Below are 57,671 nucleotides of genomic sequence, written 5' to 3'. Positions count from 1 at the left end.
CGAAGGAGCACTACGGCATCCATGGCACGCCGGTGCCGAAGTTCATCGGCAAGACCGAATCGCATGGCTGCATCCGCTTGACCAACTGGAGCGCCGCGGAAGTGGCGGCCGTGGTGGCTGCGGGTACCGCAGTCGTATTACAACAGCAGTGATTTTTAATCACCAGGAGGGTTGCAGATGAAATGGCTGGTAACGTTTTTGATCGGACTGGTGGTCGGCGCCGCCGGATTGTTTGTCTACTTGCGTGAGTTCGCCGACGCGCCCAATCCGATCATCACCGATGGCGGGTCCTTGCCCGCGCCGCCAAGCGCTTCCCCACCCGCGCCTGCGCCGGCAGCCGCTGCCCCTGTGGTCGGGACGCCGGCCGCCGGGACGCCGGCCGACCGGCTGGTGCAAACCGACTTGTCGGATGCCAGCCTGCCGATCCGCCCTGCCCCGCAGTCGACGACAGCTACCTCGTCCGCGCCGGAACTGACGGCCGGCGGCAGCATGCCGGGCAAGCTGATGGTCCCGGTGGAAGGTATTGCCTACGCCAAGCTGACCGACACCTTCGACCAGCCGCGCGGCCAGGAGCGCCACCACGAAGCACTCGACATCATGGCGCCGAAAGGCACCCCGGTGCGCGCTGTGGGCGACGGAAAAGTGGTCAAGCTGTTCGAGAGCAAGCCAGGCGGCCTGACCCTGTACCAGTTCGATCCGAACGAGCAGCATGCCTATTACTACGCCCATCTCGACCGCTACGCCGATGGCGTGAAGGAAGGCATGCCGGTCAAGCGCGGCGACCTGCTCGGCTATGTGGGCGTGACTGGCAACTCGGACCCGAACGCACCGCACCTGCATTTCGCCATCGTTGCCCTGACGCCCGAGAAGCAATGGTGGAAAGGCACGCCGGTCAATCCGTATCCGATGCTGAGCAACTGACCTCCCTGTCACTCCGGAGCACGTGCGCTCGATTCAGGTGCCGGCGGCGCGGGTTCGGTAGCGGCCGGCTCGTCGACATCGAGCCCGACATTGATTGCCGCATACGCCCTCTGCACCGCCACCGCCTCGCGGCTGGCGGCGCCATACAGTTCCTGCGCCGCCTCGACCATCTTCGCGCGCGCGTCGGCGTAGTTGGTGCTTGACGTGAACTTGGTCGTATTCGCCTTGAACCAGATCCGGAATGCCGCATCAAGCCCGATGCCGGTCATCGCCGCGGGCGATTTCACCAGGTATTTGCTGTAGTGGTCGCCTGCCTTGTCCTCTTTTGATCCCTGCGACAGAAAATAAAACATCCGGTTGTTCGGACCGCTGCTGTAGTGCACGTCGAGGCGCTTGAGCGCCGTGCTCCAGGCGTCCGGGCTGCTGCCGTCCTTGCTCGGACGATACATCCAGCGCAGCGGCGTCTTGTCGCGGCTGATCTCGGTGCCGAGCATCCAGTCGTTGCCGGTCGAGGGAATGCGCTCGCCCGTGCCGCCGGCGCGTGCATACGCTTCCACCACTTCCCCGCCGATGTCCGAGCTCGATTCGTTCAGCCCGCCCGACTCGCCCGAATACACAAGATCCGAGGTTGCCGCCGTCACGCCATGCCCCATCTCGTGACCAATGACGTCGATCGAACCGAGACTGGTGAAACTCGAACCGTCGCCGATGAACATGCAGCGGCAGGTATCGCTGTAGTAGGCGTTGTCGTAGGCGGTGTTAACGTGCACCGCAATATAGGTGGCTGTGTTGTGGCCGTCGAGCGACCGCCAGCCCAGCACATTCTTGAGCGCGTCGTAGGTATTCATCAGGCCCCACATCGCGTTCACCGCCGCGGTCTGGCCATTCGCGTCCGTGGTGCTGCCGCCGCGGATGTACTGCTTGCCGTCGCCCCAGGTATTGCTCGTATTCGTGTACAGGTTGCCGGCCTTGCTGCCGCCGTCGGCATTCGTGATCGCCATCGCGCCATAAGTGCCGCCGCTGCCGCGCTCCGGGTCGAGCAAGCGATAGCTGCCGTCGGCAAACGTGGTGCTGATCGGCACTTCGCCGTTGTACTGGCTTTTTCCCACACCAATCACGTTTTGCAGGGCGCTCCAGCGTTCGAGGATGCGTGCGTCCTTCGCGCTGACGATCGTGTCGTGATAGTGCGGATGGGCGCCGCGCTGCATGCGCGTGCGAACCAGGTAGGCCAGCTCGTAGCGGCCGACGACTTCCTCCACGTCGAGGGCGTTCAGCTCGCCCTCCAGTTTATTCACCGCCCCCGGCAAGCGTTCCATCTTCATGACCGGATAGATCAGCAATTCGGCCGTGGGCGGCACGACGTGCGTGGCATCAAGCCCGGCGGCGGCCAGCGTTGCGCCGACTGCCGCGTCGATGGCGGCTTTCGGCGGCGCCAGGGGCTTGACGCTGAAATCGAGCGTAGCCGCGCCCAGGCGGTTGGCGCCGCCGCGTCCCAGGTGCAGGCGGCGGCTGGACGCCGATTCGGACACGATGGCGCCCGCGGCATCGACCACTACCACCGATTCGGAGCCGAACACGCGCAAGCCCTTGTAAGTATGGGCGGCGCGCACCACCTGCGTGCCCTGGATGCCGGGATGCTGCTGGGCGACGCTAAAACCATGGTTGTTGTCGAGCCCGAGCGCGCTGCGTCCCCGGGCCAGCGTCGACAGCAGCGCGGCAGTGGCCGCCACGGACTGCACTTTGGGCGCGCTCATCATCGGCGTCGGCACAGCGGCCGCGCAGGAGCTTGCGATCAGGACGCCTAGGGGCGTGGCCAGCAGGCGGGGTCGAAGCGTCATCACGTCTCCATTAGAAAATTCCGGTTGGAAATTAACCGGCGATCATCGGAGTGTGGACGAGTGTCAAGAAAAGGACTTGCTCAATCGCAAGAAGCCCCGCACGCTGCGCGAGTACGCAACGGCGGGGCTGGTCAAGGTAAGACGGTCAGGTCAGTACCGGTCGTCGTCGTTTCGCTTGAAAAGGTAGTACGCAAGCGCGCCGACGGCGCCGGCGATCGCGACCTTTTTCGCCAGGCCGGACTTGTTGTGCTGCCATTCCGCTTTGATGCCCATCTCGCCGAGGATGTTCGGCACATGGCCGTGGGCCAGGTCGTCGACGATGCCTTCCACGACATTGATGCGGTCGGCGCCGAGCAGGATCAGCCAGTGGCGGATGTCGTTCTCGGTGAACTTGAAGGCGGCGCGCCGCAGCATGCCCGACAGTCCGGACGGCGGTTGCGCCGTGCCGTGCAGCTGGGTGATGCCGGGACGTTCGTTCGACACCAACACCTCGACGCGCTGCTCCTGCGCAGGCGTCTCCGGCATGTTGGCCGGGGTATAGCGCGGCGGCGTGCGTTCCATCGGCACGCCGGGCCGGTTCTTGTGGTCGAGGTCAGCGCCCCAGCCCTTGATGTGGCCCATCTCCTCGCGCGTCTTGCGGTGCTGGCGCAATTGCGGCTGCACCGGCAGGTGTTCGTGGTGGCCATGGTCATGATCGTGATCGTGATCGTTGTCGTGGCCGATATGGACGGTCATGTCGCGGTTATCCATGTGTGTCCTCCTTATGCCGATACGCTGGCCGAGACGGCGCGCACTTCGTGGGCACGCGGCGGGATCAGGATCGGCTTGATGCAGTTATCGAGCTTGCTCGAGAAGATGTGGTACGCATCGGCCACGTCTTCCAGCGGAATGCGGTGGGTGATGATCTGCTTCGGATCGATGTGCCCGGCACGGATGTGCTCGATCAGGCGCGGCAGGTGGCGCTTGACGCTGGCCTGGTTCATGCGCATCGTGATGCCCTTGTTCATCGCATTGCCCATCGGAACGGCGTTGAAGGTCGGACCATACACGCCGACGATCGACACGTTGCCGCCCTTGCGCACCGAGTTGATGCACCAGTGCAGAACAGTCGCCGCGCCGGCCTGCATCTTCATCAGGCGCCCGGTAACGGTCTGCGCCATGCTGCCGGCAGCGTCGCCACCGACGGCGTCGATGCACACGTCCGCGCCCAGCCAGTCGGTCATTTTCTTGATGTGCAGTGCCATGTCGCCCACATCCTTGAAGTTGACCACTTCGCACTGGGCGTAGTGCTTCACGAATTCGAGACGGTACTCGACTTCGTCGACCACGATCACGCGCCCGGCGCCGAACAGCCAGGCCGACTTGGCGGCGAAGATGCCGACCGGGCCGGCGCCGAACACGACGACCGTGTCGCCCTCCTTGATGTCGCCCATTTCAGCCGCCTGGTAACCGGTCGGCAGCGCGTCGGTGAGCAGCACTGCGTCGTCGTCGACGATGTCGTCAGGGATCTTGATCGGACCCACATCGGCCATCGGCACGCGGACGTATTCGGCCTGGCCGCCATCGTAGCCGCCGGCCGTGTGCGAGTAGCCATAAATGGCGCCAACGGCGCTTGCCATCGCATTCACGTTATGACAATTACCGTAGAGTTCTTTCTGACAGAAGAAGCAGGAGCCGCAGAATATGTTGAACGGCACCAGCACGCGGTCGCCCACCTTCAGGGTTTCCACCTGGGAGCCGACTTCCTCGATGATGCCGATGAACTCGTGGCCGAAGGTGTGACCGACCCGCGTATCCGGCACCATGCCGTGGTACAGGTGCAGGTCGGAGCCGCAGATGCACGAGCGCGTGACGCGGACGATGGCGTCGCCCGGATGCTCGATCACGGGATCCGACTTGTGGGTCGCGCGGACGCGGTAAGGCCCCCGATAGTTCATTGCCAGCATAAATTCCTCCTCGAAAGTTTTGCAGTACCCATCTGTCGATGAGCGCGTAGGACTTAAGTTATGTCAGAACGCCATCAATTACGATAGGCGCACGGAAAGGAATTCATGTTTTTTAACATTATTTAGCACCGCGTTAGCATAGTGTTCGCAGCAGGAAACCGACAATTCCTGCTGGAACCGAAAAATCAGAGCTGGCGCGCCTCGAAGGTATTGCACTGCTGTACGTCGCCCTTCTCGAAACCGCGCTTGAACCAACGCACGCGCTGCTCGGAACTGCCGTGCGTGAACGAGTCCGGGACCACGGTGCCGCGCGATTGCTTTTGCAGCGCGTCGTCGCCGATCGCGCTGGCCGTGGCCAGAGCGCTTTCGATGTCGCCCTGCTCCAGGAAAGCTTCCTTTTGCTGGGTCTTGTTAGCCCAGACCCCGGCAAAGCAGTCGGCCTGTAATTCGAGGCGCACCGACAAGGCATTGCCCTCGATCTCGGAGGCCTGTGCCTGGGCCTTGTTCACCTGGTCCGACACGCCGACCAGCTTTTGGACGTGGTGGCCGACTTCGTGGGCGATGACATAGGCCTGGGCGAATTCGCCGCCGACCTTGAAGCGCTCCTCCATCAAACGGAAGAAACTCAGGTCGATATACACCTTCTGGTCGGCCGGGCAATAGAACGGGCCGCTGGCGGCGTTGCCGGCGCCGCAGGCGGTCTGTGTGCGACCTTCGAACAACTGCAGCGTCGGCGCACGGTAGGTACTACCCTGGGACGCGAAGATCGGCGTCCATGCGTCTTCTGTATAGGCCAGCACGGTACGCACGAAACGCGATTCGCGGTCCGTCGCCTGGGGCGCGTTCGGGTCGCGCTGCTGCTGGACCTGGGGCGCAGGCCCTCCGCCGCCGCCAAGCATGCCGAGCACCGTCCCCGGATCGACGCCGAAGAAGAGCGATGCAACGAGTGCGATCGCCACCGTTCCGATGCCAATGCCACGGCCGCCGATATTGAAGCCGCCTCCGCCGCCACCGCCACCGCCGCGGTTGTCCTCGACATTATTGCTCTCGCGGTCGCCTTCCCACTTCATCGCGTCCGCCGCAGGTTCGACGAATTCATGCTTTCGCGCGCATCTTTCGTGCGGAATTCATCGTCTGGCGCCAGGCCGGCACGGGCGTCGTCGTTGAGGGTGCGCTCATGGCGTTCGCGTTCGACCTCGCGGTCGATGCGTACGTGTTGCTGATCCGGGAAAAGTGGCTTCATGTCTGTCCTTAAACTATTGTCGCGCCGGCACCGTTGCCAACTTGAACCTGCGCACAGTATGGACTTGCGGCTTGACGCGGTATGTTCGGGCATTCACATAAGCGCAAGCGAGGCGCGCTTTCTTCACTTTGTACGCCAACGTACAGAGAACCGGCCAGCCATCGCGCATGCTGCAGCATGACCGCGACCATTATCGATACCGACGCCCTGCTCGCGCTGGGCCAGGCCCTGCAGCATGCAGGCTACCAATTCACGACCGTCACACCGGCGACGCACCGCCGTGTCAACGGCCGCCTGGAGAATGCCTGGGCGCAGGACTTGCGCGGGGTGTTCGGCTGGAGCCGGCCGTTTCGCAAAGAGACGCTTCCCGCGGAGATCGTGACGCTGATGCGCCGCGCGGGCGTGCTGGCCGAAGATGGCGATGCGCTGCGTTCGCGGGTGCGCGCCTCGAACATCGGCACACGGCTGTACTTCCACTCGGCCTTCCCGACCCATGCCGAAGATGCGGTCTTCTTCGGACCGGATACCTACCGCTACGTGTCTGCGCTGAAACGAGCGATGGAAGACCTGGCGCCGCCGCGGCGCGCGGTCGACATTGGCGCCGGTGGCGGGCCGGGCGCGATCGAGGTGGCCGCATGGTTCCCGCAGACAAAGACATTCGCGGCCGACATCAACGACCGTGCGTTGGAACTGGCCGGCGTGAATGCGCGCCTGGCCGGCGCGTCGAACGTGCAGGCGCGCCACAGCGACCTGCTGAAGGACCTGGAGGGTGAATTCGACCTGGTGTTGTCGAACCCGCCCTTCATCCTCGATCGCGATAAATTGCGCTACCGCCATGGCGGCGACATGCGCGGGGCGGGTTTGTCGCTGCAGATCGTTGAAAGCGCGCTCCACCGGCTGCGCGCCGGTGGCACGCTGCTGCTCTACACGGGGATTGCGATCGTCGACGGGCGCGACGAGTTTCTCGAGACGATACGGCCGTGGCTGGATGCGGCCTGCGATACGTGGACCTATGAGGAGCTCGATCCGGATATCTTTGGCGGACAGCTCGATTGCGAGGGGTATGAAGAGGTGGAGCGGATTGCGGCGGTGTGGCTGCGCGCGACGAAGCGAGCTTGAGGAAGTGCGGGATCGGCTCAATAAAAAAAAGCTCCCGATGGGAGCTTTTTTTACTTACTGGCGGAGAGGGTGGGATTCGAACCCACGGTACGATTTAACGTACGCCTGATTTCGAGTCAGGTACATTCGACCACTCTGCCACCTCTCCTGAATCGGTGTTGCGGTCGCTGCAAGGCTGGCATTATAGCGGCCGAGCCGGGGCTGCGCAAGGGAATGATATCAGACGCATAAACCTCTCCAGATACAAAAAGGGCTCCCGTTTGGGAGCCCTTTTGTTACTACTGGCGCAGAAGGTGGGATTCGCCCACATTCTGCGGGCCGCCCGTGCGCAAGTATGCGCACGGCTTCGAATCTTCCGCCTTGGCGCCACACGCAAGGCCCGCAGGGGCCTTGCTCCTCTCCGCCAGCAAATAAAAAAAGCTCCCGGTGGGAGCTTTTTCCATTTACTGGCGGAGAGGGTGGGATTCGAACCCACGGTACGATTTAACGTACGCCTGATTTCGAGTCAGGTACATTCGACCACTCTGCCACCTCTCCTAAATCGGTGTCACGGTCGCTGCAAGAGACCAACATTATAGCCAGCCTCTGCCAAAAACGGAAGAGCTATTTGCGGCGCGGGTTCAAGCTGCCGGCGTCAGTCGCTCCAGCCCGTCCATGTAGCCGCGGAGCACTTCCGGAATCACGACACTGCCATCGGCCTGCTGGTAATTCTCCAGCACCGCCACCAGCGTGCGGCCCACGGCCAGGCCCGAGCCATTGAGCGTGTGCAGCAGTTCCGGCTTGTTCTGGGCGTTGCGGAAGCGCGCGGCCATGCGGCGCGACTGGAAGGCTTCGCAGTTCGACAGCGAGGAAATTTCGCGGTAGGTGTTCTGGGCCGGCAGCCAGACTTCGAGGTCGTAAGTCTTGGCGGCGCCGAAGCCCATGTCGCCGCTACACAGCGACATCACGCGGTACGGCAGGCCGAGCGTTTGCAGGATGGCTTCGGCGTGGCCGACCATCTCTTCCAGCGCCGCGTACGACTGCTCCGGATGCACGACCTGCACCATTTCGACCTTGTCGAACTGGTGTTGCCGAATCATGCCGCGCGTGTCGCGGCCGTAGCTGCCGGCTTCCGAGCGGAAGCACGGGGTGTGCGCGGTCATCTTGATCGGCAACGCATCAAACGGCACGATCTCGTCGCGCACGATGTTTGTCAGCGACACTTCCGAGGTCGGAATCAGGTAGAAGGTTTCGCCCTCGCCTTCGACGCCGCCCTTTTTCACCGAGAACAGGTCGGCTTCGAATTTCGGCAGCTGGCCGGTGCCGCGCAGCGAATCGGCGTTCACCATGTACGGGGTGTAGCACTCGGTATAGCCGTGCTTGTCGGTGTGGGTGTCGAGCATGTACTGGGCCAGCGCGCGGTGCAACCTGGCGATGCCGCCCTTCATGACCGAGAAGCGCGAGCCCGTCAGCTTGGTCGCCGTGTCGAAGTCCAGGCCCAGCTTTTCGCCGATATCGACGTGGTCTCTCACTTCGAAGTCGAAGGTCGGCGGCGTGCCGATCTTGCGCACTTCGACGTTGCCCGTTTCATCGGCGCCGCGTGGCACCGATTCGTGCGGCAGGTTCGGGATCGCTTCCATGAACTCGGCCATCTTGCGCTGCACGTCGGCGAGCAGCCCCTCGTTGGCTTTGAGCTCGTCGCCCAGGCCTGCCACCTCCGCCATCACGCCGGCCGTGTCCTCGCCCTTGCTCTTGAGGATGCCGATCTGCTTCGAGAGCGAATTGCGCTTGCCCTGCAGTTCTTCGGTACGGGTCTGGATGGCTTTACGCTCGGCCTCGATCGCGTTGAAACCAGCCACGTCGAGCTGGAACTTGCGTGCGGCCAGGCGGGCGCAAACGGTGTCGATGTCTTTGCGGAGGAGTTGGATGTCTATCATTATCGGGTCAGGCCAGCAGTATGTCGAAAACGCAATTGTACCAAGCTGAGTGCGGTTTCCGGGCACATTTACGCCGCGCCAGCATCCTCATCCAGCGCCCGCAAAAATGCCAGTTTTTCCGCCACTTTCGCCTCCACCCCGCGCGGCACCGGCTGGTACCAGCGCGGCTCAGGCATGCCGTCGGGCAGGTAGGTTTCGCCGGCCGCATAGGCGTTCGGCTCGTCGTGCGCGTAGCGGTAGGCGTGGCCATAGCCAAGCTCTTTCATGAGCTTGGTCGGGGCGTTACGCAGATGCACCGGCACCTCGCGCGACTTGTCCTTGCGCACGAACGCCATGGCTGCATTGAAGGCGTTGTAGCCGGCATTGCTCTTGGCGGCAATGGCGAGATACACCACGGCCTGGCCGAGTGCCAGCTCGCCTTCGGGCGAACCGAGCCGTTCGTAGGTGGTGGCCGCGTCGTTGGCGATCTGCAGCGCGCGCGGGTCGGCAAGCCCAATGTCTTCCCAGGCCATGCGCACGATGCGGCGCGACAGGTATTTGGCGTCGGCGCCGCCATCGAGCATGCGGCACAGCCAGTACAGGGCCGCGTCCGGGTGCGAACCGCGCACCGATTTGTGCAGGGCCGAGATCTGGTCGTAGAAATTGTCGCCGCCCTTGTCGAAGCGGCGCGAATTGAGCGTCAGCGCGTTGTCGACGAACTCACCGGTAATCGTCGTGATGCCGGTGGTTTCCGCGGAGGTCTTGGTCTGCTCGAGCAAATTCAGGAAACGCCGGGCGTCGCCGTCGGCGTAACCAATCAGGGTCGAGATCGCGATCTCGTCGAACTTCAGATGCGCCAGCACGCGTTCCTGGGCGCGCTTCAGGAGCAAGCGCATCTCGTCGTCGTCCAGCGCCTTGAGCACATACACCTGCGAGCGCGACAGCAGCGCCGAGTTCACCTCGAACGAGGGATTCTCGGTCGTGGCGCCGATCAGCGTCACCAGGCCCGATTCGACGAAGGGCAGCAAGGCATCCTGCTGCGATTTATTGAAGCGGTGGATTTCGTCGATGAACAGGATGGTGTGCTTGCCGCGCGCCAGATACTGCTCGGCCTGCTCGACCGAGGCGCGGATATCCTTCACGCCCGAGAGCACGGCCGAGAGCGCGATAAATTCGCAGTCGAACGCGTAGGCCGTCAGGCGCGCCAGCGTGGTCTTGCCCACGCCCGGCGGGCCCCACAGGATCATCGAATGGGGTTTACCGGATTTGAATACCAGGTTCAAGGGTTTACCCGGCCCCAGCAAGTGGCTCTGGCCGATGACGTCGTCGATGGTGCGTGGACGCAGGGCCTCGGCCAGCGGCGCGGCGGGTTCGTGCCGGAACAGGTCATCCACGGCAGCCTCCGCGGGCGCATGGACAAGGAAACATCGGGAAAAAGTTGTGCATGCGACTAGTGTAGCCGATGCGTCCCTGCCCCGCGAACGCGCACGCCTGACCTAGCGTGCGGCATGACAAACAATTGTTTGAATCTACCAACAATTGTTTATTGGTTGTTGACCTCGGCACCCTTCGGAATCTCGAACTTGAATTGCTGGGCGCCCAGCGATGGATTGCGCTGGAAGTTGGTGAACTTCAGCACCGAGGTCTGGCCGAAGGTGTCTTTCAGTTCCATCGCTTCCGGCGTGCCGTTGCGCAGCCCAATGCTGATCTGCTCGAAGGTGGTGTCCTTCGCCTTCGGTACCGCGCTCAGCCATTCGAGACCGTCGCGGGTACCCGCTTCGGACAGGGTGAAATTCTTTTCCAGCTCGTTGCTGCCGAACAGGATCGCAGCCGGCGAAGAGCCGAGCGCGTTGCCGAGCTTCTTGACGGTGACCTGGTTCAGGTCCTTGTCGTAGATGTAGAGCTGGTCGCCGTCGGCCTGCAGCAGCTGGTCGTAGGGTTTCTGGTAGTTCCAGATGAACTTGCCGGGACGGGCGAAGACGAAGCTGCCGCTCGAGATCGGGGAGATTTTGCCGGTCTGGGATTTGCGCTGTTGCTGCTGGGTAAATTCGCCTTTGGCGGCCTTGGTGGTGGCCACGAAGGATTTGAACTGGTCGAGCGCGGTGGCGTGTGCGGCACCGGACAGGGCCAGGGTGGCGGTGGCGAGCAATGCGGCGATTTTGTTTTTGGTGCTGATCATCGTAGTCCTTTTATTGAGTGTGCGGCATGCAGGGGTAGGACCGCGTGGGCGCAAGAGCCCGGTGAACCCGTCATCGAGGCCACTGGCCTCAATGACCCCTACGTCCCTACGCCTGGCGTCGGGCTTACTCCGCCTGGGTGGCCGGCACGAGGATGTCGCGGTTGCCGTTGCTCTGCATTGGCGAGACGACGCCGCTTGTCTCCATCTGCTCGAGCAATCTGGCGGCGCGGTTATAGCCGATGCGCAGGTGGCGCTGGACCAGCGAGATCGAGGCGCGGCGGTTTTTCAGCACCACGGCCACGGCTTGGTCGTACAGGGCGTCGGCCTCACCGCCACCCTCGCCGGCCGGCATGCCGTCGGCCCCAGTGGCGCCCTCTTCCACGGTGCCGCCTTCCAGGATGCCCTCAATGTAATTCGGCGCGCCCAGCGATTGAAGATGTTTTACAACTCGATGCACTTCTTCGTCCGACACAAACGCGCCGTGCACGCGCACCGGCAGGCCGGTACCCGGCGGCATGTACAGCATGTCGCCCATGCCGAGCAGCGCTTCGGCGCCCATCTGGTCGAGAATGGTGCGCGAGTCGATCTTCGACGACACCTGGAATGCGATGCGGGTCGGGATGTTCGCCTTGATCAGGCCGGTGATCACGTCGACCGACGGACGCTGGGTCGCTAAAATCAGGTGAATCCCGGCGGCACGCGCCTTTTGCGCGATACGGGCGATCAGCTCTTCCACCTTCTTACCCACCACCATCATCAGGTCGGCCAGCTCGTCGATGATGATGACGATCGTCGGCAGCTTTTCCAGCGGCTCGGGATTGTCCGGCATGATGGAAAATGGATTCGGGATGTGCTCTTCGCGCTTTTGCGCGTCCAGGATCTTGGTGTTGTAGCCCGCCAGGTTACGCACGCCGAGTTTGGACATGAGCTTGTAGCGGCGCTCCATCTCGTTCACCGCCCAGTTCAGCGCGTGGCCGGCCTGGCGCATGTCGGTCACGACGGGCGCCAGCAGGTGCGGGATGCCCTCGTACACCGACATTTCCAGCATCTTCGGGTCGATCAGGATCAGGCGCACATCGGCCGGGTCGGATTTGTACAGCAGCGACAGGATGGTGGCATTGATGCCGACCGACTTACCGGAACCGGTGGTGCCGGCTACCAGCAAATGCGGCATCTTGGCGAGATCCGCCACCACCGGCTTGCCGGCGATGTCCTTGCCCAGCGCCACGGTCAGGCTCGACGGGCTGTCGTTGTAGACCTTCGAGCCGACGATTTCCGTCAGGCGCACGATCTGGCGCTTCGGGTTCGGCAACTCGAGCGCCATGTAATTCTTGCCGGGGATGGTTTCCACGACGCGGATCGAGGTCAGCGACAGCGAACGCGCCAGGTCGCGCGCCAGGTTGACGATCTGGCTGCCCTTCACGCCGGTGGCCGGCTCGATTTCGTAGCGCGTGACAACCGGGCCGGGGAAGGCGGCCACGACCTTGGCTTCGACGCCGAAGTCCGACAACTTTTTCTCGATCAGGCGACTCGTGAATTCAAGGGTATCGAGACCGACCGTTTCCTGCACTGCCGGCGGATCGTCAAGCAGGGACAGCGGCGGCAAGGGCGAATCGCCCGGCAGGTCGCGGAAGAGCGGCGTCTGCTGTTCTTTCTGGGCGCGCTCGCCTTTCGGCACCGACATCATCTGCGGCTCGATCTTGATCGGCGCAGGCTCGCCCGGCATCGCGCCCGCCACCGTCTGCGCCGCGACGGCTGTCGGCAGCGCAGGCGTGGGGGCGCCCAGCGACGGCGTCACCCGAACCGGCGCACGCACCGGTTCATCATCATCGTCGTCCAGCTGCGGCTCGGCGCGGCCGACTGCCGCCGGCTTCTCGATGTGGCGCGCACGCTCGCTCACGACGGCTTCGTCGCGCTTGACGGCCGCGACTTCGCCCTGACGCCGGTCTTCGCGGTCTTCATGGCGCAGGCGGAACCAGTCCACGCTCGTATCGAACATTTCGCCGATACGCTCGGCAACTGCCAGCCACGAGACGTGGAAGAACAGCGAAAAACCGAGGCCGAACAAGAGCAGCAACAGCAAGGTGGCGCCGGTGAAACCGAAAGCGACCTGGGAAGAGCCGCCCAGCAGCTGGCCCAGCACGCCGCCCGGGGCGCGCGGCAATTCCACGTCCCACGACCACATGCGCAAGTATTCGAGGCCGACGCTGCCGGCGAACATCAGGCCGAAGCCGATCCAGCGGACGATGAATTCGTCCTGGTGTTCCGGTTCGGCGGGAGGAGGCAGCTTGTCGGTCAGGCGGCGCCAGCCGCGCCAGACGGCGCGCAGGAATAACGCGCCCCACCACCAGGCGGAAAAGCCGAAAATATACAGCAGCAAATCGGCGAGCCAGGCGCCGGCCTTGCCGCCCAGGTTGGCGATGACGGGCACGGCGTTTTCGTGCGACCAGCCGGGATCTCCCTTGTTGTAACTCAGTAGTATCAATACGAAGTACAGGAAGGCGGCAGCCATCGCGATCCAGCGCGCCTCCAACAGGAGACGGGCAAGACGGCGCGGCATCGGCGACCTTGGGGCCGGATGACGGGGGGGTGTCGGGGACTGTGCGGGACTCTTCTTGCTCATGCTGCCAGGGACTGATGTGTTCGCCATTTCGGAATGCGATCATTCTAAGGCATATGGCGCTGCGAGGCCCGTGATTCATGCTCGTGCGCATGATCGTCTATAATCGACCCCGCAACCAAAGCTGTGCCGCGCGCCTTGATTTGTGTCTATTGCGCCCCCAGTTTTCCCTCTCTTACCTCACTACCTTCGCACCCAATGACCACTAAGAAACACGCCAAAGTCCTGATCCTCGGTTCCGGTCCTGCCGGCTACAGCGCCGCCGTCTACGCCGCGCGCGCCAATCTGAGCCCGATGCTGGTCACCGGCGTCGAACAGGGCGGCCAGTTGATGACGACGACCGATGTCGAGAACTGGCCGGGCGACCCGCTGGGTGTGCAGGGTCCGGAACTGATGGCGCGCCTGCTCCAGCACGCCGAGCGCTTCAATACCGAGATCGTGTTCGACCACATTCACACGACCTATTTGAACGAAAAGCCGATCCGCCTGGTCGGCGACTCGCATGAATTCACCTGCGACGCCCTGATCATCGCCACCGGCGCCTCGGCCCAGTACCTGGGTCTGGAATCGGAAACGGCCTTCATGGGCCGCGGCGTGTCGGCCTGCGCCACCTGCGACGGCTTCTTCTACCGCAACCAGGAAGTGGCGGTCATCGGCGGCGGCAATACCGCGGTCGAGGAAGCGCTGTACCTGGCCGGCATCGCCTCGAAAGTCACCCTGATCCACCGTCGCGAGAAGTTCCGCGCCGAGCCGATCCTGGTCGACCGCCTGATGCACAAAGTCAGCGAAGGCAAGATTGTGCTGGAACTGAACCACACGCTCGATGAAGTCGTCGGCGACAAGAGCGGCGTCACGGGCCTGAAAATCCGGTCCACCGCGGACAAGGTCCAGAAGGACCTTGTCGTGCACGGGCTGTTCGTGGCGATCGGCCACAAGCCGAACACGATGATCTTCGAAGGCCAGCTCGACATGCACAACGGTTATATCAAGACCCGCAGCGGCACCGAAGGAATGGCCACCGCCACCAACGTGCCGGGTGTATTCGCGGCCGGCGACGTGCAGGACCACATCTACCGCCAGGCGATCACCAGCTCCGGCACCGGCTGCATGGCCGCACTGGACGCCCAGCGCTACCTGGAAAGCCTGGACGACTAAGGAGGGACGATGGCGGGCATGAAAGACTTTGCCGACCTGAAATCCTTGCGCGACCAGCTCAAGGAAGTGGAGCGCCTGCGCGCCATCGAAGCCGTCGAGCGGGAAAAGCGCGAGCGCATCGCGCGTGAACGCGCACTCGAATTCCGTGGCGCCATGGATGGCGTGAAGAAGCTGCCGGAGTCGAACCGCTACGTCTACCGTCCGGTACAGGAAGCGCTGCTGCGCGAGCAGCCGGCCCGCCGCCCCCTCTCGCGCGAAGAAGACGATGCCCTGGTGCTGCAGCAGTCGCTGTCCGACGGCTTCGATGTCGCAGGCTTGTTGGATGACGACCCGACCCTTTCGTATGCAAAGGGCGGTGTCGGTCCCGACGTCGTGAAAAAGCTGCGCAAGCGCCACTGGCCAGTCCAGGACGAGCTTGACCTGCACGGCATGACGCGCGACACCGCACGCGGCCAGGTGGGTGAATTCGTACACCGCTCGGTACGGCGCGGCGTGCGCTGCGTGCGCATCATCCACGGCGTCGGCTACGGTTCTCCAAACGGCGAGCCGGTGCTGCGCTCGGTCGTGCATAGCTGGCTGGTGCAGCTCGACGAAGTCGTGGCCTTTTGCGTGGCCAATCGCGCCGACGGCGGCAATGGCGCGCTGATCGTGCTCTTGAGACCGGCGCTCGACCTCTAAGGCTGGAATACTGTCGACGCGACACGGCCATGGCGGCCGTTGTAGAATTGCCATTCGTTCCAGCGGCCACATAAGGGAAATCCATTGAAGTCCAGTTCCATCGTTCCCATGTCCGCCGCGCCCCTGGTCGACCTGCAATCCTGTGCCGATGAGCCGATCCATATTCCCGGATTCATCCAGCCGCACGGCTTCCTGCTGTTCTTCGGTTCGGACGGCATGCTCGAGGGCTGGAGTGCCAACCTGCCGGGCGAATTATCCAGCCTCCAGGCCGGCGCTCACTTCAGCGCCCTGCCCCTGCCGGCGGCCGCGGCCGACCTGGTCGGGGAATGCGTGGCGGGCCTGGACGATGGCGAAACCGCGCCGGCCTTTGCCGCCATCGAACTCGGCCCCATTCATTACGACTGCATCGTGCACGCCACGCGCGGGCGCGTCATCGCCGAGTTCGAATCGCGGGCCGAGGCGGCCGACACGGTAGCCCTGTTCGCCGTCAAGGCGCACAGCTCGATCGAGCGCGTGCGGCGCCAGAAAAACGTCGATTCCCTGTTGGAGACGGCCGTGCGCCAGGTGCGCGAATTCACCGGTTTCGACCGCGTCATGGCCTACCGCTTCCGCGAAGACGACAGCGGCGACGTCGTGGCCGAAGCGCGCCGCGACGACCTGGTGCCGTATGTCGGCCAGCGCTATCCGGCCGGCGACATCCCGGCGCAAGCGCGCCGCATGTACGTGCTGACCACCTTGCGCATGATTGCGACGACAGGCTACCAGCCGGTGCCGCTGCTGGGCGCGCCCGGCGCGCTGCCGCTCGACCTGAGCTACAGCGTGCTGCGCAGCGTCTCGCCGATCCACGTCGAATACCTGCAGAACATGGGCGTGTGCGCCTCGATGAGCGTTTCGATCGTGATCAACGGGCGTCTCTGGGGCCTGCTGGCTTGCCACCACATGGCGCCGAAACAGGTGCCCTACTCGATCCGCATGGCGGCCGACGTGCTGGCCCAGGTGATGGCGTCGACCATCCAGAGCATTGAGGCCCAGCGCGACGCCGAACAGGTCGAGCAGGCCGCACGGGTGCGCACCAGCCTGGTCGAATCCCTGCTGATCGACGAGGAACCGCTCGACGCGCTGGCGCACCACGCCGAGGCTTTGCAGGCGGTCACCGGCTCGCATGCGATGGTCTGCGTTCATAACGGCAAGGTCGTCAGTTTTGGTGCGATCGAACGCGCCACCGCCGAGGCAGTCGTGCGCTCGCTGCCGACGGATGGGAGCGACCTGCTGGTGCGCGACAAGCTGGGCGACTGGCCAGTTGCTACCCGGCCGGAACTGGGCAAGTGGGTCGGCATGCTGGGGTTGCCCTTCGATCCGCCGGGCGGCGGCTGGTGCCTGCTGCTGCGCACCGAGCAGATCGAGCAGGTGGCCTGGGCCGGACGCCCCGAAAAGACGGTGACCCATGGTCCGCTCGGCGCGCGCCTGACTCCGCGCGGCTCCTTCGACGCCTGGCATGAAACCGTGCTCGGACACGCGCAGGCCTGGCAAGCGCCGGTGCAGTCGCATGCGCGGCTGATGCTGTCGGAACTGCTGCGCGCCTCGAACGCGCGCCGTGCCCAGACCGAGTCTACCCGCGCCCAGTTGCTGGCCATGCTGGGCCACGACCTGCGCGACCCGCTTCACTCGATCAACATGGCCGGCACCCTGCTCGAGCGCGGCAACAACCAGCCGACGCTGGGCAAGCGTATCCAGTCCTCGTCGAGCCGCATGCAACGCCTGATCAGCCAGGTGCTCGACATGAGCCGCATCGACGGCGGCCTGGGCCTGGGGATGCAGTTCGAGCCGATCGATCTGGCGGCGCTGGTCGAGGACATGGTCGACGAGATGCGTCACGCATATCCGACGATCACCTACGACTACAACGCGCCCGACGCGACACTGGTGCGCGCCGACGCCGGTCGCATGTCGCAGGTGCTGTCGAATTTGTTGAGCAATTCGCGCCACCATGGCCAGATCGGCCATGCGATCCGGGTCGCCTTGAAGGCCGACGCCGGCTGGGCCACGCTCGAGGTGGCGAATAACGGCACGCCGATTGCGGATGAAGTGGAAGCCACGCTGTTCAACCCGTTCAAGCGCGGCGCGCTGCACAACCCGCGCAACCGCACCGGCATGGGCCTGGGGCTGTACATCGTGGCCACCATCGTGCGCGAGCACGCGGGCGACATCGCCTACCGCCATGAAGACGGCCAGGTCGTGTTCAGCGTGCGCCTGCCGCTGGCCGCGATGGAAGGCGCCGACGCGACGTGAATTTCCGGGACGGGTTGTCCGGTTCCAGCGCTGCGCCCTACCGCCCGGCCTGCGCCGCATGTTAGGCTAGCAACATGCCCACTGAATAGTCCGTTGCATGACCCTCATCAAGTTCATCGAAATCATGGCGATTCTGGTCGGCGCCTTCTCCGGCTTCATCGAAGCGCGCCGCAAGCGCATGGACCTGGTGGGCGTCTTCACGGTCGCCTTCATTGCCGCTTTTGGCGGCGGCACCCTGCGCGACATCCTGCTCGACCGCCGTCCGCTGTTCTGGGTCACGCACCAGGAATACGCGATCCTGATCTTCGTGCTGGCCCTGATCGCGTCTCCCCTGATCCGCACGCTGCGCCATATCGTGTCCGAACGGCTGATCGTGATTGCCGACGCCGTCGGCCTGGGCCTGTTCTCGATCGCCGGTGTGTCGGCAGCGCTGGACGCCAACATGCCGTTCTTCATCGCCTCGATGATGGGCGTGATCACGGGAATTTTCGGTGGCGTGCTACGCGACATCGTCTGCAACGAAGTGCCGATGGTGTTCAGGGACGGGAAACCCTATGCGCTCTGCGCATTCCTGGGCAACTGGATGTTCCTGCTGATGGGGCTGTACACGAATGCGTCGCACGACTTCGCGCTGTGGAGCAGCGCACTGTTCATCAGCGTGCTGCGGCTGGTGACCTGGAAATTCGATATCCAGATGGGACGTTGACGCGTCCCATCCGGATTCATCCCGACCCGCTTACACCGCGTCGGCCCCGGTCTCGCCGGTGCGAATCCGAATCACCTGCTGCACATCCTGCACGAAAATCTTGCCGTCGCCGATCTTGCCGGTGCGCGCAGCCTTGATGATGGCGTCGACCACATGGTCGACCACGGCGTCGTCCACCACTACCTCGATCTTTACCTTTGGCAGGAAGTCGACCACGTATTCAGCGCCGCGATACAGCTCGGTATGGCCCTTCTGGCGTCCAAAACCTTTGACTTCGGTGACGGTAAGGCCGGTGACGTTCACGTCCGCCAGCGCTTCACGTACTTCGTCGAGTTTGAAAGGCTTGATTACGCAGGTAATCTGTTTCATGTCTGCTCCTTGTTCGCATCGTGGTGTTGAAAATGTTAGTCCGGAATATTCGCCAGGTCGTCGAGCCAGACCGTCGCTTCCGAGTCGCTCGGGGCGCGCCAGTCGCCGCGTGGCGACAGCGAGCCGCCGTTGCCGACTTTCGGGCCGTTCGGCACGCAGCTGCGCTTGAACTGGCTGGTCTTGAAGAAACGGAACAGGAAGATCGACAGGTTGCGCTTGATGGCGGCCAGGTCGTACTCGTTGCGCGACCCATGCTCGTCCGGCCAGCGCCCTTCCCCGCGCGCACGCCAAGCCGAGTAGGACAGGAAAGCGACCTTTGAGGGCGTGAAGCCGTAGCGCAGGATGTAATACAAATTAAAATCCTGCAGTTCGTAAGGCCCGATCACGCTTTCCGTGATCTGCGCAGGCTTGTCGTCGCCTTCCTTGCCCGGCACCAGCTCCGGGCTGATCTCGGTGCCCAGGACGTTGAGCAGCACTTCGGCGCCGCCCTTGACCACCGCGCCGGTTTCCGCCACCCAGCGCACGAGGTGCGTAATCAGGGTCTTCGGCACGCTGGCGTTCACGTTGTAGTGCGACATATGGTCGCCCACGCCGTAGGTGCACCACCCAAGCGCCAGCTCGGACAGGTCGCCGGTGCCGATCACGATCGCGCCCAGGTGGTTCGCGAGCCGGAACAGGTGATTGGTGCGCTCGCCCGCCTGCACGTTCTCGAAGGTGACGTCGTACTGCTCTTGCCCTTGCGCAAACGGGTGGTTCAGGTCTTTCAGCATTTGCAGGCAGCTCGGGCGAATGTCGATTTCCCTGGCACTGCAGCCGACCACGTCCATCAGCGCATGCGCCTGCTGCAGCGTGCGTCCGCTGGTGGCGAAGCCCGGCATCGTGTAGGCCAGGATGTTGGTGCGCGGCAGGCCAAGGCGGTCCATCGCCGCGGCACAGACCAACAGGGCGTGGGTCGAATCGAGACCGCCCGACACGCCGATGACCACCTTCTGGATGCCGCTCGAGGACAGGCGCTGGATCAGGGCCTGTACCTGGATGTTGTAGACCTCGGTGCAGCGCTCGTCGCGCAGGGCGCGCTCGGCCGGCACATACGGGAAGCGCTCGATTTCGCGCGCCAGGGGCAGCGTCGTCTCGAACGGCAGCGCGAGTTTGACGCGCTGGACGCGGAACTTCGCTACTTCGTCCGCGTGCCGGCGCGCCGACTGGGCGAAGGTGGTAGCGCGCATGCGCTCCTGCGACAGGCGTTCGAGGTCGACGTCGGCGAAGATGATGTGCGACTCGTCGAGGAAACGCTGCGACTCGGCCAGCATCTCGCCCTTCTCGTAAATGATCGCCTGGCCATCCCAGGCCATGTCGGTGCTCGATTCGCCGCGCCCGGCCGAGGTGTACAGGTAAGCGGCCATGCAGCGCGCCGACTGCTGGCTCACCAGCTGGTGGCGATAGGTGCTTTTCCCGACCAGCACGTTCGAGGCCGACAGGTTCACCAGCACCGTCGCGCCGGCCATCGCCGCGAACGAGGACGGCGGCACCGGCACCCAGACGTCTTCGCAGATCTCGACGTGAAAGCGCAGCAGCGGCAGGTTCTCGACCTCGAACACCTGGTTCGCCCCAAAAGGGACGGGCTCGCCAAACAGCTCGACCGCATCGACGGCGGCGCATTCGGCCGCTGAAAACTGGCGCGACTCGTAGAATTCGCCGTAGTTCGGCAGGTAGCTCTTCGGCACCAGGCCCAGCACACGCCCGCTTGCCACCACGGCCGCACAATTGAACAGCTGGTGATTGACCCGCAGGGGCAGGCCAACTACCATCGCCATTGGTAAACTATTCGATGCCTCGACAATGGCTTTCAAGCCTTCCTCGCAAGCATCGAGCAGGGCCTTCTGGTGGAACAGGTCGTCGCAGCTGTAGGCCGACAGGCCGAGTTCCGGGAAGGCGACCAGGGCCGCACCCTGCCCGGCCGCCTGGCGCGCCAGCGACAGGGTCTGCTCGACGTTATAAGCGGGGTCGGCGATGCGGCAACGCGGAATCGCGACGGCCACGCGCGCGAAGCCATGGGAATACAGATTGTAAAATCGGTTGGTCATTTGGTGTGCCCTGAATAGGTATAAGAGCAATTTTGAATTATCGCACGCATATCGTTTCTTCCCTGTCCGAGATCGGCCAGGAAGCCTGGGATGGCTTGCTGGCCCGGCAGGAGGAAGCAAACCCGTTTCTCTCGTATGCCTTCCTGCACGCGCTGCATGAATCGGGCAGCGCCTCGCCCGAGTCCGGCTGGCAGCCGCAATACATCGCCTTGTACGACGGCGACGTGCTGGCGGCCGCGCTGCCGCTGTACGTGAAAGGCCATTCCTACGGCGAGTACGTGTTCGACTGGGCCTGGGCCGATGCTTATCAGCGCCATGGCCTGGAGTACTACCCGAAGCTGCTGGCGGCGGTGCCGTTCACGCCGGTGGCGGGTCCCCGTTTGCTGGCAAGCGACGCCGCCGCGCGGGCGGCATTGATCGCGGTGCTCGCGGCGACGCAGCGCGCCACCGAAGTCTCGTCGACTCACATCCTGTTCCCGCCCGAGGAGCATGCGCGCCAGTTGCAGGACGCGGGCTTCATGCTCAGGAGCGGCGTGCAGTTCCACTGGCTCAATCCAGGCTATGCCGACTTCGACGAATTCCTCGCCACCCTCGAACAGAAAAAGCGCAAGAACATCCGCGCCGAGCGGCGCAAGGTGCGTGAAGCCGGCGTGACGATGCGCCGCGTGCGCGGGCGCGATGCGACCGACGCCGACTGGAAGCTCTTCAACCGCTGCTACCGCCACACCTATGCGGCGCACCATTCGACGCCCTACCTGAACCTCGACTTCTTCAGGCGCATCGGCAGGACCATGCCGGACAATATCCTGCTCGTGATCGCCGAGCGCGAAGGCCGGGCGATTGCGGCCTCGCTCGTGATCCACAATGCCGACACGCTGTACGGCCGCTACTGGGGCGAGCTGGAACACGTGCCCTGCCTGCATTTCGAGGCGGCGTATTACCAGCCGCTCGAATTCTGTATCGAACAAGGGATCAAAACGTTTGAAGGCGGGGCCCAGGGCGAACACAAGATGGCGCGCGGCTTCCTGCCGACGCGCACCTGGTCGGCCCACTGGCTGGCGCATCCGTCGTTCGCCGATGCGATAGAGCGCTTCCTCGAGCGCGAGGCGGGCGGGATCGATGAGTACATGAGTGAGCTGAACGAGAGGAATCCGTTCAAGGGGTGAGCCGGCAGCCGTAGTGGACGTAGCCGGAAATATCCGCTTGCGCCCTACACAAACAGCGACGGCTGGCTGTCGGCGTAATCGCGCAGCAGGTTCCACACCACCTTTACCCTGCGCAGCCGGTACAGATCGGTCGGCGCGGCCAGCCAGAACGAGCGCTCGGCAAAGAAGCCCGGCAGCACCGGTACCAGCCTGCCGTCGTCGGGCACCGCATACGGCGGCGCCATCATCAGGCCCATGCCGAGCGAGGCCGCTTCGATCTGCGCCGTCATGCCCGAGCAGCACAGGCGCCGGCGCGGGGTGAAGCCGAGTTCGTCGAGATAGGACAGCTCGCGGCTCGCCAGCCGGTCCTGCACGTAATCGACAAAGTAATGCTGCGACAGGTCGGACTGCTGGCGGATCGGCGGATGCCTGGCCAGATACGCCGGGGACGCGTACAGGTAGAAGCGGAACGATGCCAGGCGCGTGACCATGTAGCGTCCCGTGGTCGGCGGGTCGAGCATCACGCCCAGGTCGGCCTCGCGGTTGGCCAGGTTCGCAAAACTCGGCAAGGCCAATAAATCGATCGTCAGGTCAGGATTGGCATCGAGCAGGCCGACCAGCAGCGGCGCCACCACCTTCACCCCGAACACTTCCGGCACGCCGAGGCGCACCACGCCATGCGCCGCCACTTCCGCCCCGCCCAGCTGCTCGGCCGCGGCCAGCGCCGCGCCTTCCATCGCTTCGGCATGCGGCAGCAGCGCCAGGCCCATCTCGGTCAACTCGTAGCCTTCGCGCGAACGGTCGAACAGGGTCGTGCCGAGCTCCTTTTCGAGGCGATCGATGCGGCGCGCGACCGTCGTGTGCTCGACGTCGAGCCGGCGCGAGGCGCCCGACAGCGTGCCGGCGCGCGCCAGCTCGAGGAAGAATCGGAGGTCGGTCCACTCAGGCAGGGTATTCATCGGCACGTTTGTTTTGTATTAAGACGACGTATTGTGCACCAGTGCACATTCCTCCCGCAATCAATTCCCATATGCATGCTTATCAGCACAAAAATTGTGCGATCGCAGCATTCCTCCTGCATGAACAACGCACCGGTCCGGTGCAGCGGCCTGTGCATTCACGCACAAGGGGTGGGCGTTCAATTATCTTTTCAACCAGACCGAACCGGAGCACACTGCTCTGCGTGCGATTCCGAACATAACGCCATACAAAACCAGGAGACAGGAAATGCGTGTCAGTAATAAGAAGTTTGCGCGACTCAACCGTTCTGCCATTTCCACCGCCGTCCTGCTGGCCATCTATGCCGGCCCGATCGGAATTGCCCAGGCCCAGCAATCCGAAGGAACCCCGGAAGCGCAGGCCGGCGCCGTCGCCGCCGACGGCAGCATCAACAAGGTCATCGTCACAGCGCGCCGGCGCGCGGAGCTGATCCAGGATGTCCCCGGCGCCGTCACTGCGCTCTCAGGCGCCGAACTGGAAAAGCAGGCCATTCCCGACATTACCGCGCTGACCGAAAAGGTCCCGAACACGACGCTGAAGGCGTCGCGGGGCACGAATACAACACTGACCGCGTTCATCCGGGGCATTGGCCAGCAGGACCCGGTTGCCGGTTTCGAACAGGGCGTCGGCATCTATCTCGACGACGTCTACCTGGCGCGTCCACAAGGTGCCCTGACCGACATCTACGACCTCGAGCGCATCGAAGTGCTGCGCGGTCCGCAGGGTACCCTGTATGGCCGCAACACGATCGGCGGCGCGGTCAAGTACGTAACCCGCAAACTCGCCTCGAAACCCACCTTCGACGTCAAGGCGACGGTCGGTAACTACGGCCAAAAAGACCTCGTGCTAAAGGGCAGCACGCCGGTCTCGGACATCCTGCGTCTTGGCGCCACCGTCGGCACCTTCAACCGTGACGGCTTCGGCAAGAACGTCGTCAACGGCCGGGAAAACTACAACAAGGACGTGGTGGCGGGCCGCTTCAGCGCCGAGATGACCCCGACCAGCGACCTGTTCATGCGCTTCACCGCGGACAAAACGGTCGACAAGTCGGAGCCCAAGCAGGGCTATCGCCTGACCCCGGGCCCGGCCCCCGCCAACCTTGCCCCGCTCGGCGACTTCTACGACACCCGCGCCAACCTGTACGCGGTCAATGGCCAGGAGCAGAAGGTGACGACCGAGGGCGGCTCTCTGCTTCTCGAATACACGGTCGACCCGACCCTGTCGGTGAAATCGATCACGGCCTACCGCAAATCGCTGTCGTATGCCCCGATCGACTTCGATTCGCTCAACACGCCGATCTGGGAGGCGCCGTCGATCTACAGCGACAAGCAGACCAGCCAGGAATTCCAGCTGACCTACACCGGTTCGCGCATACAGGGCGTGGCCGGCGTGTTCTTCATGAAGACCAACGCCTTCAATGAATTCGACGTGCTGTACAACGCGCTGGGCGGCCTGTCGCTGCTGACCCGCGACGACATCGACACCGAAACCTGGGCCGTGTTCGCCGACGCCAGCTACAGCCTGACCGACACCTTCAACATCACCGTCGGCGGCCGCTACACCAGCGACGAGCGCACCGCGGCTATCTTCAAGCGCACCTACCTTGGCTTGGCGGGCTCGCCGAACCTGGGCAACCCGGGCGCCGTCCCGCTCGCCGCGCCGAACACCGACCTCGGCCCCGATGCCCTGCACCGCACCGACAAGAAGTTCACGCCGAAGATTGGCTTTGGCTGGAAGCTGGCGCCGGAACATAACGTCTACAGCACCTTCGCCAAGGGTTTCAAGGGCGGCATGTTTGACCCGCGCATGGACCTGGTGGCAACTGGCGGCCCGACCAGCCCGGCCTCCCTGGTCAAGCGCCGCGGCGTCGATCCGGAAGAAGTCAGCACCGTCGAACTGGGACTGAAATCGGCCCTGAACGGCGGCCGGATCCAGACCAACGCGGCGGTGTTCTACACGGATTACAAGAATGTCCAGGTGCCGGGCTCGATCCCGACCTTCGCCGCAAACGGCAGCGTGAACGGCTTCGCCGGCAGCCTGACGAACGCCGGCAAGGCCAAGATCAAGGGCCTCGAACTGGAGGCCCTCGCCTACGTGACCAACCAGTTGAGCGTAAACGCGATGTACAGCCACATCGACGCCGACTACAAGGAATGGTTTGTCGCGAACGCCACTGGCCTGGTCAATATCGCGCCGAACACCGAGTTCCAGAATACGCCAAGGAACGCCGCCAACATCGGGGTGAACTACGACTGGCCGTTCGCGATAGCTGGCCGCAATGGTTCGCTCAGCCTGGCCAACAGCCTCTCCTACAAGAGCCGTGTTTACCAGACCGAGATCGTGAGCGCGCCCGGCATCCCGGCCCTGGATCCGACCGTTCCCGGTAACCTGGCGCTGGCCCAGGACGGTTACGCGCTGTGGGATGCGGGCCTGGTGTGGACCAGCGCCGACCGCAAGATCCAGGTCGGACTGCATGGCCGCAACCTGGCGGACAAGCGCTACAAGGTCGCCGGCTACAACTTCTCCGGCTTCTTCAATACCGTCACCGCTTTCTACGGCGACCCACGCACTGTGCGCGCGACCCTGAACCTGAAGTTCTGATCCGCCCCGAAGACGGCAAGGGGCGTCCACCGGGACGCCCCTTGCCAGGCTCACGTCACGCCACACAGCGGCCTGCCGGCGTACGAGTCACCCTCATTGATTACGGGGTTACATGTCCACCTACACTGAAATCAGCTATACGAGCGACGATAGCCTGCGCCTGTACGCTCGCGATTACGCCGCGGGCGCAGGGCCGGCACGTCTTCCCGTTATTTGCCTGCACGGCCTGACCCGCAATTCGGGCGACTTCGACGAGCTGGCACCGGACATCGCCGCCCTCGGCCGGCGCGTGCTGGTTCCCGACGTGCGCGGGCGCGGGCACTCGGCGCGCGACCCGAATCCCGCCAACTACAACCCGGTCGTGTATGCCGGCGACGTCGTCAAGCTGATGCACGACCTGGGCATCGCACGCGCCATTTTCATCGGCACCTCGATGGGCGGCCTGATCACGATGACGCTCGCCGTGCGCCACCTCGAACTGATCGCGGGCGCGGTGATCAACGACGTCGGCCCGGTACTCTCCCTCAAGGGCCTGGCGCGCATTGCCGGCTACGCGGGACGCTGCGGCACCCTGGCCTCGTGGGACGATGCCAGCGCCTACCTGAAGGACATCAATAGCTGCGCCTTCCCGGATGCGCCGGACGAAGAGTGGGGCAAGTGGGCGCGCCGCGCGTTCATGGAAGACGAATCGGGCAAGCTGGCACTGCGCTACGACCCGCGTATTGCGATAGCATTGCAAACAGGTAAACTGCGCCCGACCTCGCTGGCCGGACGCCTCGCCTTCAAGCGCCTGGCGCACAAGCGCCCGACCTTGCTGGTACGCGGCGCCCTGTCCGACCTGGTCGAACCGGAACAGGCGGCGTGGATGCGGCGCGCCGCACCCACGATGCAGTACACCGAAGTGCCGAACGTCGGCCATGCGCCGATGCTCACCGAACCGGAAGCCTTCAGCGCAATCCGCCAGTTCCTCGCGCGGCTTCCTTAAAACAGAAACAGGAGACTCCATGCACCATCTGATCAAACCCCTCAGCGCTGCCGTCCTCGCCGCCTTCGCCGCCGGCGCCGCGCCCTACGCGCTGGCCGCCCCCGACCTGAAGATCGCCCTCATCGCCGGCAAGACCGGCGCGCTCGAAGCCTATGCCAAGGAAACCGAAACCGGTTTCATGATGGGCCTGGAATACCTCACCGGCGGCAAGATGGAAATCGGCGGGCGCAAACTGAAGGTCATCGTCAAGGACGACCAGAGCAAACCGGACCTCGGGCGCACCCTGTTGGCCGAGGCGTATGGCGACGACAAGGTCGACATCGCGGTCGGCACCAGTTCGTCCGGCTCGGCGCTCGCCATGCTGCCGGTGGCGAAAGAATACAAGAAGGTGCTCATCGTCGAGCCGGCCGTGGCCGATGCAATCACCGGCGACAAATGGAACAAGTACATCTTCCGCACCGCGCGCAGCTCGATGCAGGACGCGATGGCCGTCGCCAGTACCCTGAAAGGCGGCAGCGTCGCCTTCCTGGCCCAGGACTACGCATTCGGCCGCGACGCGGTCAAGGCCGGCAAGGAAGCCCTCGCGGCCACCGGCAGCAAGGCCAAGGTCGTGCACGAGGAATACGCCCCGGCCGCCGCCACCGACTTCACGGCGCCGACGCAGCGCTTGTTTGATGCGTTGAAAGACAAGCCGCAGCCGCGCGTGCTGGGCATCATCTGGGCCGGCCCGAACCCGATGAACAAGATCGCCGACATGAAGCCCGAGCGCTTCGGCATCTCGCTCGCGCCCGGCGGGAACATCCTGCCGGTGATGAAGACCTGGAAGAACTACGGCGGCACCGAGGGCACGGTGTATTACTACTACGCCTTCCCGAAGAACAAGATGAACGACTGGCTGGTGGCCGAACACACCAAGCGCTTCAAGGCGCCGCCCGACATGTTCACCGCCGGCGGCTTCGCCGCGGCCAGCGCCGTCTTCACCGCGCTGTCGAAAGTCCCGAGCGGGAACAGCGAGCAGCTGGTCACGGCGATGGAAGGGATGCGCTTCGAGACGCCGAAGGGCCCGATGACCTTCCGCAAGGAAGACCACCAGGCGCTGCAGTCGATGTACCACTTCCGCATCAAGAAGGACCAGAAGAACGAATGGGACCTGCTGGAACTGGTGCGCGAGATCCCGACCGCCGAGCTGCCGCTGCCGATCAGGAACAAGCGCTGACATGATCGACGCCAACGCAAAGGCGGCGCAGCAGCCGTCGCTGTCCACGCGGGACCTGACGATCCGCTTCGGCGGACACGTCGCCGTCAACGCGGTGACGGCCGACTTCTACCCCGGCACGCTGACCGTGATCGTTGGCCCGAACGGGGCCGGCAAGACGACCTACTTCAACCTGGTCTCGGGCCAGTTGCCGGCAAGCGCGGGCAGCGTGATCCTGAAGGGCGAGGACATCACGCGCCACGGGGCGGCGCGCCGCACGCGGCTCGGCATCGGGCGCGCGTTCCAGCTCACGAACCTGTTCCCGCACCTGACGGTGATGGAAAACGTGCGCCTGGCCGTGCAAAGCCGTGCCGGGGTCGGCATGAACATGTTCTCGGTCTGGTTCGGGCACAAGGAACTGATCGAACGCGCCGGGCACTACCTGGAGCGCGTGGCGATGGCGGCCAAGCGCGACATGATCGTCGGCGCGCTTTCGCACGGCGACCAGCGCAAGCTGGAAGTGGCGATCCTGCTGGCGCTCGAACCAAGCGTGTTGATGTTCGACGAGCCGACCGCCGGCATGAGCGTGGACGAGGTGCCGGTCGTGCTCGACCTGATCCACGCCGTCAAGCGCGATGGCAACAAAACCGTGCTGCTGGTCGAGCACAAGATGGACGTCGTGCGCCAGCTGGCCGACCGCATCATCGTGCTGCACAACGGCACCCTGGTCGCGGACGGCAACCCCGGCGAAGTCATGCAATCGAAGATCGTACAGGAAGCCTATCTTGGAACACCCGAAAACGAACATGCGTAGCCCGGGCGGGTCTCGCGCCCACGGGGACAATGCCACCCGGCCTGCGTCTGATGCATTACTCACCCTATCCGGCGTGCACACCCACATCGGCCAGTACCACATCCTGCAAGGGGTGGACCTGGTCGTGCCGCGCGGCGGCCTGGCGGTCCTGCTGGGCCGCAACGGCGCCGGCAAGACCACCACCCTGCGCACGATCATGGGCTTGTGGAAGGCGAGCGCCGGCAGCATCACCTTCGACGGCCAGGACATCACCAAACTCGCCACGCCCGACATCGCACGTCTCGGGATTGCCTACGTCCCGGAGAGCATGGCCGTGTTCTCGAGCCTCACCGTGCGCGAGAACATGCACCTGGCCGCCCGCAACGGGCCGATGGACCAGGCCAGGATCGACTGGATCTTCGGCTTCTTCCCGGCCCTGAAAAAGTTCTGGAATTACCCGGCAGGGAACCTCTCGGGCGGCCAGAAGCAGATGGTTGCCATCGCCCGCGCGATCGTCGAGCCGCGCAAACTGCTGCTGGTGGACGAGCCGACCAAGGGCCTCGCGCCCAGCATCGTCCAGAGCCTGATCGCGGCCTTCCGCGAGCTGAAGGACCTCGAGACCACCATCCTGCTGGTCGAACAGAATTTCAATTTCGTGCGCTCGCTCGGCGACAGCGTCAGCGTGATGGACGACGGCCGCGTGGCCCACGCCGGCACGATGGCGGCGCTGGCGCAGGACGAGACGCTGCAGCAGCGCCTGCTCGGCCTGTCGCTCGACTCCCACCAATAGGACTCCCGATGAGTGCAACCCTTCCCCTTACACAGCCCGATACCCCGCTGCCCAGCGCGCCGCGCGACATCGCACCGCTGCTGCTGGTACCCGTACTGGCGCTTGTGATGCTGCCGCTGGTCGGCAGTTTCCCGACCTGGGTCACCCTGACGGTGGCCGGTCTCGCGATGGGCATGATGATCTTCATCATGGCCAGCGGCCTGACCCTCGTGTTCGGCCTGATGGACGTGCTGAACTTCGGCCACGGCGCTTTCGTGTCGGTCGGCGCCTTTACCGCCACCCTGGTGCTGCTGCCGATGCGCTGGGCGCTGGAAGCCGATTCGCTGCTGCTCAACCTGGGCGTACTGGGACTGGCGGTGACCCTCGCCATGGTCGTCACGGCGCTGCTCGGCTGGGCGTTCGAGCGCATCATCATCATGCCGGTGTATGGCCAGCATTTAAAACAGATCCTGATCACGATGGGCGGCATGATCGTCGCCGAACAGCTGATCAACGTGATCTGGGGCGCCGAGACCATCCCGTTGCCGCTGCCGACCTCCCTGCGCGGCGCGATCTTCCTGGGCGATGCGGCGATCGAAAAATACCGCCTGCTCGCGGTCGTGGTCGGCCTGGTTGTGTTCGCAGTGCTGTTCCTGACACTGAACCGCACCAAGATCGGCCTCCTGATCCGCGCCGGCGTTGAAAACCTCGACATGGTCGAGAGCCTGGGCTACCGCATCCGCCGCCTGTTCGTGGCCGTGTTCGCGGCCGGCTCCGCGCTGGCCGGCCTGGGCGGCGTGATGTGGGGCCTGTACAAGGAAACCCTGTCGGCCGCGATGGGCGGCGAGACCATCGTCATGATCTTCATCGTGATCATCATCGGCGGCCTCGGTTCGGTGGGCGGCTGCTTCATCGGCTCGCTGCTGATGGCCCTGGTGGCCAACTACGCCGGCTTCCTGACCCCGAAATTCGCGCTGGTCTCGAACATCGCCCTGATGATCGCGGTCCTGATGTGGCGTCCGGCCGGCCTGTATTCGAAATCGGGGAGCTGAATCATCATGAACCGACTTCTCTCCGGCGACCTGCCGCGCAGCCGCATCCTCACGCTCGTCCTGCTGCTGGTCTTCCTCGGCCTGGCGTTCGCACCCTTCCTGACCAGCGGCGCGCGTCCGCTGAACACGGCGGCCACGATCTGCGTCTACATCGTGCTGGTGGCGTCCTACGACCTGCTGCTGGGCTACACCGGCATCGTCTCGTTTGCGCACACGATGTTCTACGGGATCGGCGCCTACGGCATCGGCCTGGGTCTGGCGTCCGTCGACGAGCCGACCTGGTCGGCCGCATTGACGGGCCTGGGCCTGGCCCTGCTTCTCGCGCTGGCCCTGGCCTTCGTGGTGGGCCTGTTTGCCCTGCGTGTGCGCGCCATCTTCTACGCGATGATCACGCTGGCCGTCGCCTCCTCGTTCGCGGTGCTGGCCTCGCAACTGTCGGACTTCACCGGCGGCGAGGACGGCAAGACCTTCAGCGTGCCGGAAGTCCTCTCGCCCGGCTTCACGCTGTTCGAGAGCGAGGTGTTCGGACGTGCGATCGACGGCAAGCTGCTGACCTATTACCTGGTGTTCTTCGGCTGCCTGGTGCTGTTCCTGTTCCTGCTGCGCCTCGTCAATTCGCCTTTCGGACGCGTGCTGCAGGCGATCCGCGAGAACGAGTTCCGCGCCGAAGCGCTCGGTTACCGCACCGTCGTCTACCGCATCTGGGCCAACTGCCTGGCGGCGCTGGTGGCGGCACTGGCCGGTGCGCTGATGGCGTTGTGGCTGCGCTATGTCGGCCCGAAGACTTCGCTGGGCTTCGAGGTGATGACCGACATCCTGCTGATCGTGGTGATCGGCGGCATGGGCACGATGTACGGCGCGGTGGTCGGCGCCGCGCTCTTCATCCTGGCGCAGAACTACCTGAAAGAGTTGATGGCGCATGCGTCAACGGCCATGGAAGGCGTGCCGCTGCTGGCGGCCGCCCTGCATCCGGACCGCTGGATGCTGTGGCTGGGCGTGCTGTTCGTGCTGTCGATTTATTTCTTCCCGATTGGAATCGTCGGCAAGCTGCGCCTGCGCAGCCATCTCGCCCGGCGCTGATCGTTTCTCCCGCGCGGACGGCGTCCTGCCGTCCGCCGATGCCCCTCCCGAAGCACCGACATGCTGCTACCAGCGCGATACCTGCCTGCCAGGCCGCTACGCACATTCAAGCCAGATCAAGGTTCGTGATCGTTCACCTCCTATGATGAACCGAGCCCGCACTGAACCAGACCGGGCTCGATACGGTCTGAATCGTGACGGCGGTGCCTGACACCGCCGTCCTACGTTTGCTGGCCCCTGGCCTGGGCGCGCCCTGCTTCATGCGCCGCAAGCCGTCGATCTGAAGCTTGAGCGGAGACCCACCATGTCCTACAAGAAAACCCTCGCAATCCTGCCGTGCGCGGTACTCTGCGCCGGCTTGTCCTCATCAGCCCTAGCGCAGGAGCAATCGGGCGAAACGCAGTCCGGCATGATCGTTGTGCGCGACGCCCAGACCGGGCAGCTGCGCGCCCCTACCGCGGCAGAGAGCCGTGCGCTGGCGCCGCCACCATCGGCGAGCATGCGCGCCCAGTCCCAGGCGCAGCCGGCCCTGGTGACTTATCCGAGCGGCAGCCGCCAGGTGCGACTCGGCGAACGCGGCCTCGTGTACTCGGTCGTCACGCGGGGCGCCGACGGCAAGCTGGCCGAGCAGTGCGTGCATGGCGCCGCAGCCGCCGAAAAAGCCGTCCACGCCCCCGCGTCCACCCAGCACAACGAGGAACATCACCATGACTAAGCCTCAACTAGCCCGCATTGCCGCCCTCGTCCTGTCCTGTGCCGCCTTCGCCTGCGCAAGCGCGGCCACCATCACCATCGTCAACCAGAATGCGCCGGGCATCGGCTTCAACGACCCGACGCCGGTCGCGCCTGTCGGCGGCAATCCAGGCACCACGCTCGGGGAGCAGCGCCTGATCGCTTTCCAGCACGCCGCCGACATCTGGGGCGCGACCCTTACCAGCAACGTGCCGGTCCGCGTCGGCGCCTCCTTCGTGCCGCTTTCGTGCACCGAAAACAGCGCGGTGCTCGGTTCGGCGGGCGCCAACGAGATCTGGTCCGACTTCCCCAACGCGCCGCGTCTGGGCACCTGGTATCCAAGCGCGCTGGCCAGCAAACTGGCCACGGTCGACGTCTCCAGTCCGGGCGAGCCGCACATCATTTCGCGCTTCAACTCGCGCCTGGGCCTGTTCCCCGACTGCCTGCCTGGTCCCGGCTTCTACCTCGGCCTGGACAACAACGCCGGGCCCGCCATCGACCTCGTCACCGTGCTGCTGCACGAAATGGCGCACGGCCTGGGCTTCCAGACCTTCACCGACGACGAAACCGGCGCCGAGATCCAGGACATTCCCTCGATCTGGGATCACTACCTCGTCGACAATCGCACTGAGCAGCTATGGGTCAACATGACGCCGGAACAGCGAGTGGCCTCGGCCATCAGCGTCGACCGCTTGTCGTGGAACGGGCCGAACGTCAGTGCGGCCGTGCCGGCGGTGCTCGATCCGCGCTCGCGCCTGACGGTCTTCGGCAAGGCCGCCGGCAAAGCGGCCGGCAACTACGCGGTCGGCGACGCCTCGTTCGGCCCTCCGCTCGGCCGCAAGCCCGTAAAAGGCCACCTGATGCCGGTGATCGACCAACCCGACGGCACCGGCCTGGCCTGCGCGCCTTTATCGAGACGCAACTCCTGGGCCGTGCGCGGCAATATCGCCCTGGTCTCGCGCGGCAGCTGCGGCTTTGTCGACAAGGCGCGCAACGTGCAAGCGGCCGGCGCGATCGGCATGGTGGTGGCGGACAACGCGCCAGGCGCGCCGACCGGCATGAGCGGCGACGATCCGAGCATCAAAATCCCTTCGGTGCGCGTGACACAGGAAGCGGGCATCAAGTTGCGCGAGGCGCTGCAAGGGCGCTCGCGCAACCGTTCGAACGTCATCGCCAGCCTCGGTGTCGATCCGCACCGCCTGGCCGGTACCGACGCCCGCCGCCGCATCCTGATGTATACGCCCGACCCGAATCAGCCGGGCTCCTCGGTGTCGCATTACACCACGGAAGCCAAGCCGAACCAGCTGATGGAGCCGTCGATCAACTCGGACCTGTCGCATACGGTGACGCCACCGCGCGACCTGACGTATCCGCTGCTGCGCGACATAGGCTGGTAACAGCGGCCAGGAGCGCACTGCGCGTCGCCCGGCAACAAAAAAGGCCCGGCCACCCACAAGGTGACCGGGCCTTCTCACGCCGAAGAGCACATTACTGCTGTTCTTTGGCCTTGTACGCTGCGACGCCATTGACGATCTCGGCTTTCGCTTCGTCGGGACCGGCCCAGCCTTCGATCTTGACCCACTTGCCTTTTTCGAGGTCCTTGTAGTGCTCGAAGAAGTGCTGGATCTGCTGCAGGCGCAGGTCTTGCAGGTCTTCCGGCTTTTGCCAGTGGCTGTAGATCGGCAGGATCTTATCGACCGGCACGGCCAGGATCTTGGCATCGCCGCCCGCTTCGTCGGTCATCTTCAGCACGCCGATGGCGCGGCAACGGACCACGACGCCCGGGAACAGCGGGAACGGGGTGATCACCAGCACGTCGCACGGGTCGCCGTCGTCGGACAGGGTTTGCGGCACATAGCCGTAGTTGCACGGATAGTGCATCGCGGTACCCATGAAGCGGTCGACGAAGATCGCGCCGGTGTCCTTGTCCACTTCGTACTTGATCGGATCGGCGTTCATCGGGATTTCGATGATGACATTGAAGTCGTTCGGCACATCGCGGCCGGCTGGGACGTGGTTCAGGCTCATGGGTGTTTCCTTGGTTGCTGAAAAATCAATAAAGGGGAGCATTATATCGAATAGGCATGGGCTTGTGCGGCGCAGCACCTTGCCGTGCGGATCGGTCGACAGGACTTTTTAACCAATCGGCGGTCAGTGCGGCATCAAAGAATATTCGCCAGCGCGCTCTGCCGATAATGATTCGCCGCCGGCTCCGCCTGCCCAAGCGCTTCGTGCAGCTGCGCCAGCTTCAGGTGGATGTCGCCCGCCATGCTCGAGTGGGTGGCGTCCGAAAGCGCCAGTTCCAGATAGCGCTGGGCCTTGCCCCAGAGTTTCTGGCGCAGGCACAGGGAGCCGAGCGTGAGCGCCAGCTCCGGATCGTTCGGACGCTCGCGCAGCCAGGCTTCGCAATGCTCGATCTGGGCCAGCAAAGTCGGCGAGCCGGCCGGTCCCGCCGCGTCGCGGTAGGCGCGCACGACGCGCTCGTCCCAGCCCGCCCTCAATGCCTCTTCGGCGATCACGCGCGCTTCGTCCTGCAGGCCGCTGGCGTTGAAGGCGCTTGCTGCGCGCGCGGCGATGTAGGGCGTGGTACGGTCTGCCGGCGGCACGCCGGCCCAGACGCGCCGGATTGCTTCCGGATCGCGTCCCTCTTCCGACAGCAGCGCCTCGTAGGCCAGCTCGCGTAAGCGCGCGGCGAGGGCCGGGTGCAGCGCCTTGCGTTTATCCAGGATGCGCACCAGGCGCAGCACTTCCGGCCAGTTGCGGGCCTGCTGGTTCGCCTTCATCGACCATTGCAGCGCGTGGATGTGGCGCTGGCCGCTGGCGTTCAGTTCGGCGACAGCTTCCAGCGCCGCTTCCGGCTGGTGCTCGTCGACCAGCAGCTCGATGAGCGTCATCAGGCGTGCCGTTTTCAGGGCGTTGTCGTGGGCGACGCCGGCCAGCCAGGCGTCGCGCCGGACCGGTTCGCGCATGCGGTGCGCGGCGCGTGCGCCGATGAGGGCGGCAAGACCGGCGTTCTCGGGCAGTTCGGCAGCGCGCATGGCGGCCTTTTCGGCGTGGCCGAAGCGGCCTTCGAACAGGGCTTTCAGGGCGTCGCGCAAACCCTTGTTGCCGTCCCGCTCGCGCTTGCGCAGACGGTAGGCCGCCACGCGCTGGGGCATGCGCAGCGCCGAGACGACCGCCCGCGCCAAGCCGTACAGCGTCAGGAACAGGGAGGCGAGGAACACCACGAACAGGTTCAGCGACATGTCGATCCGGTGCGGCGGGTAGAACAGCACCACGTTGCCCGGATTGAAGCGCGCCGTCACGGCAATGCCGATGGCCGCGGCCATCAGGGCGACTAACCAGAGAAGTAGACGCATGTTTTCAAGGCTTCTTGTAATTGCGCACGGCGTTCAGGCTGTCGGCCAGCGTCGGCATCTCGATCGCGAGCTTGTTCGCCTGCACCTGGCGCAGCGCCGACTGGGCCTGCTGCGTGGTGCGGGCGCGCGTGTCGAAATATTTGTCCAGCGTTTCCTGGGCCGCCTTCAGGTCGCTCGCGAAGCTCGTCTCGTCGCGCGAGAGCAGGGCCAGGCGCGCGTTCAGCAGGCGCAATTTAAGGTTCTCGCGCACAAAATAATTCTGGTCGGGCGAGAGCATCAGTGCTTCCGGCGTGTCGACGCTGCGCACCCGGATCAGCTGGCGCACGTCGTCCCACATTTCCTCGCTCCAGCTACGCCAGGTGGCCAGCATGCGCCCGCCGATGCCCAACGTGGCGTCCGGCGCCGGTGCGGAAGTCCCCGTGATGCGTTGCTCGCGCACGGGCACGGCCGGAAGCAGCGGCTTCTCACCGGAGAGTAATGGCAGCGTGTCGACCTGGGCAATGACGCCGTCCAGGCGCAAGGCCACGCCGGCCAAGTCGACGGCCGGCATGGCTTTGAGTTTTTCCAGGTCGGCGGTGATCGCCCGGCGCACGATGATGAATTGCGGCTTGTCCGAGCGCGACAGCGAACGGTCGGCATTTTGCAGCGCGATCAGGGCGCCCTGTACGTTACCGGCCAACTGCAACTGCTGGCTGGCGGTGGACAGCACCTGCTCGACTTCCGACAGCGCCCACTCGTCGCGGCTCTTCGACAAATCCTGATAAAGCTGTTCCAGCGCCAGTTGCTGGCTTTGGTTTTCCAGCTGGCGGCTCTCGAGCACGCCCACCTTCAGCTGCAGCACTTTCGATTGCTCGGCGATGTCGCGCGCCAGCGACGCCGTCTCGGCGCTCGTCTCGTTGCCCTTTTGCAGACTGCGCGCCATTTCCTGGCGCAGCGTGTTGATGCGGCTGTGGCTCGACCAGGTTTGAAGCGCCAGCAGCACGGCCAGCGCGATCACGGCCAGCGACAGCGGCCGCGTGAGCTGCTCGGCAAGACCCGGGCCCGCCCTGCGCTCCGGAGCGCGCGGACGATACGATTCGGAAACCTGCGCGGAAGGCGCAGCGGACGGCTGCATCGGCGGCAGCTCTGGATTATTCGGCAATTCGTTCATGATTGAGATTGTAACGCGGCAAGCAAACGCTCGTCGCCCGAGCCGGTAAGCGTCACCCGCGCCAGCCCGAGTGCCTGTGCGGTCTCGGCAATCCGGGCGTGCGGCACGATGACGTGCTGCTGTTGCATTTGTTCGACAAGCGCGTCGCCAAGCTGGCGCAGCAAAGCGAACAGCCCCCGCAACGCCTCCGAGCTCGTGATTATCCAGTCGTTCGGCGAGTCCAGCAAGGCACGCAGTTGCGCCGCCAGTTGCGGGCTCAATGCCGGCACACTGCGCCGGTAAGCCGGCACCACCGTGACCTCGGCACCGGCCGTGCTAAAACCCTCGGCCATCAGCTCGCGTCCGGACTCGCCGCGCACGATCAGCACCCGCTTGCCGGCCAGCGCCGCCAGGTCCAGCGAGGCCAGCAGGGTTTCCGAATCGCTGCGCGCCGGGTCGAGCGGAGCGAGGATGGTGGCCTTACCGCTATCGACCCCGTGCCGCGCCAGCGCCGCGCGGCTGCCCTCGCCCAGTACGGCCAGCGCGACCTGGCGTGGCCAGCCCTCGAGATGCGCAAACGCCGCGTCGATGGCGTTCGGCGAGACGAAAGCGACCAGCGCATAGCGCTCGAGGTCCGCCAGCGCTGCCGCTAACGGAGACTGGTCCGCCAGCGGCGCGATCTCCAGCAGCGGCAACAGCACCGGCGTGCGCCCGAGTGCCGCTACGGCGCGCGCCAGGCTCTCGGCCTGGGCCCGTGGACGGGTAATGACGACCGAGCCAGGCATCAAGGTGCGCGCTCGAGATCAAACATCGACGGCGGCATCCTGCCGGCACGCGGCCAGGATTGCCTGCGCATCCTGCTTTTCCAGCAGGGCCGACACCTGTTCGCCCAGAAGCTCGGGCTGATCCGACGGACCGGTCAGCTCGGCAAAGGCGCTGCGCGTGCCGTCGGGCGTGGCGACCATCGCGCGCAGGTGCATGTGCGTGCCATCGATGGTTGCATGCGCGGCCAGCGGAATCTGGCAGCTGCCGCCAAAGATTTTCGAGACCTTGCGCTCGGCCAGCACGGCATGCAGCGTGGCCGTATGGTTCAGCGGCGCCAGGATCGCCTGCAGATCGACGCCGTCCGAACGCGCGCCGCTGGCGACTTCGATCGCCATCGCGCCCTGCCCTGCGGCCGGCAGGCTGAGTTCAGGATCGAGCACGCTGCGAATCCGCTGCGGCAGGCCGAGGCGGATCAGGCCGGCGGCCGCGAGAATGATCGCTGCATACTCGCCGCGATCGAGCTTGCCGAGGCGCGTATCGAGATTGCCGCGCAGCGGCTTGATCACCAGCTGCGGATAGCGCGCGGAGATCAGGGCTTGCCGGCGCAGGCTGCTCGTGCCGACCACGGCGCCGGCAGGAAGGTCGCCGAGACTGGCGTAATCGTTCGACACAAAGGCGTCGCGCGGATCTTCGCGTTCAAGCACGGCCGCCAGTTCGAACCCTTCCGGCAGGTCCATCGGCATGTCTTTCAGCGAGTGAACGGCCAGGTCGGCACGGCCCTCGGCCATCGCCACTTCGAGCTCTTTCACGAACAGGCCCTTGCCGCCGACTTTCGATAAGGTCCGGTCGAGGATCTGGTCGCCACGCGTCGTCATGCCGAGAATGCTGATTTGACAATCTGGATATAATGCGGCGAGACGATCGCGCACGTGCTCGGCCTGCCACATGGCCAGGCGGCTCTCGCGCGAGGCGATAATGAGCTGTGATGGCAAGCGTGCTCCCTGCTCCTGCTGCGTCATGTCTTTGCTTTCAAAACGGATTCTTTCACTGTCGTTGCGCCGATCAGGCCGATGCCGGTAACGGCTCTTGCATGGAACCACAAATTTTAGCATGCGCCCCTTCCCCGGAACATGGCCGATCGCCATGCCCTTTTTGTGTACCTGACAATTGAGAACAGTGGCCGATATGGATAAACAAGTTGCAGCTGTACCTGAAGCCGGCGTCGACAAGGACGCCCCGCTGAAAGAAGACATCCGCCTGCTCGGCCGCCTGCTCGGCGACGTGCTGCGCGACCAGGAGGGCGACGCCGTGTTCGATGTCGTCGAAACCATCCGCCAGACCGCCGTGCGTTTCCGGCGCGACGCCGACCCGGAAGCGGGCGAGGAACTGACGACACTGCTGCACAAGCTCACGCGCAACCAGACCATCTCGGTGGTGCGCGCGTTTTCCTACTTCTCGCACCTGGCCAACATCGCCGAGGACCAGCACCACAACCGCCGCCGCCGCGCCCACGCGCTGGCCGGCTCGCGTCCGCGCGAAGGCAGTGTCGGCCATGCGCTGGGTAAACTCCGTGGCGCCGGCGTCGAGCAAAAGACGATCGAGACGTTCCTGCGCAACGCCCTGATCGCACCAGTGCTGACGGCCCACCCGACCGAAGTGCAGCGCAAGTCGATCCTCGACGCCGAGCACGACATCGCGCGCCTGCTGGCCGAGCGCGACCAGGCGCTCACGCCGAAAGAGCAGGTGCGCAACCTGCAGCTGCTGCAGGCCCGCATCGCCACCCTGTGGCAGACGCGCATGCTGCGCTACACCAAGCTGACGGTGGCCGACGAGATCGAGAACGCCCTTTCCTATTACCGCATCACTTTTCTGCGCGAGCTGCCCGCGCTGTACGACGACATCGAGGACGAGATCGGCGTCCAGTACCACGGCGGCGCGCCGCAACTGGGCGACGCGGCCTACGTCCAGATGGGCAGCTGGATCGGCGGCGACCGCGACGGCAACCCGAACGTGAACGCCGACACCATGCGCCACGCGACGATGCGCCATGCGACCACGATCCTCGACTTTTACCTGGACGAAGTGCATGCCCTGGGCGCCGAGCTGTCGACCTCCACCCTGATGGTCGACATCACGCCCGCCATGCAGACGCTGGCCGAGCGCTCGACCGACCAGTCCGAGCACCGCGCCGACGAGCCTTACCGTCGTGCCCTGATCGGCATGTATGCGCGCCTGGCAAGCACCGCGCGCGCGCTCGGCGCGACCAACATCCTGCGCAAGGAAGTCGGCCACGCCGAGCCGTATGCCGATGCCGCCGCATTCGCGTTTGATCTGGAGGTGCTCGCCGAGTCCCTGAAACTGAACCACGGCGCGATGCTGATCGCGCCGCGCCTGGCGGGCTTGATGCGCGCCGCGCACATCTTCGGCTTCCACCTGGCCTCGCTCGACATGCGCCAGACCTCGGACGTGCACGAGCGCGTGCTGGCCGAATTGTTCGAAAAAGCCAAGGTCGAAGCCGACTACGCGACCCTATCGGAAGACGACAAGGTGAAACTGCTGCTGGCGGAAATCGCCCAGCCGCGCCTGTTGTATTCGCCGTTCGAAACCTATACCGACGAGACGCAGTCGGAACTGGCGATCGTGCGCGCAGCGCGCGAGATCCGCCAGCGCTACGGCGCGCGCGCGATCCGCAACTACATCATCTCGCACACCGAAGCCGTGTCCGACCTGCTCGAAGTGCTGCTGCTGCTGAAGGAAGCGGGCCTGGTAAGGCCGGCGGCGGGCGTCTCCGACGTGATGGTCATCCCCCTGTTCGAGACCATCCCCGACCTGCAGCGCGCCGGCGCGATCATGGAAGCGTGGATGGCCCTGGCGCCGGTCACGCGCATCGTCCATAACCAGGGCCGGCTGCAGGAAGTCATGCTTGGCTATTCGGACTCGAACAAGGATGGCGGTTTCCTTACTTCGAACTGGGAGCTGTACGGGGCCGAACTGAAGCTGGTCGAAGTGTTCGAGCGCGCCGGCGTCAAGCTGCGCCTGTTCCATGGCCGCGGCGGCACGGTCGGGCGCGGCGGCGGCCCGAGCTACCAGGCGATCCTGGCACAGCCGCCGGGCACCGTGAACGGCCAGATCCGTTTAACGGAACAGGGCGAGATCATCGCCTCGAAATTCTCGAACCCGGAAATCGGCCGGCGCAACCTGGAACTGCTGGTCGCGGCCACGCTGGAGGCGAGCCTGATGCCGCATGCGGCCGAGGGTGCGAAGGCCGAGCGGCTGGCCGTGTACGAAGGCGTGATGGCCGAGCTGTCCCAGCGCGCCTATACGGCCTACCGCGACCTGGTCTACGAGACGCCGGGCTTCACCGATTACTTCTTCGCCGCCACGCCGATTGCCGAGATCGCGGAACTGAACCTCGGTTCGCGTCCGGCCTCGCGCAAGTCGACGCGCCGCATCGAAGACCTGCGCGCGATTCCCTGGGGCTTTTCCTGGGGCCAGTGCCGCCTGCTGCTGCCGGGCTGGTATGGCTTCGGCTCGGCCGTCGGGGGCTGGCTGAACGAAGACACGGGCGGCGAGCGCCTGGCCACGCTGCAGGAGATGTTCCGCGAATGGCCCTTCTTCGCCACCCTGCTGTCGAACATGGACATGGTGCTGGCCAAGACCGATCTGGCGATCGCCTCGCGCTACGCCGGCCTGGTGGCGGACGTGGCGCTGCGCGAACGCATCTTCAAGCGCATCGCCGCCGAACATGGCGAAACGCTGCGCCAGCTGGAGGCGGTCACCGGCGCCACGGAGCGCCTGGCGGCCAACCCGCTGCTGGCGCGCTCGATCCAGAACCGCTTCGCCTACCTCGACCCCTTGAACCACTTGCAGGTCGAGCTGATCCACCGCCACCGCGCGATGTCGCGCAAGGTGAGCGAAGGGGGCGAGATGGATCCGCGCGTGCACCGGGGGATCCATTTGTCGATCAATGGGGTAGCGGCGGGCTTGCGCAATACCGGTTGATATTGTTGACGGCCGCGTACCACATCAACCGCAGCTGCCCAGTGTCTCGCCCTTGCGAATGAAGGCCTGCACCACACTCGGCGCCACGCAGATGCTGCCGTTGCTGCCCTGCTTCGGCTTGTGACACACCGCCACCTTGCCGTCGCCGCAGCGCGCATCGGTCACCAATACCGTCACGCTGGCGACGGCAGGACAAGCGTTCCCGCTCATCGCCTGCGCGGTGAAGGTGTACGTTCCGGCAGCGGTCGGCGTGAAGGTGGCGACCGCGCCGTTGGCCGATAAGCCGGCCGCCGGCGTCCAGGCAAAGCTGGTCCCCGCTACCGCGTCGCTCGCCGTGAGCGTCACACTCTGCGCCCCATACCCCAGCACGATGGCATCGCCCGCAGCGCCGGTCGGCGTGGCCTCAAGGCGGCTGACCGCGATCGACGGCTGCGGCACGCGGCCGAGCACGGTCACGCTCGCCTCGCCCGAAGCAGTCAGCCCGGCTTTATCGACAGCGCTCAAGACGACCTTGCGCGCGCCGATGTCGGTGCAGCTGAAGCTGCCCTGCGAGACGCCGAGCGACTCGATGCCCCAGTTGTCGCTCGAACCGCCGTCGATGTCGGCCGGCTGCAGGCTCGCCGTGCCGTTCGCCAGCGTCAGCGAGACATCGCGCGTGCGCACCGTGGGCGCTTCGAAGTCGTTGCTGACGACGTTCGAACCCGCACTCTCCTGGCTCAGGCGATTCAGTGCGGTCACCGTATAGTAGTAATACTTCCCGGGCTCGGCCTTCGTGTCGGCGAACGCGTTCGCCGTGCCATGCGTGACGCCCAGCAAGTCCTGCGATGCGTCGACGTCGGTGATCCGCTCGGGCGAACGGTAAACCGCGAACTGGCGCACCTTTTCCAGTTCGTCGCGCGCCTCGACCGCCGCTGCCCAGCTCAGCACGACGGCATTGTCTCCCTGGCTCGCGGCCAGGTTCGCAGGTGCAAGCGGCGCCACGCTGCTCTTCCACGGCATGGCGGGAATCAGGGCCGGACGCTGGTAGACGTTCTGCCGCAGGTCGTCGCGGTAGCCAAGCGGATTGGCCGCCAGGAAGGCGTGGCGGAAGTGGATCTGGCCGGCGATGTTCCCCTGTGCGCGGTTCAGTGCGATCTGGTTGGCGACCTGCTTCGGATCCGTCCAGCCGCTTGTCGCCATCTTGTAATCGGCAATGCCGATGTACATGTGGCGCCCGAAGCTGTTCTCGTTCCACCAGGGGACCAGCAGCTTGTAGTCGGAACCGTTCTGGCCGATGTACCAGTAGACCTGGGGCGCCAGGTAGTCGACCCAGCCTTCGCGCAGCCAGGTGCGGGTGTCGGCGAAATTACCCAGGAAATGTTGGGAGGCGCCGGCGGAGGTGGGCGAACCGACTGCCGGATCAGTGCTGCTGCGGTAGATGCCCGAAGGCGAGACACCGAACTTGACCCACGGCTTGACGGAACGAATGCGCTCGTTGACGCCGGCGATCAAGAGGTTGATGTTGTCGCGGCGCCAGTCGGCACGCACTGCAGTCGTGGCGGGAAAGCCGCGCGGGTCCGCCGCATAGGCTGCGTCGTCGTTGATTGTCCCGGCCGGATAGAAATAATCGTCGAAATGAATTCCATCGACGTCGTAGCGATTGACGATGTCGAGGATCACCTTCGTCACGTGCTCGCGCACGGCGGCCAGGCCGGGATTGAGGATCTTGACCGTGCCGACGGTGAGCATCCACTCCGGATGGGTGCGCGAGATGTGGTTTGCCGCGTATTGCACGGGGTTGCTCTCGGTGGCCGTGTTCGCGACCGCACGGTAGGGGTTGATCCAGGCGTGGAATTCGAGGCCGCGCTTCCGCGACTCCTCGATCGCGAATTGCAGCGGATCCCAGCTCGGCGCCGGCGCGCTGCCCTGGTTGTTCGTCAAATAGTAGGACCAGGGTTCGAGCTCGCTCGGGTACAGCGCATCGGACTGGCTGCGCACCTGCAGGAAGGCTGCGTTCATGCCGGTGGCCGCGTTGTGGTCGAGGATCCCGACCAGGGCCGCCCGCTGCTGCGCCGGGGTCTGGGTGCGGTTCGGCCAGTCGAGACTCAGGTGGGTACTGATCCACACGCCGCGCAGTTCGCGCTTCGGCGGCACGGTCTGTGCTTGGCTGACGGTGGAGGCGAGAACGAGGGTTGCGATTGCAGCAAGCAGTATCTTGTTTTTCATTATTGTGTGCGTGAACGTCCGCATACCGACGGCCCGTATGCGTCGTCTCGTGTTTCTCCCCGTTCCGTTTGCGCAGAGCCGCGGCATTGCCATCTTTTTAAGAGGTTACGCCGCAGAAAACACTGCCTCCAATGAAATATATTGCGAGCTACATAACTAGGGGAAATACCCCGCTAATGTTGTCAGCGCAGAGCAAGTATCGGGTGGGTTGGCAAAGTAGGTTCGCGCCCCTTGGCACTGCCGTGCGCCTGGACCCCGCCGAGCTGGAACTTCCCGACCAGCCGGATCAAGGTATCGGCCTGCTCCTGCATTGCTCCGGCAGCAGCAGCCGCCTGCTCCACCAGTGCGGCATTTTGCTGGGTCGCGCCATCGATCTCGCCAATTGCCTGGTTCACTTGGTCAATGCCGGTTTCCTGCTCGCGCGTGGCCGCACCGATTTCGCCCATGATGTCCGACACCCGGCGCACTCCGCCGATGATCTCGGTCATCGTCGCGCCGGCTTCGTTGACCAGGCGCGAACCCTGATCGACCTGGGTGACCGAAGCATCGATCAATCCCTTGATTTCTTTTGCCGCGGTATTCGAGCGCTGGGCCAGGTTGCGCACTTCGGCGGCTACGACCGCAAAGCCGCGCCCCTGCTCGCCGGCGCGAGCTGCCTCCACCGCGGCGTTCAAGGCCAGGATATTGGTCTGGAAAGCGATGCTTTCGATGACATCGATAATGTCGACGATGCGGCGTGAGGCCACCTCGATGTTGCGCATAGTCTCCGTAACCTCGGCAACGACCGCCCCGCCCTTGTGTGCCACTTCCGAGGCTGAAGCGGCGAAGCCATTGGCCTGGCGCGCATTTTCGGCATTTTGCTTGACGGTCGAGTTCAATTCTTCCATCGAAGCGGCCGTTTCTTCGAGCGCGCTGGCCTGTGTTTCCGTGCGCTGCGACAGATCCATATTGCCTGCCGCGATTTCGTGGGCTGCAGTGTTGATCGATTCCGTGCTGTCGCGCACTTCGCTGACAATAGAGTGCAAGCTCAGGCGCATCGCCTCGAGCGCCTGTTTAAGTCGCCCGGTCTCGGTTTTGTCGCCATGTTCCACGCGAATGGCGGTGTCGAGGCGCCCCCCGGCGATGCCGGTCGCAAATGTGATTGCCTGGCCAAGCGGACGGATAATCGAACGCGACAGAAAGTAGCCCGCAGTAAAAGTAATCAGCATTGCCGCCAAGGCGATACAGAGAATGTTGCGTTTGGCCTGTACGACAACCCTGTCGCCACCATCACGGGTTGCCGTCGAGTGCGCTTCGATCAGCTCGCTCAGCTCGCCCATGCTGGCTTCGAGCTTTAGGAAATGTCCCATGAATGCTGGATGCGCCGCCTGGGCAGCGGCCGCGTCGTTAGCGGCCAGCGCCACAATGCCGCTGGCGCTTTTCAGGTAAGCATTGGCATCGGGACGCACGCGTGCCATGGCCGCTTTCAAATTGGGGTCCGTGGTACCACCTTCCATGTCGGCAAGCAGCTTGTTGAAGACGGCAACGCGCTGGGTCACTTCGCGTCCGACATTCTGCACCTCGCCCGCGTTGCCCTGGGCGGCGGCCATCAGTGCCGACAGCACATCTGCGCGCAGTGCATCGTGGGCCATGTCCGCCTGCAACTGGTCTTTGATCGCCGCTCCGTTAGTCGTGATGTTGTCCATTGCTTCATCGAGCGATTCGACGGCAATGTAGCCGATCAAGCCAACGATGGCCACGAAGACGAGCGTGCCGATATTGGACAGCAGCAGGCGTGCCTGGATAGTAAGTCGCATGATGTTCCTGGTGAATGGCGTAATCACAGCTTGAACGACAAACCCACCGTCCAGGCGAGGTCCGGAGTACGGCGGTTCAGGCCACGCGCCAGCATGGTGTCAAGCTGCACGGTGTCCGACAGGAGCCAGGCCGCGCCGATATCGAAGCTTGCCTGGGTGCCGCCATCGCGCACGTGGGCAATCTGCGGCATTGCGATCTCGGCAAAGCCGCGCACGCGTTCGCCCAGCTCCTTGCCGACGACGACGCCGAGAATCCCGTAGCGATAGCGCGCGCCTGCATCGTTGCGCTCGACGCCGACGCCAGGCATGACGCCCAGCGACATGCCTGCAGGGAGCTCCCATTCCCCTACCACGCGCAGCGACGGGCGCACGCCCTGGCCGCGCACGGCCCGCGTGCCACTCGGCAGGTCGGCATGCAGCAGCACGCCGACCGAAGGGAGCGTTCCGCCACCATCGGCGGCATGCCATTTCATCCCGACAGACGTATCGTTCCACGCGGCCGTGGTGCTGCGCTGCCCGTTGCGATCCATATCGCGGACAACGCTGCGGCCGTCGGTCTCAACCCGCAGCTCCACCGCATCGGTGACGCCCACACGCAGCAGCGTCGGCGTCGACAACGCGCGCGCGCGCGCGCCGTCGCTCTTGTCGCGTTCGAGCAGGGCGCTGGTTTCCACCTGCAGGCGCCCTTTTCCCACCACATCGCTCGACTCGACGAAATCGGGGCGGTCGGTGGCGATCGGTTCGTCGGCGGCAAAGGCGGCAGGTGCGGCGAGGACCAGGGTGACGAGCAGGCTGGCAGTGTGGCGGACGGCGGAACGGGTCATGCATTTCCTCATTTCTAACGCGGCACGGGCAAGCCGGATAGTGCAGAACGTAATTCGACAAATCCGGCAAGATACAAAATTGTTTCCCAAATGCATCTTCCTTCGCCTTATTACTAGCGTCAATGTATTTCGCCGACTGCGATACAGTTTGCTAACCAAACGTTGCTCATTTGAATCATACAGGCGTGGCTCAGACAAAAAAAATGCCGCTTAGTCGAAGACTAAACAGCATTTCTGAAACCGCCCGTGAAGTGCGGCGCTGGCAGGCCTTACTTATCGTGCAAGAAGGTCTTCAGCTTGTCCGAACGCGACGGCTGGCGGAGTTTGCTCATTGCCTTCGCTTCGATCTGGCGAATACGCTCGCGCGTCACGTCGAACTGCTTGCCCACTTCTTCCAGCGTGTGGTCGTTCGACATTTCGACGCCGTAGCGCATGCGCAGCACCTTCGCTTCGCGCGGGGTCAGCGAGTCCAGCACCTCCTTGATCACGTTGCGCATCGACGCGTGCAGCGCGGCGTCGAGCGGTGCCAGGGTCGTGTTGTCTTCGATGAAGTCGCCCAGCTGCGAATCGCCGTCCTCGCCCATCGGGGTTTCCATCGAAATCGGCTCTTTCGCGATCTTCATGATCTCGCGAACCTTGTTCTCCGGCATTTCCATCTTGAGGGCCAGGGTCGGCAGGTCCGGCTCGCTGCCGGTTTCCTGCATGATCTGGCGCGAGATGCGGTTCATCTTGTTGATCGTCTCGATCATGTGCACCGGCACGCGGATGGTACGGGCCATGTCGGCGATCGAGCGCGTGATCGCCTGGCGGATCCACCAGGTCGCGTAGGTCGAGAATTTATAACCGCGGCGGTATTCGAACTTGTCGACCGCCTTCAGCAGGCCGATATTGCCTTCCTGGATCAGGTCGAGGAATTGCAGGCCGCGGTTGATGTATTTCTTCGCGATCGAAATCACCAACCGCAGGTTGGCCACAGTCATTTCGCGCTTCGCGGTGCGGGCGCGCTTCTCGCCGGCCGCCATTTGCTTGTTAATCTTGCGCAGGTCGGCCAGCGGCAGCGCCACGCGCGCCTGCAAGTCGATCATGCGCTGCTGCAGCTCCTTGATCGCCGGCAGGTTACGGTTCAGCACGGCGCTGTACGGATAGGCGCAGTCGACTTCGCGGTTGCCCCACTCCAGATCGGTCTCGTTACCCGGGAACACCTTGATGAAGTGGGCGCGCGGCATGCCGCAGCGGTTCACGCAGATGTCGAGCACGGCGCGCTCGATGGAACGCACTTCATCCATTTGATGGCGCAGCGTGTCGCACAGCTTTTCCACGACTTTCGCGGTGAAGCGGATGCCCAGCAGCTCGTTCGTGATGATCTCCTGCGCCTTGGTGTAGGCGCTTGACCCGTAGCCGTTGCTCTTGAAGGCATGGCCCATGCGGTCGAACTGCTCTTCGATGAGGGAGAATTTTTCGAGCGCGCCACGGCGCAGCTGCGCCAGTTGCTCGGTCGAGTAGCCGGCCGCGCCGCCGGCGGCGTCGCCGTCGATTTCCTCTTCGACTTCGTCCTCTTCCTCTTCGTCGTCATCCGAGGCTGCAGCCTTGACCGGAGCGGCGACCGGGGCCGGGGCATTGTCGTTGTGGTCGACGAAACCGTCGACCACTTCGTCGATCTTCATCTCGTCGGCCGCGATCTTGTGCGACAGCGCGATGATTTCCGAAATCGTCGTCGGGCAGGCCGAGATCGCCTGGACCATGTCCTTCAGGCCTTGTTCGATGCGCTTGGCGATTTCGATCTCGCCTTCGCGCGTCAGCAGCGACACGGCGCCCATTTCACGCATGTACATGCGGACCGGGTCGGTCGTGCGGCCAAAGTCGGAGTCGACGGTCGAGAGCGCCGTCGCGGCGGCGGCTTCGACTTCGTCTTCGCTCGTCGGCGTCACGGCGTTGTCCGACAGCAGCATCATTTCCGCTTCCGGCGCGCGCTCGTAGACGGCGATGCCCATGTCGTTGAAGGTCGCGATGATGCCTTCGATCGCTTCCGGATCGATGATGTTTTCCGGCAGGTGGTCGTTGATCTCCGCATGGGTCAGGTAGCCGCGCTCCTTGCCCATGTTGATCAGGTTGCGCAGCTGGTTGCGGCGCTTTTCCAATTCCGTTTCCGAGAAGCCCGTTTCGCTGCCCAGGATCGGCATGCCCTTGGCCTTGCGCTCGCGCGCCTTCGATACCGCCTTCAGTTCGGCGCGTTCGACGGCGTTGAGCGCTGCGACTTCGTCGTTTTCCGGCGTGAATTCGCTGGGCTTACGGCCACGGCGGCCGGGCACCTTGACTTGCGGCAGCAAGTAGCCGGTGGTGTCGATCGCGGCCAGCGTGGCCGCGTCGGTGGTCTGGCTGACCGAGCTGCCGGCGGTCTGGATCACGGTCGCTTGCGGCTCGATGCGGCGGGCGACGCGCGTCTTGACGACTTTCGGCGCCTCGTCGGCTGCCGGCGCTGCCGCCGCTTCGGGCTCGACGACTTGCGCCTCAGGCGCGCTGACAACTGCGGTTTCGTCGAACTTGGCTGCGGCCAGTTTCGAGCTGCGCTTGCGGACGATGACCGGGACCGGCGCAGGCGCGGCGGCTTGCGCGGCTGCGGCGTCAGGCGCAGTGGCGGCGCTGTCGTCGGGCGGCATGTCCGCCGCGTCGGCCTGGCCGGCCGCGGCCGCGGCCGCGGCAACTGTATCGTCAGCGACCGGTGCCGCCGACTGTGCTTCATCGGCCTGGACCTTCAGTGCGGTCAGGCGCGACCGGGTCTTTACCACCGTCACCTTGGCCGCCGCTTCCGTTTCGAGGAAGTAGGAGGTCGCGGTTTTAGGCACCGCCAGCTGCGCCGTGGCGCTCTTGGCCGGCGCTTTCTTTGCTGTCAATGTCAGTGTCTTGGCGGTGTTCTTCATGAAAAACTCTCCTGTCGAGGCGGGTGCGCGCCTGCGAGGTCAAATGGTCACCACGGCTGGGAATCGGCCGCGGTTAAAGGATCGGGAATGGCCCTAGTTAAGGGCGGACAAGCCGCAAATCAAGCGCGCCCTCACCTGCGGCGGCATGCGGCGGGGCCGGATGCGCTATAAGCAGGAATAAAGAAGGCAGTGGTCAAAATCGCGGTGTGCATGTCGAAACGAAAAAAAGCCCGTCGGCTGGGAAACGGGCTTGCATCTATCTCTGCGGATTGAAGAGACGGGACAGGAGGCAGTATGCCTCAATGCAAGAATTGGTGATAATTGATATATCGGATAAGAGATATAAGCAAATCACATATTGTTGTTTTTTTAGTCCACGACCAACCATCAAGTCCATCTGCGCCGACGCAGGCCGTACGCAAGGCAAGAGGCGGATGATACACGATTTCGCGATTCGGAGCGCCACCCTGCGCGTCAACGCCGGTCACCCTGCCCTGCTCAGCAGAAGTCACACGATTGGCAATGCACTAGTGCGAGCCAGCATGCTATCCTTCGGATTCCTGTTATTACCATGAAGTCAATGAATACGATCAGTTCTGCCGCCGAGTCCGTCGACGCCGCCACCCCTTCCCCAGCCGAGACCCCGAACACGGAGGCGACGATCCAGCAAAGCGCGCAAGAAAGCAGCGCGCCATCAACCCCGGTGGAAACGCCGTCCGACACGCCCGCAGAAACGCCTGCGGATGGTGCGGACGTCGCTGCGGCAGGCGTCCCTGCGGCAGGCGCGGCCGCCCCGTCGGCACGCGCCCTGCTCAAGCAGCTGCAGCAGCAATTCCCGGCCTTCCGCGATTGCCTGCCGCTGGCTATCGGCATCGACAAGCAGCTCCTCGCGCGCATTCCGGGCCTGGACCGCAAGACGATGCGCGCCGCGCTCGGCATCCATACCGGTTCGATGCGCTACCTGCGCGCGATGGAAAAGGCTACCGCGCGTTATGACCTCGACGGCGTGGCCGGCGCGGAAGTGACCGACACCCATCGCCTGCACGCCAAGGAACAGCTGCAATTGCGCTTCAAGAAGGAAGCCGAGCGCAAGAAGGCTGAGAAGGCTGCGGAAGCCGAATCCGAAGCCGCGCGAATGCGCCAGGAAAAGCTGCAGCAGCTCGCCACGAAGTTCTCGCGCGGCTGACCTGGTGGAACCATGCGGCCCGATGAGTGCGCTTCCGGACGAAGAGCTGCCCGCGTACGAAGGCATCGGCCTGGCTGACGTCGTCCTCGTGAAGTCCAATGCCGATGCCGCCGCCGCGCTGGCGGCACTCTCGAGCACCGACGTCGTCGGTTTCGACACCGAATCGAAGCCGACCTTCGCCAAGGGCGAGGAATCGACCGGTCCGCACCTGGTGCAACTGGCGACCGACAGCACCGCCTACCTGTTCCAGATCGGCACCAAGGTGAACGGCGCCAGCGTGGACCTGTTGCGCGCCGTGCTCGAGTCGCCCGGCATCCTGAAGGTGGGTTTTGGCCTGGGCGACGACCTGCGCCGCCTGCGCAGCAAACTCGGCATCGATACCCAGAACGTGGTCGACCTGTCGACCACACTGCGCCGCCGTGGCGAGCGCAATACGCTCGGCGCGAAGACCGCGGTGGCGCGGTTCTTCGGCCAGCGCCTGCAGAAGTCGAAGCGCATCACCACCACCAACTGGGCGCTGCCGCGCCTGTCGGAACAGCAGATTCGGTACGCCGCCGACGATGCCCACGTGGCGCTGCGCATCTACCGCCACTGGCGCGCCAACCCGCCCGCGCAATAAAAGGCTTCTTCCCGACTTCCGAACGCCCGCTTCATGCGGGCGTCGTCTTTCATCGCCCCCATCAAGCACGCTTGCAGTGGCGGCAACTTGCTGCACTGAATTTTGTTTTCGCGAACCTCGTCGTGTTGACAGGTTCCATTTCACAATTGCCTAGGCAACAATGGCCTGGCCTACAAGGCAAGCACAATAAGGCTCTGTTACCACGGGAGACGCAGCAGTGAACCACCTGAAAACCGTTCTTTCCTATCTCGGCATTATCGCCATCGGCCTGGCGATCGGCACCATCGCTCCGCGTGTTCCCGGATGGATCAAGGGCGATTACACCGAAGGCAATTACAGCGCCTACTTCCCCAATCCCGCCACCAAGGTCGTCCTCTACGGCACCCCGACCTGCCCTTATTGCGGCCAAGCGCGCGACTACCTGAAAGCGCGCGGCGTCGTCTTCGCCGACTACGACCTCACCACCTCGCCGCAGGGAAAACAAGCCTACGACCAGCTCAAGGGCAAAGGCGTGCCGCTGATGCTGATCGGCGAGCGCCGCATCGACGGCTTCAACGAACAAGCCATCGCAGAAGCGCTGAGCCACGCGGGCATTGCGCCGCGCACAGTGGCACAAGCGCGCTGACCCCGCCTGCTGCGCAAGGGCGCCGCTCCCCGTTTCCAAGCTGCTACCGCGTAATGGACGGCGCGGTGCCGTTCTGTCTTCACGTCTATTTAACCGGAGAGTGAAATGAAACGAAAAATTGGCCTGTTCCTGTTCGCCATGAGTGTCGGCATCTCGGCAGCGCACGCCGCCAACGCCGCGCACTGCAATAAACTCTACAGCCTGTGCACCGAAGATCCTGACTGGTGCTACGATCAGCTGCTGGCGTGCCTCGCGCGCTAAGCTGGCCCGGCTTTCCGCGCAAGCGGGCAGCCATCATGTATTCGCAGGACGGCGCCCGGCGCCGTCTTTTGTCGTTTGACAGGACCTCTATTTGGCTACCAGATCGCGCGAGCATGCGGCTCCACCCACCTCCCCGACACGGCTGCGCCTTGCCGCCATTCTCGCGTTCGGCCTGCTCGCAAGCCCAGGCGTCCAGGCACAAAAGAACGGCGCAGTCCCTGATACCCTGGAGCAGCGCGTCGCCGCCTGCATCGCCTGCCATGCGCCGAAGGATAGTGCTGGCACCACGGCCGGCGGCGTTTACTTTCCGCGCATCGCCGGCAAGCCGGCCGGCTACCTGTACAACCAGCTGGTGAATTTTCGCGACGGCCGGCGCCAGTACCCCTTGATGACCTGGATGGTGACCCACCTGCCCGACCCCTACCTGCATGAAATCGCGGACTATTTCGCGGCCCAGCATCCGCCCGTGCCCCCTCCGCCAGCGCCGACGGCGTCGGCGGCCGTGCTGGCACGCGGTGAGCAGCTGGTACGCCGGGGCGACCCGGTCCTGAAGCTGCCGGCCTGTATCGCCTGCCACGGGCAACAGCTGGCCGGCGTCGCCCCGGGCATTCCGGGACTGCTGAATTTGCCGCGCGATTACGTCAACGCCCAGTTCGGCGCCTGGCGCAACAAGGTGCGCCGCGCACACGCACCCGATTGCATGGCAACGATTGCCGAGCGCCTGGCGCCGGGCGACGTGGCGGCGATCTCGGCCTGGCTGGCCGCCCAGCCGACGCCGCCAGGTGCGCGGCCGGCCGAGCGCCTTACCAGAGCACTGCCGATGCCCTGCGGGAGCGCGCCATGAAGCGACGCGTGCTGATGAGCGTGCTCCTGCTGCTGGCCGTGGCGGCAGCGGCGATCGCGCTGGCCTGGCCGCGCGAGCAATTCATCGCTTCGACCTCCCCTGGCGACCATGCGCCCACCGAGACCAACATCGCCCGCGGCGCCTACCTGGCGCGCGCCGGCGACTGCATGGCCTGCCATACGGCGCGCGGCGGCGTCCCGTATGCGGGTGGACGCGCCCTCGATACGCCCTTCGGACGCCTGGTCGCGCCGAACATCACGCCGGAACCGACGACCGGCATCGGCAGCTGGAGCGCCGACGATTTCTGGCGCGCCCTGCACAATGGAAAATCGAAGGATGGCCGCCTGCTGTATCCGGCCTTCCCGTACACGGCTTACACGAAGGTGACGCGGCCCGACGCGGATGCGCTCTTTGCCTACCTGCGAAGCCTGCCGCCGGTACGCCAGCAAAACACCCCGCACGACCTGCGCTTCCCCTATAACCAGCAGCTCACCCTGGCCGGCTGGCGCCTGCTGTATTTCAAGCCGGGCGTCCAGCAAACTGACTCCGCGAAGGACATCCGCTGGAACCGCGGCGCCTACCTGGTCGAGGGTCTCGGCCACTGCGCAGCCTGCCACAGCACGCGCAACCGCTTCGGCGCGACCGACAGCACGCTCGGCGGCGGCCTGATCCCGACCATCGGCTGGTATGCGCCTTCGCTCACATCAAGTGCCGAAGCGGGCCTGGGCAAGTGGAGCGAGGCACACATCGTGCAGCTGCTGGGCACGGGTGTGGCGCCGGGCGCCAGCGTAACCGGGCCGATGGCCGAAGTGGTGGCGCAAAGCCTGCAGTACATGAGTGCCGATGACCTCGGCGCGATGGCGGTCTACCTGAAGTCCTTGCCGGCGGCACCCGCTCCTGAGCGCCCGGCCCCGCCGCGTCCAGCCGAACAGGTGATGCGGCAAGGGGAAAAATTATATGGCCAGCATTGCGCCGCCTGCCACGGCGAGCGTGGCGAAGGCAAGGGGCCGTATCCGGCCCTCAGCGGGAACCGCGCCTTGACCCTGGCCGAACCGGTGAATGCGATCCGCGTCGTCCTCAATGGCGGCTTCGCGCCGGGAACCGCGGGCAATCCGCGTCCCTACGGCATGCCGCCCTTCGGTCATGCGATGGACGACGCACAGGTAGCGACCCTGGTCAGCTATCTGCGCGCCAGCTGGGGCAATGCGGCGGCGCCGGTGTCGAGTGCCGAGGTGAACCGCTACCGCAGCGTGCCGCTGGACTAAACTACGACAATGGCAAGTCTGGAGTTTACGCCAGTTAACCTGTCCGGCAGGCAATTCACTCATCTCGTTAGCTTGGGTGGAAGGACTGAGTCCGTCAGTGGTGTACGCTCACGCCTATATCGCGGCTTCCGTACACCAGAGGGGAATACCTTAACCCTGTTGGAACACGACATGTCGACCGACGGCAGTAGTATCTCGCGCGCCCCGGATGACGAACCCGAACGCATCAATGGCTTGCCAGCACGGCCGGGTGTATTTCAAACACCTGCTGGCAGGGCGATCTCACATCTTTCCTGGGTCGAGCGGCGGCGTGCCTATGAGCTTTGGATCGACACGAATGTCGTCGGTAAGCCACTGCGCGAGCGATTATTTGCAATGGCAACGTCGCTCCCACCCTTGATAGCTGCCTGTCCAAATGAACGGTTGCCTGAGCCAATGCGAATGGGACCGGACCGTTTTGTGATACTCAATCCTATGCCTGAAACTATGACACAGGCCGAGATGGATGCTTTATTCGATGAAGTAAGCGTCCGTGTAAATAAGATGGTTCGACCTTGTCCAGAGGCGTTCTATAGCATATGGCTCCAACAATACTCTACTCACCGGTGACAGACCGATGTTAGCATCCGATAAAGGTCTTCTTCGGGTCGACCGTTGCCGTAAACTCAATGGCCGAGAACGGCCAAGAGCGGACGTAAGGACTGCCGTTCATCTTGGAGTGTCATGCATATGGTGCAAGAACGATTAGACCAACTCTGTTCCGAACTGCCGGGTCTGAAGATCATCGATAGCGGAGCCGTGGCCCACGTGCAGCCATCTGGAACGCTCCACCCGCACGAAGGGGAAGCGAAGGTGCCGTCATGACCCATGCAGCATCGCAAAGTGAATCGTTGATGTCTGCTGAGGTGCACAGAATTGGCTTTGGTGGAGGCTGTCATTGGTGCACTGAAGCCGTGTTCGCTGCTCTTCGCGGCGTTATCCGCGTGGAGCAGGGGTTCATCCGGGCCGACGCGCCTGACGACAATTTCTCCGAAGCCGTGCTGCTCACCTTTCAACCAGAAAAAATCGCGCTTGGGTCGTTGATCGAGATCCATTTACGGACGCATTCAAGCACGTCGAACCACTCCATGCGGAGCAAGTATCGCAGCGCGGTTTATGTGATGGACGAGGTCCAGGCCGAGGCTGCACGGCGCGTCCTGATAGAAGTCGGGCCAGGATTCGATGCGCCTCTTGTCACCCGAATCCTGTCCTTTCGAACCTTCAAAGCATCGGATGAGCGCTTTCAGCGCTATTCTGAAAAGAATGCTGGCGGCCCGTTTTGCACCACCTATATCGACCCGAAGCTGGCGCTACTTAGAAAGGAATTCGGCGGTTTACTGAGGTCGGCAGGTGAGTAGCCGCGGAATCCTGACGCGCGCGAACTTCCGAGATCGGCCAAAAGCGGACTAAACTCGGGTTACTCAACGACGTTTTTCACTTAACAAAGCCAGATGAAAATTTGCACGGCATTTTGCTGGATTACTCTCATCAGTTTGCAAGGCTATTTCATAAGCTTAGCGCTGGCGGCTAATGCGTGCGATTTCCGCCCCCCCACGCCAATCTTGTTGCAACACGCTTATTCGGGTCAAACCGTCAAGCGGAAGCCTGAAAATGAAATAACGGAAACGGCGCGACTACCAAATAGGCTGCGAATTGAAATCAGCCAAAGCGCATGCGTAGACATCTTGACGACGGAGTATGCTCTGATCGTTCCACTCGACCAGGGCGCCTCAGAAAATCAGAGTGCCTTAATCGAACTTCTTCGGACGACGATCCTGGGTTTGGAGAGGCGCACGTTGGCACGTCAGCTGACCGAGCTAAACAATTTTCTAAAGCATGCGAACGACGTGCCGCTGCGCGATGGCACCCGTTCCGTCTGCATGGACGGGTCAATAGCACGGTCCGGCGAGTGTTCATGGGAGAGCATGGGCGGGTACGTTCTCTCAGTGAAGCCGGTTGGCCGGAGTATACGGATATCAGTGATAGAGTATGTCAGTGGATGAGCTTATGTGGGTCCGCTGCGATCATCATGGTGGTCCGCTCTGGGTCGGTTGCAGACCTTCGCTGGTAGACTGCTACCGGCCAGAAGCGGACGTAAAAGGACTGAGATGGGCAAAGAAATTTACCTGCTGCTGCCGCGCGATAAACACGATCAGACCAACGCCATCGCTCTTGTAAGCCTTGGCTGGGAAAAAGTTGAATGTGTTGTCCCGCAAATTCTCGAGTGGGTTCAGGATTTGAACTGGCCAACTGCATTCATATTTGTGCCGTTCTTGGTTGATGCAGGCGCACGTCTCGCTCCCTTTATACGACCGATATTTGCGGGGGATGACGCCATATGGACTTTGAATATTCTCCAAGCAGTAGTTAGCCAGTCGCCTGCGCTTATGACCGCGCTCTCCTGCGAACTTGAACGCCTGGCAAGTAACCCAACGCACAATGAGGAGTTGGAAGGGGCATCAGAAGAGGCACGGCAGATCTTGGCAAGCCATGGACGGTGAACGCAGCGTCCGCTTTGGGTCGACAGCTGCCGTACACTGAAGGGCCGAGAACGGCCACAAGCGGACATTGTGACGGAACACTATGCAACTGAAACCTAAAATTGCTGCAAACGTACACTTGGTTGCGGGCGCAGCCTTGGTCATGACAGTAGGCTGGTTTTCCTACCATGCAATCAAATATTTGATTGCTTCCACAGATCTGGCAGGAACCGTCTTTATTGGCCTGGGGATAGTGGGTGTCTTCGGTGCAGCTGTAATAAACTTTTGCATGGCCGCAGCCTACCGGTCTCGGCTGGTATCGGTGGCAGGCAGCTTGGATTGTGCAACCTTAAACGGAAGATCAGGTGTAATTGCTGAGGGAGCGAAGATCAGCTTCGTGCGAATTCCCGATTCAGATAACGAGGATCTCACGCCAAGCGACCGCACTGTTTTGTTCCTTAGTCGCGGCAAGGCGTGGAGCTGCTCGGAGGCGAAGTTTCTAGTTGAATAAGCCTCCGGACTTACCCCTATGCGAACGACCCTGGTGCAAGGTCCGCAATGGGTCGATTGCGGACGCTACAATGGGTCTTCTATCGGCAAGGAGCGGACGTTCAAAAACCAACCTCGATTGTTAAATGTTTAAATTCTTCAAGCAGAAGTCGGCCGCAGGAGGCGATAAGCTGTACCGCATAACTTTGCATATCGGACGTGGTACGAACACCGAAATGCCCGCTAACTTGATCGGGGCATATGTTCCCGTTTTCGTCGCTGCTGATGGGCATGAGGCGGCAGCATTCAAGGCAGTGTCGGAAGTAAGGAGCCGTGGCTTTAGTTTCATTGATATTGCTGACGGCCAGATTCATGAACTTGATCCGCACAACTGGGACGCCTTCGTCATGGAGGCTTGGCCGGATTTTGTTACAGAGTTTCCTGCGCAGTCGAAGGTGATCGATACGTTAAG

The 57,671-nt window shown here is 63.9% G+C and carries 50 protein-coding genes and 2 tRNA genes (1 of these 52 running past the window's edge); 29 read left to right on the top strand and 23 right to left on the bottom strand.

The window, feature by feature from the left end; translation table 11 throughout:
- Positions 1–152, top strand: the 3' portion of a protein-coding gene (locus ACHAC9_RS19245) for a L,D-transpeptidase family protein (RefSeq protein ID WP_435762337.1). Its footprint begins 871 nt before the window's first position; the window shows 152 of its 1,023 coding nt (coding positions 872–1,023); its start codon lies beyond the left edge, outside the window; the stop codon is at positions 150–152.
- A gap of 25 nt (positions 153–177) precedes the next feature.
- Positions 178–921, top strand: a complete 744-nt coding sequence (locus ACHAC9_RS19240; protein ID WP_435762335.1) for a M23 family metallopeptidase — start codon at positions 178–180, stop codon at positions 919–921.
- Between the two features lie 8 nt (positions 922–929).
- Here ACHAC9_RS19240 and ACHAC9_RS19235 read toward each other — a convergent pair whose 3' ends face one another.
- From ACHAC9_RS19235 to ACHAC9_RS19215, 5 genes are all read right to left on the bottom strand, one after another.
- The gene (locus tag ACHAC9_RS19235; protein ID WP_435762333.1) at positions 930–2,759 is read right to left on the bottom strand and encodes a M4 family metallopeptidase; all 1,830 of its coding nucleotides are present in this window, start codon (positions 2,757–2,759) and stop codon (positions 930–932) included.
- 150 nt (positions 2,760–2,909) lie between these two features.
- On the bottom strand, positions 2,910–3,509 hold the full coding sequence (locus tag ACHAC9_RS19230; RefSeq protein WP_435762331.1) for a hypothetical protein: 600 nt from the start codon (positions 3,507–3,509) through the stop codon (positions 2,910–2,912).
- A gap of 11 nt (positions 3,510–3,520) precedes the next feature.
- A complete protein-coding gene (locus ACHAC9_RS19225; RefSeq protein WP_435762329.1) occupies positions 3,521–4,705 on the bottom strand; it encodes a zinc-dependent alcohol dehydrogenase in 1,185 nt (394 codons plus the stop codon).
- 185 nt (positions 4,706–4,890) lie between these two features.
- Complete coding sequence (gene ypfJ, locus ACHAC9_RS19220) at positions 4,891–5,775, bottom strand: KPN_02809 family neutral zinc metallopeptidase (protein ID WP_435762327.1); 885 nt, start codon at positions 5,773–5,775, stop codon at positions 4,891–4,893.
- Positions 5,772–5,948 carry a hypothetical protein gene (locus tag ACHAC9_RS19215; protein WP_435762325.1) on the bottom strand — a complete coding sequence of 59 codons (177 nt, stop codon included), beginning with the start codon at positions 5,946–5,948 and terminating at the stop codon, positions 5,772–5,774. The genes ypfJ and ACHAC9_RS19215 overlap by 4 nt, the downstream gene beginning before the upstream one ends.
- A gap of 177 nt (positions 5,949–6,125) precedes the next feature.
- On the opposite strand from ACHAC9_RS19215, the gene ACHAC9_RS19210 reads away from it, so the two are divergent.
- Complete coding sequence (locus ACHAC9_RS19210; RefSeq protein ID WP_435762323.1) at positions 6,126–7,067, top strand: methyltransferase; 942 nt, start codon at positions 6,126–6,128, stop codon at positions 7,065–7,067.
- A 58-nt stretch (positions 7,068–7,125) separates the two neighbouring features.
- On the opposite strand, the gene ACHAC9_RS19205 is transcribed toward ACHAC9_RS19210, so the two are convergent.
- The 6 genes from ACHAC9_RS19205 to ACHAC9_RS19180 form a co-directional block, all read right to left on the bottom strand.
- Positions 7,126–7,215 (bottom strand) — tRNA-Ser (locus tag ACHAC9_RS19205).
- A 299-nt stretch (positions 7,216–7,514) separates the two neighbouring features.
- A tRNA-Ser gene (locus tag ACHAC9_RS19200) sits at positions 7,515–7,604 on the bottom strand.
- Positions 7,605–7,687: 83 nt separating this feature from the next.
- Positions 7,688–8,983, bottom strand: a complete 1,296-nt coding sequence (gene serS, locus ACHAC9_RS19195; protein WP_435762321.1) for a serine--tRNA ligase — start codon at positions 8,981–8,983, stop codon at positions 7,688–7,690.
- A 68-nt stretch (positions 8,984–9,051) separates the two neighbouring features.
- Positions 9,052–10,356, bottom strand: a complete 1,305-nt coding sequence (locus ACHAC9_RS19190; RefSeq protein ID WP_435762319.1) for a replication-associated recombination protein A — start codon at positions 10,354–10,356, stop codon at positions 9,052–9,054.
- 149 nt (positions 10,357–10,505) lie between these two features.
- A complete protein-coding gene (gene lolA / locus ACHAC9_RS19185; protein ID WP_435762317.1) occupies positions 10,506–11,141 on the bottom strand; it encodes an outer membrane lipoprotein chaperone LolA in 636 nt (211 codons plus the stop codon).
- A 124-nt stretch (positions 11,142–11,265) separates the two neighbouring features.
- Entirely contained in the window at positions 11,266–13,764 is a 2,499-nt protein-coding gene (locus ACHAC9_RS19180; protein ID WP_435762315.1) for a DNA translocase FtsK, read from the bottom strand.
- Between the two features lie 195 nt (positions 13,765–13,959).
- Between ACHAC9_RS19180 and trxB the strand changes: the two genes are divergently transcribed.
- From trxB to ACHAC9_RS19160, 4 genes are all read left to right on the top strand, one after another.
- Positions 13,960–14,916 (top strand): thioredoxin-disulfide reductase, encoded by a 957-nt coding sequence (trxB, locus tag ACHAC9_RS19175; protein ID WP_435762313.1) that lies wholly within the window; start codon positions 13,960–13,962, stop codon positions 14,914–14,916.
- Positions 14,917–14,925: 9 nt separating this feature from the next.
- Positions 14,926–15,594, top strand: coding sequence for a Smr/MutS family protein (locus ACHAC9_RS19170; protein WP_435762311.1), 669 nt, complete (start codon positions 14,926–14,928; stop codon positions 15,592–15,594).
- A gap of 84 nt (positions 15,595–15,678) precedes the next feature.
- Complete coding sequence (locus tag ACHAC9_RS19165; protein ID WP_435762309.1) at positions 15,679–17,883, top strand: ATP-binding protein; 2,205 nt, start codon at positions 15,679–15,681, stop codon at positions 17,881–17,883.
- A gap of 97 nt (positions 17,884–17,980) precedes the next feature.
- Positions 17,981–18,589, top strand: a complete 609-nt coding sequence (locus tag ACHAC9_RS19160; protein ID WP_435762307.1) for a trimeric intracellular cation channel family protein — start codon at positions 17,981–17,983, stop codon at positions 18,587–18,589.
- Between the two features lie 30 nt (positions 18,590–18,619).
- Here ACHAC9_RS19160 and ACHAC9_RS19155 read toward each other — a convergent pair whose 3' ends face one another.
- Together ACHAC9_RS19155 and ACHAC9_RS19150 are read right to left on the bottom strand one after the other, a co-directional pair.
- Entirely contained in the window at positions 18,620–18,958 is a 339-nt protein-coding gene (locus ACHAC9_RS19155; protein WP_435762305.1) for a P-II family nitrogen regulator, read from the bottom strand.
- 35 nt (positions 18,959–18,993) lie between these two features.
- Complete coding sequence (locus tag ACHAC9_RS19150) at positions 18,994–21,042, bottom strand: NAD(+) synthase (RefSeq protein WP_435762303.1); 2,049 nt, start codon at positions 21,040–21,042, stop codon at positions 18,994–18,996.
- A gap of 32 nt (positions 21,043–21,074) precedes the next feature.
- Here ACHAC9_RS19150 and ACHAC9_RS19145 point away from each other — a divergent pair, with 32 nt between their 5' ends.
- A complete protein-coding gene (locus ACHAC9_RS19145) occupies positions 21,075–22,208 on the top strand; it encodes a GNAT family N-acetyltransferase (protein WP_435762301.1) in 1,134 nt (377 codons plus the stop codon).
- 44 nt (positions 22,209–22,252) lie between these two features.
- Here ACHAC9_RS19145 and ACHAC9_RS19140 read toward each other — a convergent pair whose 3' ends face one another.
- Positions 22,253–23,146, bottom strand: a complete 894-nt coding sequence (locus ACHAC9_RS19140; RefSeq protein WP_435762299.1) for a LysR family transcriptional regulator — start codon at positions 23,144–23,146, stop codon at positions 22,253–22,255.
- A 268-nt stretch (positions 23,147–23,414) separates the two neighbouring features.
- On the opposite strand from ACHAC9_RS19140, the gene ACHAC9_RS19135 reads away from it, so the two are divergent.
- From ACHAC9_RS19135 to ACHAC9_RS19095, 9 genes are all read left to right on the top strand, one after another.
- Entirely contained in the window at positions 23,415–25,787 is a 2,373-nt protein-coding gene (locus ACHAC9_RS19135; protein ID WP_435762297.1) for a TonB-dependent receptor, read from the top strand.
- A gap of 112 nt (positions 25,788–25,899) precedes the next feature.
- Positions 25,900–26,772 (top strand): alpha/beta fold hydrolase, encoded by an 873-nt coding sequence (locus ACHAC9_RS19130; protein ID WP_435762295.1) that lies wholly within the window; start codon positions 25,900–25,902, stop codon positions 26,770–26,772.
- A gap of 19 nt (positions 26,773–26,791) precedes the next feature.
- A complete protein-coding gene (locus ACHAC9_RS19125) occupies positions 26,792–27,988 on the top strand; it encodes a substrate-binding domain-containing protein (RefSeq protein ID WP_435762293.1) in 1,197 nt (398 codons plus the stop codon).
- A 1-nt stretch (position 27,989) separates the two neighbouring features.
- Positions 27,990–28,781 (top strand): ABC transporter ATP-binding protein, encoded by a 792-nt coding sequence (locus tag ACHAC9_RS19120; RefSeq protein ID WP_435762291.1) that lies wholly within the window; start codon positions 27,990–27,992, stop codon positions 28,779–28,781.
- Positions 28,774–29,550 carry an ABC transporter ATP-binding protein gene (locus ACHAC9_RS19115; RefSeq protein ID WP_435762471.1) on the top strand — a complete coding sequence of 259 codons (777 nt, stop codon included), beginning with the start codon at positions 28,774–28,776 and terminating at the stop codon, positions 29,548–29,550. Before ACHAC9_RS19120 ends, ACHAC9_RS19115 begins: the two co-directional genes overlap by 8 nt.
- Positions 29,551–29,558: 8 nt before the next feature.
- Entirely contained in the window at positions 29,559–30,581 is a 1,023-nt protein-coding gene (locus ACHAC9_RS19110) for a branched-chain amino acid ABC transporter permease (protein ID WP_435762289.1), read from the top strand.
- 6 nt (positions 30,582–30,587) lie between these two features.
- Entirely contained in the window at positions 30,588–31,661 is a 1,074-nt protein-coding gene (locus ACHAC9_RS19105) for a branched-chain amino acid ABC transporter permease (RefSeq protein WP_435762287.1), read from the top strand.
- A 304-nt stretch (positions 31,662–31,965) separates the two neighbouring features.
- Positions 31,966–32,376, top strand: coding sequence for a post-PEP-CTERM-1 domain-containing protein (locus ACHAC9_RS19100; protein ID WP_435762285.1), 411 nt, complete (start codon positions 31,966–31,968; stop codon positions 32,374–32,376).
- Complete coding sequence (locus ACHAC9_RS19095; protein ID WP_435762283.1) at positions 32,369–33,790, top strand: PA domain-containing protein; 1,422 nt, start codon at positions 32,369–32,371, stop codon at positions 33,788–33,790. The genes ACHAC9_RS19100 and ACHAC9_RS19095 overlap by 8 nt, the downstream gene beginning before the upstream one ends.
- 91 nt (positions 33,791–33,881) lie before the next feature.
- On the opposite strand, the gene ppa is transcribed toward ACHAC9_RS19095, so the two are convergent.
- The 5 genes from ppa to hemC form a co-directional block, all read right to left on the bottom strand.
- Positions 33,882–34,421, bottom strand: coding sequence for an inorganic diphosphatase (gene ppa / locus ACHAC9_RS19090; RefSeq protein ID WP_435762281.1), 540 nt, complete (start codon positions 34,419–34,421; stop codon positions 33,882–33,884).
- A gap of 134 nt (positions 34,422–34,555) precedes the next feature.
- The gene (locus ACHAC9_RS19085) at positions 34,556–35,752 is read right to left on the bottom strand and encodes a heme biosynthesis protein HemY (RefSeq protein ID WP_435762279.1); all 1,197 of its coding nucleotides are present in this window, start codon (positions 35,750–35,752) and stop codon (positions 34,556–34,558) included.
- A gap of 4 nt (positions 35,753–35,756) precedes the next feature.
- Complete coding sequence (locus ACHAC9_RS19080) at positions 35,757–36,902, bottom strand: uroporphyrinogen-III C-methyltransferase (RefSeq protein WP_435762277.1); 1,146 nt, start codon at positions 36,900–36,902, stop codon at positions 35,757–35,759.
- Entirely contained in the window at positions 36,899–37,666 is a 768-nt protein-coding gene (locus ACHAC9_RS19075; protein ID WP_435762275.1) for a uroporphyrinogen-III synthase, read from the bottom strand. The genes ACHAC9_RS19080 and ACHAC9_RS19075 overlap by 4 nt, the downstream gene beginning before the upstream one ends.
- 18 nt (positions 37,667–37,684) lie before the next feature.
- Complete coding sequence (gene hemC / locus ACHAC9_RS19070; protein WP_435762273.1) at positions 37,685–38,638, bottom strand: hydroxymethylbilane synthase; 954 nt, start codon at positions 38,636–38,638, stop codon at positions 37,685–37,687.
- 193 nt (positions 38,639–38,831) lie between these two features.
- On the opposite strand from hemC, the gene ppc reads away from it, so the two are divergent.
- On the top strand, positions 38,832–41,648 hold the full coding sequence (gene ppc / locus ACHAC9_RS19065) for a phosphoenolpyruvate carboxylase (protein WP_435762271.1): 2,817 nt from the start codon (positions 38,832–38,834) through the stop codon (positions 41,646–41,648).
- 24 nt (positions 41,649–41,672) lie between these two features.
- Here the strand turns inward: ppc and ACHAC9_RS19060 are convergent, their stop codons facing one another.
- The 4 genes from ACHAC9_RS19060 to rpoD form a co-directional block, all read right to left on the bottom strand.
- Complete coding sequence (locus tag ACHAC9_RS19060; RefSeq protein WP_435762269.1) at positions 41,673–43,853, bottom strand: family 10 glycosylhydrolase; 2,181 nt, start codon at positions 43,851–43,853, stop codon at positions 41,673–41,675.
- Positions 43,854–44,035: 182 nt separating this feature from the next.
- The gene (locus tag ACHAC9_RS19055; protein WP_435762267.1) at positions 44,036–45,649 is read right to left on the bottom strand and encodes a methyl-accepting chemotaxis protein; all 1,614 of its coding nucleotides are present in this window, start codon (positions 45,647–45,649) and stop codon (positions 44,036–44,038) included.
- Between the two features lie 23 nt (positions 45,650–45,672).
- Entirely contained in the window at positions 45,673–46,473 is an 801-nt protein-coding gene (locus ACHAC9_RS19050; RefSeq protein ID WP_435762265.1) for a transporter, read from the bottom strand.
- A 269-nt stretch (positions 46,474–46,742) separates the two neighbouring features.
- Positions 46,743–49,391: an RNA polymerase sigma factor RpoD gene (gene rpoD, locus ACHAC9_RS19045; RefSeq protein WP_435762263.1), complete on the bottom strand. Its 2,649-nt coding sequence runs from the start codon at positions 49,389–49,391 to the stop codon at positions 46,743–46,745.
- Positions 49,392–50,094: 703 nt separating this feature from the next.
- On the opposite strand from rpoD, the gene ACHAC9_RS19040 reads away from it, so the two are divergent.
- From ACHAC9_RS19040 to ACHAC9_RS18990, 11 genes are all read left to right on the top strand, one after another.
- The gene (locus ACHAC9_RS19040) at positions 50,095–50,577 is read left to right on the top strand and encodes a ProQ/FINO family protein (RefSeq protein ID WP_435762469.1); all 483 of its coding nucleotides are present in this window, start codon (positions 50,095–50,097) and stop codon (positions 50,575–50,577) included.
- A 22-nt stretch (positions 50,578–50,599) separates the two neighbouring features.
- Positions 50,600–51,196: a 3'-5' exonuclease gene (locus ACHAC9_RS19035; RefSeq protein WP_435762261.1), complete on the top strand. Its 597-nt coding sequence runs from the start codon at positions 50,600–50,602 to the stop codon at positions 51,194–51,196.
- A gap of 217 nt (positions 51,197–51,413) precedes the next feature.
- Positions 51,414–51,821 carry a glutaredoxin family protein gene (locus ACHAC9_RS19030; RefSeq protein WP_435762259.1) on the top strand — a complete coding sequence of 136 codons (408 nt, stop codon included), beginning with the start codon at positions 51,414–51,416 and terminating at the stop codon, positions 51,819–51,821.
- A 105-nt stretch (positions 51,822–51,926) separates the two neighbouring features.
- Positions 51,927–52,082, top strand: a complete 156-nt coding sequence (locus ACHAC9_RS19025) for a hypothetical protein (protein ID WP_435762257.1) — start codon at positions 51,927–51,929, stop codon at positions 52,080–52,082.
- Positions 52,083–52,173: 91 nt separating this feature from the next.
- Complete coding sequence (locus tag ACHAC9_RS19020; RefSeq protein WP_435762255.1) at positions 52,174–52,926, top strand: c-type cytochrome; 753 nt, start codon at positions 52,174–52,176, stop codon at positions 52,924–52,926.
- Positions 52,923–54,191 (top strand): c-type cytochrome, encoded by a 1,269-nt coding sequence (locus tag ACHAC9_RS19015; RefSeq protein ID WP_435762253.1) that lies wholly within the window; start codon positions 52,923–52,925, stop codon positions 54,189–54,191. Before ACHAC9_RS19020 ends, ACHAC9_RS19015 begins: the two co-directional genes overlap by 4 nt.
- 171 nt (positions 54,192–54,362) lie before the next feature.
- Positions 54,363–54,800 (top strand): hypothetical protein, encoded by a 438-nt coding sequence (locus ACHAC9_RS19010; RefSeq protein WP_435762251.1) that lies wholly within the window; start codon positions 54,363–54,365, stop codon positions 54,798–54,800.
- Between the two features lie 251 nt (positions 54,801–55,051).
- Positions 55,052–55,588, top strand: a complete 537-nt coding sequence (locus ACHAC9_RS19005) for a peptide-methionine (S)-S-oxide reductase (RefSeq protein ID WP_435762249.1) — start codon at positions 55,052–55,054, stop codon at positions 55,586–55,588.
- A 750-nt stretch (positions 55,589–56,338) separates the two neighbouring features.
- A complete protein-coding gene (locus ACHAC9_RS19000) occupies positions 56,339–56,731 on the top strand; it encodes a DUF5071 domain-containing protein (RefSeq protein ID WP_435762247.1) in 393 nt (130 codons plus the stop codon).
- Between the two features lie 82 nt (positions 56,732–56,813).
- Positions 56,814–57,221 (top strand): hypothetical protein, encoded by a 408-nt coding sequence (locus ACHAC9_RS18995; RefSeq protein ID WP_435762245.1) that lies wholly within the window; start codon positions 56,814–56,816, stop codon positions 57,219–57,221.
- A gap of 124 nt (positions 57,222–57,345) precedes the next feature.
- A partial coding sequence (locus ACHAC9_RS18990) for a hypothetical protein (RefSeq protein ID WP_435762243.1) occupies positions 57,346–57,671 on the top strand: 326 nt, incomplete at its 3' end.

It is taken from the genome of Massilia sp. CMS3.1 (assembly GCF_051262535.1).
Taxonomy (GTDB): domain Bacteria; phylum Pseudomonadota; class Gammaproteobacteria; order Burkholderiales; family Burkholderiaceae_D; genus Telluria.
Note: the sequence above shows the minus strand (reverse complement) of the source record. Positions and strands in the feature narration are given on the sequence as shown.

Bases quoted from the DNA above. Each gene is read 5' to 3' on its own strand.
- ACHAC9_RS19240 (WP_435762335.1), top strand. From the start codon at position 178: ATGAAATGGCTGGTAACGTTTTTGATCGGACTGGTGGTCGGCGCCGCC.
- ACHAC9_RS19235 (WP_435762333.1), bottom strand. From the start codon at position 2,759: ATGACGCTTCGACCCCGCCTGCTGGCCACGCCCCTAGGCGTCCTGATC.
- ACHAC9_RS19230 (WP_435762331.1), bottom strand. From the start codon at position 3,509: ATGGATAACCGCGACATGACCGTCCATATCGGCCACGACAACGATCAC.
- ACHAC9_RS19225 (WP_435762329.1), bottom strand. From the start codon at position 4,705: ATGCTGGCAATGAACTATCGGGGGCCTTACCGCGTCCGCGCGACCCAC.
- ypfJ (WP_435762327.1), bottom strand. From the start codon at position 5,775: ATGAAGTGGGAAGGCGACCGCGAGAGCAATAATGTCGAGGACAACCGC.
- ACHAC9_RS19215 (WP_435762325.1), bottom strand. From the start codon at position 5,948: ATGAAGCCACTTTTCCCGGATCAGCAACACGTACGCATCGACCGCGAG.
- ACHAC9_RS19210 (WP_435762323.1), top strand. From the start codon at position 6,126: ATGACCGCGACCATTATCGATACCGACGCCCTGCTCGCGCTGGGCCAG.
- serS (WP_435762321.1), bottom strand. From the start codon at position 8,983: ATGATAGACATCCAACTCCTCCGCAAAGACATCGACACCGTTTGCGCC.
- lolA (WP_435762317.1), bottom strand. From the start codon at position 11,141: ATGATCAGCACCAAAAACAAAATCGCCGCATTGCTCGCCACCGCCACC.
- ACHAC9_RS19180 (WP_435762315.1), bottom strand. From the start codon at position 13,764: ATGAGCAAGAAGAGTCCCGCACAGTCCCCGACACCCCCCCGTCATCCG.
- trxB (WP_435762313.1), top strand. From the start codon at position 13,960: ATGACCACTAAGAAACACGCCAAAGTCCTGATCCTCGGTTCCGGTCCT.
- ACHAC9_RS19170 (WP_435762311.1), top strand. From the start codon at position 14,926: ATGGCGGGCATGAAAGACTTTGCCGACCTGAAATCCTTGCGCGACCAG.
- ACHAC9_RS19160 (WP_435762307.1), top strand. From the start codon at position 17,981: ATGACCCTCATCAAGTTCATCGAAATCATGGCGATTCTGGTCGGCGCC.
- ACHAC9_RS19155 (WP_435762305.1), bottom strand. From the start codon at position 18,958: ATGAAACAGATTACCTGCGTAATCAAGCCTTTCAAACTCGACGAAGTA.
- ACHAC9_RS19150 (WP_435762303.1), bottom strand. From the start codon at position 21,042: ATGACCAACCGATTTTACAATCTGTATTCCCATGGCTTCGCGCGCGTG.
- ACHAC9_RS19140 (WP_435762299.1), bottom strand. From the start codon at position 23,146: ATGAATACCCTGCCTGAGTGGACCGACCTCCGATTCTTCCTCGAGCTG.
- ACHAC9_RS19135 (WP_435762297.1), top strand. From the start codon at position 23,415: ATGCGTGTCAGTAATAAGAAGTTTGCGCGACTCAACCGTTCTGCCATT.
- ACHAC9_RS19130 (WP_435762295.1), top strand. From the start codon at position 25,900: ATGTCCACCTACACTGAAATCAGCTATACGAGCGACGATAGCCTGCGC.
- ACHAC9_RS19125 (WP_435762293.1), top strand. From the start codon at position 26,792: ATGCACCATCTGATCAAACCCCTCAGCGCTGCCGTCCTCGCCGCCTTC.
- ACHAC9_RS19120 (WP_435762291.1), top strand. From the start codon at position 27,990: ATGATCGACGCCAACGCAAAGGCGGCGCAGCAGCCGTCGCTGTCCACG.
- ACHAC9_RS19115 (WP_435762471.1), top strand. From the start codon at position 28,774: ATGCGTAGCCCGGGCGGGTCTCGCGCCCACGGGGACAATGCCACCCGG.
- ACHAC9_RS19110 (WP_435762289.1), top strand. From the start codon at position 29,559: ATGAGTGCAACCCTTCCCCTTACACAGCCCGATACCCCGCTGCCCAGC.
- ACHAC9_RS19105 (WP_435762287.1), top strand. From the start codon at position 30,588: ATGAACCGACTTCTCTCCGGCGACCTGCCGCGCAGCCGCATCCTCACG.
- ACHAC9_RS19100 (WP_435762285.1), top strand. From the start codon at position 31,966: ATGTCCTACAAGAAAACCCTCGCAATCCTGCCGTGCGCGGTACTCTGC.
- ACHAC9_RS19095 (WP_435762283.1), top strand. From the start codon at position 32,369: ATGACTAAGCCTCAACTAGCCCGCATTGCCGCCCTCGTCCTGTCCTGT.
- ppa (WP_435762281.1), bottom strand. From the start codon at position 34,421: ATGAGCCTGAACCACGTCCCAGCCGGCCGCGATGTGCCGAACGACTTC.
- ACHAC9_RS19085 (WP_435762279.1), bottom strand. From the start codon at position 35,752: ATGCGTCTACTTCTCTGGTTAGTCGCCCTGATGGCCGCGGCCATCGGC.
- ACHAC9_RS19080 (WP_435762277.1), bottom strand. From the start codon at position 36,902: ATGAACGAATTGCCGAATAATCCAGAGCTGCCGCCGATGCAGCCGTCC.
- ACHAC9_RS19075 (WP_435762275.1), bottom strand. From the start codon at position 37,666: ATGCCTGGCTCGGTCGTCATTACCCGTCCACGGGCCCAGGCCGAGAGC.
- ppc (WP_435762271.1), top strand. From the start codon at position 38,832: ATGGATAAACAAGTTGCAGCTGTACCTGAAGCCGGCGTCGACAAGGAC.
- ACHAC9_RS19060 (WP_435762269.1), bottom strand. From the start codon at position 43,853: ATGAAAAACAAGATACTGCTTGCTGCAATCGCAACCCTCGTTCTCGCC.
- ACHAC9_RS19055 (WP_435762267.1), bottom strand. From the start codon at position 45,649: ATGCGACTTACTATCCAGGCACGCCTGCTGCTGTCCAATATCGGCACG.
- ACHAC9_RS19050 (WP_435762265.1), bottom strand. From the start codon at position 46,473: ATGACCCGTTCCGCCGTCCGCCACACTGCCAGCCTGCTCGTCACCCTG.
- rpoD (WP_435762263.1), bottom strand. From the start codon at position 49,391: ATGAAGAACACCGCCAAGACACTGACATTGACAGCAAAGAAAGCGCCG.
- ACHAC9_RS19035 (WP_435762261.1), top strand. From the start codon at position 50,600: ATGAGTGCGCTTCCGGACGAAGAGCTGCCCGCGTACGAAGGCATCGGC.
- ACHAC9_RS19025 (WP_435762257.1), top strand. From the start codon at position 51,927: ATGAAACGAAAAATTGGCCTGTTCCTGTTCGCCATGAGTGTCGGCATC.
- ACHAC9_RS19015 (WP_435762253.1), top strand. From the start codon at position 52,923: ATGAAGCGACGCGTGCTGATGAGCGTGCTCCTGCTGCTGGCCGTGGCG.
- ACHAC9_RS19010 (WP_435762251.1), top strand. From the start codon at position 54,363: ATGTCGACCGACGGCAGTAGTATCTCGCGCGCCCCGGATGACGAACCC.
- ACHAC9_RS19005 (WP_435762249.1), top strand. From the start codon at position 55,052: ATGACCCATGCAGCATCGCAAAGTGAATCGTTGATGTCTGCTGAGGTG.
- ACHAC9_RS19000 (WP_435762247.1), top strand. From the start codon at position 56,339: ATGGGCAAAGAAATTTACCTGCTGCTGCCGCGCGATAAACACGATCAG.
- ACHAC9_RS18995 (WP_435762245.1), top strand. From the start codon at position 56,814: ATGCAACTGAAACCTAAAATTGCTGCAAACGTACACTTGGTTGCGGGC.